We start from the raw sequence: 55,757 nt of genomic DNA, 5'->3' as shown, positions 1-55,757 counted from the left end.
CCACCCCTCCCGAGGAGACCCGATGACCCCGAGCACGAGCCCCGAGAACGAACTGACGGCGACCGAGGGCGACCCCGCGGCCAGCAGCCCCTCGGTCACCCCCGCCGACGGTGCGCAGCAGCTGCCCGCCGATATCGCTGAGCTCTCCTACGAGGCCGCCCGCGACCAGCTCGTCGATGTCGTGCGGCGGCTCGAATCCGGGCAGGGCGGGCTCGAGGATTCGATCGGGCTGTGGGAACGCGGCGAGATGCTCGCCCGCCGCTGCCAGCAGTGGCTCGACGGCGCCCGCGAACGCCTCGACGATGCCGTCGCCGCGCGACGCTCTGAGGACGGCGCCTCACGCTGACGCAATGCGGCTGAAAGCCGCTCGACTGCGGGCCAGTGCGGCTTCGCGCGGCCCAGCGCCGACCATCAATGCAGCAGTGTGGCCCCGGGTCGCGCGGCCATGAGGCAGTGCGACTGCGGGCCGTTCAGCCGATCGACGTCAGAGCGGCGCCCGCGAGCTCCTCGAGCTCGGCCTGCTCGGCATCGCCGTGGACGAGGAAGCCCCAGTCCGTGCCCTGACAGGAGATGCCGAGCTGCCTGGAACTCTGCTCGCCGCCGCTGAGCAGGCTGCACTCGGCGCCCTCAATGGTGAGCTCCCCCTCGACGACACTGCCCGGCAACGCTGCGGAGAGCATCGGAGCACTGACCTCAGAACCCTCGGTGAGGGTCACCAGCTGCCCCTGCGGTGAGGAGTACTGCACCACCCAGCGCGGGTCCTGCCCATCGGCGAAACGTGCGGAGCGCTCGCTCCACTCCTCCCCCACCGCAGGCACGGCCACCGGGAACGGCACGCTGCGCTGTGCACGCTCCGCGCTCGCGGACACATCGAGCTCGGAGTTCTCCAGCGGCTCACGCTTCAGATCACTGCCCACGCCGAAGAATGCGATGCCGATCACGACCACCACCGCCATCGTCAAGGCGAGCGCCCACACCATGTTGCGCAGCACGGTGTTCTTCTTCGACGGCAGCTCATAGGCGGACTTCGGCTGCGGCCGGGGTGCCGGGGACGCTGGCTGCGCGGTCGGCGCAGCCTGCTCCGGAGGTGCGGAGGTCTCGTGGTCGGGATCGTGCATGACCCCATTGTCCCTGCTCCCCTCCGCGCTGGCTGTCAGGGTGAGGCGCCCCACCCGTCGACCTCACCACAGGCACTGACACGCGCCGCGCCACCTCGTGCAGCACAGCGCCCGGACCTGGCTGCACCGGATCACCGCGAACCAGACCCGCCGCACGGCACGGCACGGCACTGCAGGCGGCCGGTCGCTGCGCCCCGCCGCCTGCTCCCGCGTTCGCCCCGCCCCCAGAAACCTGCAATGATCGAGCGGTGAACGCGAGATTCCTGATCGTCGGAGAAGCACTCACTGACATCGTCGTCGACGCCGACGGCGTCCGTCGTGAGCATCCCGGCGGGTCCCCCCTGAACGTGGCCGTGGCGCTCAGCCGCCTCGGCCATCCCACCGACCTCCTCACCCGCATCGGCAACGATGCGCGCGGCGACGCGATCCGTGCCCATCTGGAAGCGTCAGGCGTACGGCTGACGGCCGGCAGCTCGGTCGCCGCGCCGACCTCCACGGCGCTCGCACAGCTGGATGTCACCGGAGCTGCCACCTACGAGTTCGATCTGCTCTGGGACCCGGACCCGTCGGGCCTGCCCGCTCAGATCGAGGCCGTGCACACCTCCTCGATCGCCGCAGTGCTGGATCCCGGCGCCAGCACGGTGCTCGATGTGCTGCGCAGCCGTCGGGAGAGCGCGACCATCAGCTACGACCCCAACGCCCGCCCTTCCCTGATGGGGGCGCCGGAGCTGGTGCGCGAACGGGTCGAGGCGAGCATCGCCCTCAGCGACGTCGTCAAGGCGTCGGATGAGGATGTGGCCTGGCTGTACGGCACAGACGACGTGGAGGATGTGGTCGCCTCCTGGCGTGAGCTCGGCCCCGCGCTCACGGTGATGACCCGGGGCGCCGAGGGCGCAGTGGGCTTCGCCGAGTCCGGCCGGGTGCAGGTCTCTCCCGTCGTCGTCGACGCTGTCGACACCGTCGGTGCCGGGGACACCTTCTCCGCCGGGATCCTCGATGCCCTCGCAGCGAAAGGCCTGCTGGGGGCTCAGAAGCGTCCGGCGCTGGCCGCGATGCCGAGCGTCGAGGTCGCCTCGGTCCTGAGGCGCGCCGCGGCGCTCGCCGCGATCACCGTCTCTCGCGCGGGAGCGAACCCGCCCTGGAGCCACGAGCTCAGCTGACCGGCCATTGCGGCCGGCACATCCGCACCGGGGCTCCCGCACCCTCGACGGCTCCCGCGCCCCAGACCACTTCTCCTGCCCCTGTTCGTTCCCACCGATCCACTGCATGACAACCCCGAGGGAGGCCTCTCCATGAACCAGTCCACGACCGCCGCGCAGCAGGATGGCTACCGCATCGAGCACGACACCATGGGCGAAGTGCGGGTGCCCGCCTCGGCCCTGTACCGGGCGCAGACCCAGCGTGCAGTGGAGAACTTCCCGATCTCCGGTCAGGGCCTGGAGCCCGCACACATCCACGCCCTCGCCCAGGTGAAGAAGGCAGCGGCGCGCGCGAACCAGGACCTCGGGGTGCTGGACTCGGCCATCGCCGACGCGATCGTCGCCGCGGCGGATGCGGTGATCGCCGGCGAGCATGACGATCAGTTCCCGGTGGACACCTACCAGACCGGCTCCGGCACCAGCTCGAACATGAACATGAACGAGGTGCTCGCGACGCTCGCGACGAACGCCGGCACCGAGGTCCACCCCAACGACCACGTGAACTGCTCGCAGTCCTCGAATGACGTCTTCCCCACCTCGGTGCACGTGGCGGTCACGCAGGGCGTCGTCGAGAAGCTGCTGCCCGCGCTCGCCCACCTCGCCGAGTCGCTCGAGAAGAAGGCCGAGGCCTGGAAGAGCGTCGTCAAGGCCGGCCGCACCCACCTGATGGACGCCACTCCGGTGACCCTCGGCCAGGAGTTCGGCGGCTATGCGGCATCGATCCGCTACGGCATCGAGCGTGTGGAGGCGGCTCTGCCCCGCACCGCTGAGGTCCCCCAGGGCGGCACCGCCGTCGGCACCGGCATCAACACCCCGATCGGCTTCCCGCAGAAGGTCATCGCGAACCTCGCCGAGCAGACCTCGCTGCCGCTCACCGAGGCGCGCAACCACTTCGAGGCGCAGTCCAACCGCGACGGCCTGGTGGAGATGTCCGGTGCGCTGCGCACCATCGCGGTCTCCCTCACGAAGATCTGCAATGACGTGCGCTGGATGGGCTCGGGCCCCAACACGGGCCTCGGCGAGATCTCGATCCCTGACCTGCAGCCGGGCTCCTCGATCATGCCGGGCAAGGTCAACCCCGTGATCCCCGAGGCCGTGCTGATGGTGTGCGCAAAGGTCATCGGCAACGACGCCGCGATCGCCTGGGGCGGCGCGCAGGGCTCCTTCGAGCTGAACGTGCAGATCCCGCTGATGGGCACGAGCCTGCTCGAGTCGATCCGGCTGCTGGCCAACGCCTCCACCGTGCTGGCGGACAAGACCGTCGACGGGCTGGTCGCGAACGAGGAGAAGGCCCGCTTCTACGCGGAGGCCTCCCCCTCGATCGTCACCCCGCTGAACAAGCTGATCGGCTACGAGTCCGCCGCGAAGATCGCCAAGCACGCCGTCGCCGAGCGCATCTCCGTGCGCGAGGCCGTCGTCGCGCTGGGCTTCGTGGAGCGCGGCGAGCTCACCGAGGCGCAGCTGGACGAGGCCCTGGACGTGCTGTCCATGACCGCGCCGAAGGCCTGATCAGAGTCTTCTGAGCGACGGGGCGCCCCACCGGTCGGTGGGGCGCCCCTTCCTCTGTCATGGCGTAGTCAGAGGTCGCGACGCAGTCGGCGGTCGAGACAGCGTCAGCGGCCGACACAGTGTCAGCGGTCGAGCTCGTGCCATCGTCCGAGCGGCATCTCGGCGGCTGCGCGAGCGGTCTCGGGAGCGATCTCACCGCGGTCCTCGAGGGCGCGCAGCACGCGGGCCCCGTTGCGTCGCAGCGCATTCTGCTCACGCTCCTCCAGCAGTGCGACGGCCCAGCCGAGAGCTGCCACCGGTCCTCGCGGGCCCGAGTGCTGCTGGCGCCATTCGGTGTCCTCGGTCAACGCGTGCTGGATCCGTTGCAGATCGCGGGCGTGGGCGTGTTCGAGGCTCCGCAGCGAGGTGACGGCGAGGAGATTCCCGATCGCCAGTGCTGCGGCGGCGATGTTGAGGGATGCCGGGCTCCCCCAGTCCCCCGTCCCACCGCGGATCGCGAGGAACAGGCCGCTGAACAGCACCAGAGGGAAGACGAGCAGGACCGCGACTGCGCTGATCAGTCGCACCACGTGGGCCCTCGCCGGCCAGACCGCCCATGCGAGCAGGAGTACGAGCTGCACCGCGATCACCAGCAGCGAGGTGACCTCGAGTGCTTCGAGAAAGCGACCGGTGCGATGATCCAGGACTGCTGGGCTGCTCGAACCGGTGTGCCGGGGGATCAGCAGCAGCGGCAGCGACGGCAGCGCGATGAGTGCGGCCCAGAGCGCCCAGCGCAGCGGTTTCAGCCCTGCTCGGAGCCGCGGGTGCAGGAATGGGGTCTCCGTCTCGCCATGCCGCCGGGTGTCGAGCACCGTCGAGGCCAGGTGTCGATCCCGGCGTACGAGCCGCGCCTCGGCCTCCGCCACGGTGAGCGGGCCCTCGGCCGTCCGCGCCCACTCCGCGACATCGTCCAGCTGCTCCCGTGCGCGGCGACGGGCGGCCCGTCGGGTGGTGCGGACGGATTCCTCGGGCACGATCGCGGGTCCTCTCGGCACCGTGATGGCGCACTGCTCAATAGTTCTGCGCCATCAGTGTGCACCAGGGACGGCTCCGGAGCGCTCCTTGACCTGGAGTGCACTCCAGGTGGTGTGCTCACTCCATGATGATGCTCCTCGCTCTCGTGCCCTTCACCCTGCTCACGCTGATGCAGCTGCTCGCCCTGGTCGCTCTGCGCAGCGGCCTGCAGGAGGGCGTCGTATCCCTCGCGGCAGCCTGGCCGTCCGTGCTGGCTTACGTGCTCGCGGCGCTGCTGTGCTGCACCGCCCTCGGTCTCGCCCTGGGCCTCGGGGCGTGGGGGAACGGTGGCGACCACAGCAGGGTTCTCGCCCTCACCCTTGGAGTCGGGGCCGGTGCCATGGTGGTATTGGGGCCGCTGCTATGGGGCCATGCGGCCGGTGAGTTCACCCTGTCCCATCACCTGGTGCGGGCTCTGCTGGTCGCGCCCGCCGTCGTGCTCTACTGCTGGTATGTCTCTGCTCATCGGTGAAGTCTCCGCCCGTAGCGGGCTCAGCCATGACACTCTGCGCTATTACGAGCGGGTGGGAATGATCCCCGCTCCGGAGCGGGATGCGACTGGCCGGCGCCGCTACGATGCGGCGGTGCTGGACCTGCTGCGGATCGTGGATGCCCTGCGGCGGGCGGGGTTCTCGCTCGCGCAGGTCTCCTCCGTGCTGGAGGTGAAGGCCCGCACCCGGACGGTGAGGGGGCGCACCGTGGCGATGCGGCAGGCGATCGCGCTCCTCGAACAGGATCTGGACAGCCGCACCGCAGCGATCGCGGATGCCCGGAGTCTGCTGTCCTCCTGGCAGGAGGAGCTCGATGCCGGCGAGCCGTGGCCGGACACGCCCCTGGACTGCTGAGGGGCGCGACCTCCCCGATCAGAACACCGGCTCGTCCAGCACGTGGGTCACCAGCTCTGCGACCTTGGAACGCTCGGAGCGCTGCAGGGTGATGTGGGCGAAGAGGTCCTTCTCCTTGAGCGCCTCGACCACGGAGGCGATCCCGTCATAGCGGCCGATGCGGAGGTTGTCGCGCTGGGCCACATCGTGGGTGAGCACCACCCGGGAGTTCTGCCCGATGCGGGAGAGCATCGTCAGCAGCACGTTCCGCTCGAGGGACTGGGCCTCGTCGACGATCACGAAGGCGTCGTGGAGGGAGCGGCCGCGGATGTGGGTCAGGGGCAGCACCTCGAGCATGCCGCGCGAGAGCACCTCGTCGATCACGTTCTGGGAGACCATCGAACCCAGGGTGTCGAACACGGCCTGGCCCCAGGGCCCCATCTTCTCGCCCTGGTCGCCCGGGAGGTAGCCGAGCTCCTGACCGCCCACGGCGAACAGCGGGCGGAACACCATGATCTTGCGCTGGGTGCGACGCTCGAGCACGGCTTCGAGCCCTGCGCACAGCGCCAGTGCGCTCTTGCCGGTGCCTGCGCGGCCGCCGAGGGAGACGATGCCGAGGGACTCGTCCTGGAGCAGGTCGATGGCGATCCGCTGCTCGGCCGAGCGGCCTGCCACCCCGAACACGGTCTGATCGCCCTCGACCAGGCGGACCTCGCGATCGCGGGTGACGCGCCCGAGGGCAGAGCCGCGGGGGCTGCTGATCGTCAGCCCGGTGTGCACGGGCTGATGCGCCACTTCAGGGATCTCGACCGTCTGGCCGTCATAGAGATCGGCCATCGTCTGCTCATCGACCGCGGTGGTGACCAGGCCGGTGTAGCCGCGATCGCGCGCCAGCTCGGCGCGGTACTCCTCCGCGTGGATGCCCGACGCGCTCGCTTTGATCCGCATCGGCAGGTCCTTCGAGACAAGCACCACGTTCTTGCCCTCGAGCTGCAGGTTCTTGGCGACGGCGAGGATGCGGGTGTCGTTGTCCCCGAGCCGGAACCCGTCCGGCAGGGAGGCGGTGCTCATGTGGTTGAGCTCGACGTGCACGTGCCCGCCGTCCTTGCCGATCGGCAGCGGCTGGGCGAGGTTTCCGTGCAGCTCGCGCAGATCATCCAGGAGGCGCAGGGCCTGGCGGGCGAAGTAGCCGAGGTCCGGGTGGTGGCGCTTGGCCTCGAGCTCCGTGACCACCACGATCGGGAGCACGATGTCGTGCTCGGCGAAGCGATGCAGGGACAGCGGGTCCGAGAGCAGCACGGAGGTGTCCAGCACGTAGGTGATCACCCCGGTCTCGACCTCAGCGAGCATCTGCTGAGCGGCGCCGGGGAGCAGCGAGGGGACCACCGGGGCACCGTCGGGGTTCGCCGCGTCGATCACCGCCGCTCGGCTGCGGGTGCTGAACGATGCCGTGCCGTCGGTGGCGGGCATCGTCTCGCGAGCAGTGATGGTCTCTTCCATGGGTGCCTCCCGAGATCGAGCGGATGCCTGGACCATAGCCGCGCCGGCAGCCGCCATCGGGCGCGTACCGCAGGGTGCGGGTACGACGTTCACCCGATCGTCACCGGGTGTTCTGCAGCACTCCCGGAGGCCTTCAGTGTGCCACCGGTCACAGCAGGTGGCGTGGAGGCGGGCGGGAGTGTTCGCTCTGCCGTGCCACGTGACGCCCGGCTAGACCCCCATCCAGACGCCCCGCCGCACCCTCAGCCGCTCTCCCCGCAGCGCCCACAGCCGGACCCCGCCCGGGCCGAGACAGGACCTCGTCCGTTCAGGCGCCGAAGCGGCGCTCCCGGCGGCAGAAGTCCCGCAGCGCCCGCAGCAGGTCGATCCGTCGGAAGCCGGGCCAGTAGGTCTCGCAGAACCAGTACTCCGAGTGCACGGACTGCCAGAGCAGGAAGCCCGAGAGGCGCTGCTCGCCGGAGGTGCGGATGATGAGGTCCGGGTCGGGCTGGCCGCGGGTGTAGAGGTGCTCGGCGATCGAGTCGACGCTGATGGCCGAGGCGATCTGATCGCCGTCGAGCCCCTGCCCGGAGAGGTCGCGCACGAGCTCGCGCACCGCGTCGACGATCTCCTCGCGGCCGCCGTATCCGATGGCGACGTTCACGGTCAGCGAGGATTCTCGAATGACCTGCTCCTGAGCCCGGGCGATCCCGGCGCGCATCTCCTCAGGCAGCGCCTCGGCATTGCCGGTCAGCCGCACGCAGTGACCGGCCTGGATGATCTGCTCGATAGTGCCGGTGATGATCTCGTAGAGGGCGACGAGCTCCTCGGGCGGGCGGCGCAGATTGTCGGTGGAGAGCATCCATACGGTGACCAGTGGGATGTCGAGACCGTCGCACCAGGAGAGGAACTCGAGGATCTTGGCGGCACCGACGCGGTGGCCATGCTCGGTGGTCTCCCCCGCCTCCTTCGCCCAACGGCGGTTGCCATCGACGATCACGCCCAGGTGCTGCGGGAGCGAGAAGGACTCGAGCTCCTTGGTGAGCCGACGCTCGTAAACGCGGTAGAGGAGACCGTCGTCGTCCATCCCAGCCTCCGTTCCGTCCCGCTGTTGCTCATACCCGGTGGTGCTCATGCCCGCTGGCACTCATGGATGCCCGCGCCACGGGCCGTTCTCCACCCCGCCTCAGCGACGCGCGGTCGTGGGCGCTGGGGCGCACCTGTCCATTATCGGTCACCCTGCGGCGCGGCCTCGACGAACCCGGGAAATCGACACCGGATGGACACAGCGAGCACACCATTAACCTACGGCCCCGTAAGTTACGGTGTTCTCATGAATTCCGGATTTCGACACGAGGACGGCCGGCGCCCTTCCGGGCACATCCCCGACGCTTCTGATCACGCACAGACCGCACCCGAGTTCGAGGATCCCGCCGCGCGGGAGCTCTTCGAGGCGACCTCGGGCAGCGGGGGCACCGAGCTGCCGTCCGACGACGACCTGCCCACTGCCGAGAAGTTCCCGTTCGCTCCGCGCACCCTCACCCGGGCGATGGCGCAGCGGGCCACCCAGCTCGGCCTCCAGCTGCCCAAGCCGCGCCTGCGCGGGACGCTGCACCTGATCGCGTTCCCCACCTCTTTGGTGGCCGGCCTGATGCTGGTCGCTGTCGGCGACACCTTCGCGATCCGCCTGGCCTGCGCGGTCTTCGTGCTCACCGCGGGCCTGCTGTTCGGCATCAGCGCCGTCTATCACCGCGGCACCTGGACCCCACAGAAGGCGATCATGCTGCGGCGCTTCGACCACGCGAACATCTTCCTGATCATCGCCGGCACCTACACCCCGATCGCGGTGGCGATGCTCGAGCCTGGCTCGGCTCGCACCCTGCTGGCGATCGCATGGGGCGGCGCGCTGGTCGGCGTCTGCTTCCGGCTGTTCTGGACCGGTGCGCCGCGCTGGATCTACGTGCCCGCCTACATCGCGCTGGGCTGGGTGGCGGTGTTCTACATGCCGCAGCTGCAGGCCAGCGGCGGCTGGGCCGTGGTCTGGTTGCTGGCGACCGGCGGCCTCGCCTATACGGCGGGCGCGGTCATGTATGCGCTCAAGCGCCCGAATCCCTCACCGGCCTGGTTCGGGTTCCATGAGCTCTTCCATGCCGGGACCCTGATCGGCTTCGGCTGCCACTTCGCGGCAGTCACGGTTGCCGTGGTCTGACGAGTCGCCGTGATCTGGCGGGTTGCAGTGATCCGACGGGACGCCGTGCCCTGATGGGCCGCAGCATTCCGGATGGGCCGCCGTCAGCTGACGGTCGCCGCTCAGCGGTCCTCGGTGGAGGGTCGGGTCCCGCCCTCGGGGCGGTCGCCCGCTGGGCCATTCGCCTCAGAGGTCGGCTGGTCCGTCGTCGATGGGTCCTCCGCCGGCTGCTCGCTTGCCGACTGGTCCGTCGTCGGCTGAGTTTCCACCGGCTGTGTTTCCACCGGCTGTCCGTCCACCGACTGTGCATCCACTGGCCCGCCGTCGGCTTCCGCCGCCGCCTGTTCGGCCTCGGCGCGCTCTTCGGCCTCGATCCGCTCCTTGAGCCGTGCCTGGGCCTGGATCCGGCGGGTATGGCGGGTCATGCTGATCGCGAGCAGCACCACCAGCACCGCCAGCACGAAGGCCGCGAAGAAGCCCGGCAGCCCCGGCGAGACGGTGACGGAGTTGAGCTCTCCGCCGTCGGAGGGGCTCGGGGCGGCGAACACCAGGCCGGCGTCGAGCAGAAGCTGTGCCCCGTTCATGCGCGCGCCTCCATGGTCTCGTTCCGCAGCCCTGCGAACAGGTCGGTCTCAGGAAGCTTGACCCCGATCCGAGAGATGTGCAGCTCGTAGTCCTCGGTGCCCCAGGCCGCGGTCTCGGCATCGTGCGAGATGCGGAAGAACGGCCCTTCGGGATCGACCTGGGTGGCGTGCGCCCGCAATGCATCGTCCCTCACCGCGAGGTAGTCACGGACGTCGATGCGCGTGGTGAGCAGCCGATCATGGCTCTCGTCGTAGTGCTGGAGCATCTGATCGAGCTCCTCGTTCGGCGTTCCTTCGGTGCGCAGGTGCCGGCTGACCGCCGAGAACCGCTGCCGGTGGAAGCCGTTGATGTAGTAGAGCTTCGCGATCGACCAGGGATCGCCCAGCTCGGGCGCGAAATCCGGGTCCGCTGCGAGGTCGAAAGCGGCCACGCTGATCCGATTGACCTGGATGTGGTCGGGATGCGGGTAGCCGCCGTTCTCGTCATACGTGGTCATGACATGGGGGCGAAGGCGACGCACGGACTCGACCAGGGGGCGCACCGCCTCCTCGACTGGGGTGGCGGCGAAGCTCCCGGCCGGCAGCGGTGGCAGCGGGTCGCCTTCGGGGAGCCCTGAATCGATGAAGCCCAGCCACTCGTGGTCCACGCCGAGGATCTCTTTGGCGCGCTCCATCTCCCGGCGACGGATACCGGGCAGGGCCTCGACGGTCACGGTCGGGTCATCACGCAGGCGCGGGTTCAGGACATCGCCGCGCTCACCGCCGGTGCAGGTGATGACCGTGACCTGGACACCCTCGCGCGCATATCGAGCAGTCGAACCGGCACCCTTGGACGACTCGTCGTCCGGATGCGCGTGGACGGCCACCATCCGCAGTGGTTCATCGGAAGCGGGCAGCTGGACGGTCACGGGACTCCTCGGAGGCGGCTGGACGGTGTCGGGACCCCCAGCGACGGTGCGCATGCTCTGCACGGAGCCGGTGGGGTGCACCAGCGTCCGATCGTACGCCACCCCCGCTGAGTGGAACCGGGAGGAACCGGGGATTCCCGGACGACGTGACAGGCACCTCCCCACCTGTCCGGACGCTCCCGGGGAGCACCCGGACAGGGTCTGGGAGACTGGCCCCATGAACGACGTCAGGGAGCGGCACGCCGACCGCTATGGGAAGCCGCTCGTCAGCCGACGCACCGCCCGTGTGCTCCTCGCGCTCGCTGTCGCGGCGTTCGTGGCCGTGGTGCTCTACGTGGGGATCCAGGCCGCGAGCACGCCGGTCCGTTCCGAGGTGCTCTCCTACGAGCATCTCGCCGATGACTCGATCGGCGTGGACTTCATGGTGACCATGGACCCGGGCACGGAGGCGAGCTGCCGTATCCAGGCGCTGAACAAGGGCCGTGCGCAGGTCGGTTTCGTGGAGACGGAGATCCCTGCCCAGGAGGATCGACGCACCGCGCACCACGTCGAGATCTCGACCCAGGGCGATGCGGTCTCTGCAGAGGTCGTCAGCTGCTCCGCACGGTGAGCTGGCCGCGGTGATTACTCGATGCGCGTAAACGTGCCGGGGATCCCCGGGAAAGCGTTCCGCGCGGTGTAATGTATTCCGAAACCGGCTCGACGCCGATTGATCATCACCCGCACACGGGGCGCATGAGGACATGTGCCCCGTGATTCGCGTATATGGGGATCGTTTCCCGATGCGCACTACCGAGGACGACAGGAGTGAACCCATGAGCAGCCAGCCTAATGGCGCCTGGCTCACCCAGGACGCGTACGACCGCCTGACCAAGGAGCTCGCGGAGCTCGAAGGTCCGGCACGCGCAGAGATCACGGAGCGCATCGCTGCGGCTCGTGACGAGGGGGACCTGAAGGAGAACGGCGGCTATCACGCCGCTCGTGAAGAGCAGGGCAAGATGGAGTCCCGGATCGCGGATCTCCAGCGTCTGCTGAAGAACGCCGTGGTCGGCGAGGCTCCGAAGGACGACGGCGTGGTCGAGCCCGGCATGGTCGTGGGCATCACGATGGCCGGCAAGGAGCGCACCTTCCTGCTGGGGAACCGCGAGATCGCTGACGGCGACGACGACCTCGAGGTGTACTCCTCGGAGTCGCCGCTGGGCAGCGCGATCCACGGTTCCCGGGTCGGTGACACCGTCGAGTACACGGCGCCGAACGGGAAGACGTTCTCGATCGAGATCCTGACGGCCACGCCCTACAAGGCGTGACCCGCACGGCGTGAGCCGCCGCCCGAGATCGCGGGCGCAGAGCATGAAGGAAGGCCCCCGTCCCGGCAGCTGCTGGGATGGGGGCCTTCTTTCACGCATTCAACGAGCGCCCGCCCGGGGCAGGCGCCCAGGCCGGGCGCCTCGGGGCCCGAGCGGGCGGGCGTGGAGCTCAGATGCCGTCGCGGTCCTCGCGCGCCGGGTCGTGTAGCGGGTCCTGCGGCGCGTCTCCTCCCGCGTCGGCCACGGGGGTGCCGGAAGCCGGGAGGTCCGCGTCAGGGGCCGGATCCACCGGAGCCGGATCGGAACCCGCTGTGGTGGTGGCAGGAGTCGCAGTGGCGGTGACAGGAGCCGCGGCGGTGGCTGCAGCACCGGTGGTGGCCGCGCCTCGGGGAGCGGTCTCACCTCCGCGGACCGCGCCGGCCGGGCGCACCGTGGAGGGGCGCAGCGCGGCGAAGCTCGGGATCGCGAGCTTGATCCCGCCACCGCTCTCCGCGCCCGCTGCGGGGGCTCGTTTGCGGGTGAGCGAGGCGAAATGCTCGCGGCTCGCCCTGTCCTCTCCGAGATCCGGGCTCGGGTCTCGGCCCACCACGTACAGCAGCGTGGCGTTGACGAAGGCGATCACCGGGATCGCGAACAGCGCGCCGGGGATGCCGGCGATCATCGCGCCTCCGGCGACTCCGAGGAACACCGCCAGGGGGTGCAGCTCGACAGCTTTGCCCATCAGGAACGGCTGGAGCACGTTGCCCTCGATCTGCTGCACTGCGAGCACGATCGCGAGCATGATCAGCGCCCCGATCCAACTCTTCAGCACGAGCACCAGCAGCACGGCGATCACGCCGGAGAGGATCGCGCCGACCAGTGGGATGAAGGAGAACAGGAACACGAGCAGCCAGATCGGCACCGCATAGGAGCCGAGCCCGAGCGCCACCATGCCGATGGCGATGCCGATGGCGTCCACGGCGGCGACCAGGATCTGGGTGCGCATGTACGCCGACAGCGCCTTCCAGCCCCGGCGGAACGCTTCATGGGTGGGGACCCGGGCCGCGGGCGGCAGCAGGCCCACCACCCAGCGCCAGATCCCGGCACCGCCCGAGAGCAGGAAGAACAGGGTGAACAGCGCCACCAGGATGCCGGTGACGACGTTGCCGAGCACTGCAGCGGTGCTGAGCGCTCCGGAGACCAGCTGCCCGGAATACTGCTCAAGCTGCTGGAGGCCCTCGTCGAGTGCTGCGTTCATCATCGGCAGGTCGATCTGGAAGGTCGTGGTGGCCCACTCCACGAGGCCCTGGAACCCCGTGACGGCCTTGTCCTGGATATCCGCGAACTGTGCGAACAGCTGCCGTCCGGCGAGGGTGAACATCCCGGCGATCACCAACAGCAGACCGAGCAGCGCGATGCCGCTGGCCGCAGTTCGCCCGAGGAAGGTGTAGCGGGTGAGGACCTTGACGATCGGCGTCAGCAGCGCGGCGAGCAGGATGGCGATGAGCACCGGGATCACGATGGTGGTGATCTGCAGCAGCCCCCAGATGATCAGGGCGGCGGCAGCGACGACGACGATGAGCCGCCAGGACCACGCCGCAGCTCGACGAACGCCCAGCGGGATCTCCTCGACCTCCGGCGCGAGGCTCGAGGCCCTCGGGGTGGCGCGCAGCTTCGACATGGGACTCCTTCCGTGAGCCACGGCGGCTCAGGGGCATCCTAATCACGCACGCTCGAAGATCCGCACGCGAGCGCGGGAACGGGACCGACAGCGAGACCAGGACCGGGACCGACGAAGGTCGGCCCCTGACTCACCGAGCGGGGGGCATGTGCCTGACCTCGCGGGAACTACCGTGATCCCATGCACAGTGAGCACCCGTCCTCCTCTCCTGATCTCGAGGTCCCCCACGCGCCGCCCTCCCAGGCGGCCCCCGCTCCTTCCGGAGTGACCCCCGCTCCTTCCGGAATGACTCCCGCTCCTTCAGGGATGGCCGCCGGCCCTTCAGGGATGGACCCTGCTCCCTACGGGGCGGCCCCCGCATCGCAGCCGGTCCACGGGGTCGCCGCGCCGATCGCTGCCGACGCGGCGATCCCGGAGCGGAGCGCGCTGTCGATCCGAGGCCTGCGGAAGTCCTTCGACAAGACGGAGGTCGTGCATGGGATCTCCCTGGATGTCCCCCGCGGCTCCTTCTACGGGATCGTGGGCCCGAACGGGGCGGGAAAGACGACCACGCTGTCGATGGCCACCGGGCTGCTGCGCCCGGACGGAGGCACCGCCCATGTGCTCGGGCACGACATGTGGGCCGAGCCGCAGCAGGCCAAGGCCCTGCTCGGGGTGCTCGCCGACGGGCTGCGCACCTTCGACCGGCTGACCGGTCGGGAGCTGCTCACCTATGTCGGCCTGGTGCGCGGGATGAAGGCCGACGTGGTCGAGGAGCGGATGGAGTCACTGCTGACCGCACTGGACCTCGCCGGAGAGGACGGCAAGCTCGTCGTGGACTATTCCGCCGGCATGACCAAAAAGATCCTGCTGGCCAGCGCACTGCTGCATGCGCCCCGGATGCTGGTGCTGGACGAGCCGCTCGAGGCGGTCGATCCGGTCTCCGCGCAGGTGATCCGCAAGATCCTCACCGCCTATGTCGACGGTGGCGGCACCGTGGTGCTGTCCAGCCACGTCATGGAGCTGGTCGAGGGTCTGTGCAGCCACGTCGCCATCATCGCCCAGGGCGAACTGCTGGCCGACGGCACTCTGGACGAGGTCCGTCACGGCGGCAGCCTGGTCCAGACCTTCATCGACCTGGTCGGCGGCGGCGACGTCGCGGAGGGGAGCCTGTCGTGGTTGGAGTCCTGAGCAGCGAGCACGCAGCGACCGCCTCAGCAACGGACGTCCACCACGGTGCGATCTCGCAGAAGCACCTGATCCGCCTGCAGCTGACGCTCAAGTGGACGCTGTGGAAGCGGTCCTACCGCAAGAACGTCGGCAAGCTGGTCGGCACCATCTTCGGTGTGCTGTACACCCTCGGCGCCCTGGTGGGCCTGGTGTTCCTGTTCCTGGGCACCACGCTTTGGGCTGGGGAGGGCTCGACCTTCCCGCTGATCGTGCGGGGCCTGGGGGCTCTGGCCGTGCTGCTGTGGTTCCTGATCCCGGTGGTCGCCTTCGGCCTCGACGACACCCTCGATGCGCGGGCCTTCGCGCTCTTCCCCCGCAGCGCGAAGGAGCTCCAGCCCGGCATGTTCGCCGCTGCAGCGCTGAGCCTGCCCAGCCTCTTCACGCTGCTCGCGGTTGCGATCGCGACCGGGTTCGAACTGCTGTGGCTGATCGTGTTCGGCCAGGGCGCTGCATGGATCATCCTGGGTGCGCTCGCCCTGGTGCCGGCGAATCTCGCCGCCTTCGCCCTGTGCCTGCTGCTGCCTCGAGCCTGGTTCGCGCATTCGGCGAGCCGCGCCTCCTCGCGCAGCGGGCGTGAGGTGGGCGGGATCCTCGGCTTCCTGCTCATGTTCATTGTGATCTACGGCTTCTCGCTGGGCATGCAGCGCGTCTCCGATCTCGACTTCACCCTGCTGGGGCGCATGATGCCCACGGTCGTCGAGGCGCTCGCATGGACCCCCGTCGGCGCGCTCTTCGCCGTACCGATGGATCTCGCCGAGGGCCGGGTGCTCACCGCGCTCGTCCGGGCCCTGATCGGGGCGGTCACCATCGCGCTGGTGTGGCTGTGGTGGCGACGTTCGATCGATCTCTCCCTCACCTCGGCGCTCACCGGGGATGCCTCCTCGGGGAACACCAAGGTCTCCCCGCTGGTGCCGCGCTTCATCGCCCCGAGCGCCTTCGGCGCGGTGATGGGCAAGTCGCTGCGCTACTGGCGCCGCGACACCCGCTATCTCGCGGCCCTCGGCATCTATCCGGTGATCATCGTGTTCTTCGTGGCGATGGGGTTCATGCTCCCGGAATCACGACCGATGATGCTCGCGATGACGATCCTCATGTGCGGGATGAGCGGGATCAGCCTGGCCAACGAGATCGGTTTCGACGGTCCCTCGGGATGGGTCAACATCGTCACCGGACTGCCCTCCCGCGCAAACCTGACCGGCCGCATCGCCGCGATGGCGGTGCTCATGGTGCCCGGCGTGGTGGTGGCGACGATCGCGATCCCGCTCCTGTACGGGATGGCGGACCTGATGCCGATGACGGTGATGATCTCGCTGGGGGCGATGGCCTGCGGCTGGGGCATCTCGATGGTGACCGGCGTGCTGCTCCCCTATCCGAGCTCGCCTCCCGGCACCAACCCGATGAAGGACAAGTCCGCCTCGAGCTCGAACGCGATGGTCGCGATGACCGTGGCGATGGTGGGGGTGTTCGTGCCGCTGATCCCGGCGATCGGCGTGGGCATCTGGGGTGCCGTCTCAGGCAGCCTCGCCCTCACCCTGCTCGCGGGGGTGCTCGCGCTGGTGGCCGGTGTGGTCGTGTTCCTGGTGGGTCTGCGGATCGCCGTGGTGCGGCTGGACGCACGCTACCCGGATGTGTTCCAGAAGGTCCGCAACCACGTCTAGCGAGTGGCCCGCGGGCTCTGGGAGAGGTCGCGTTCCATCACCAGCGCATCGATCCGTCGGCCGCGGATCCGGTAGTAGCCGCGCCGACGGTCGATCTCCCGGTACCCGGCAGCCGCGTAGAACGCGCGCGCCCGAGTGTTGTCCTCCCGCACCTCGAGCAGCATCCGCTCGGCGCCGCCTTCCTGTGCCTGCTCCTGGCACCAGTTCAGCAGCGCCCGGCCGATGCCGGCGCCCTCGCGGCGGGTGCCGATGGTGTGCAGGTCGGCGATGTCTCCGGCGAGCATGATCCCGGCGTACCCGAGCAGCTCGCCGTTCCCCTGCGGCCCGGCCGCGGCGATGACGTAGCGACGGTCAGGGTGCTCGATCTCGGCGGCGAGCTGGAAGACGTTCCAGGCCTCGTCGGGGAACAGCTCGAGCTCGGCGAACGCGATCTCCTCGACGTCCTCGATATTCGCCGGGCGCAGCGCCCAGGCGGGGTCGACAGCCGGCTCGCCGGAGGGCACGGCGGGCGGGACTGCGGGGCCGGTCACGTCAGCGACCCAGTGCGCTCTTGCGTGCGGTGGGCTTGGCCGCATCCGGCTCGCGCAGGTACATCGGCTCGGTGCTGCTGAGATCCACGCCCCGCGCGGTCAGCGCGGCGGCGGCGAGCAGCAGATGCCCTGCATCGACATGCACCAGCTCCGCGGTGGCGGGCAGCAGGTCCGGGTAGATCCCGGTTCCGGAGCCGACCAGGATGTCGCAGGCGGTGAGCTCGTCGGCGACCGCCGCCGGGGCATCGACCGCCGGCTCGGAGATCCGGGTGACCTCACCGCTCGCCTCCCGGCGATAGCGGGCGTGGTAGACCTCGCGGCGACGGGCGTCGAGGGCCACCCCGACGGTGACGGTGCCGTCATGCGCGGCCCCTTCCTGGGCGGGGTCGAGCTCTGCGAGCGCCTGGTGGGCGAGGCCGTCGAGGGAGCTGAGCCCGTGCAGCGGTACCCCGAGCACTGCAGCGATCGAGCGAGCCGAGACCAGCCCCACCCGCAGGCCGGTGAAGGGGCCGGGGCCACGGCCCACCACGACGCCGGTGAGCTCGGACCGCTCCACTCCCGCGGCCTGCATCGCCTCGTCGATCAGGGCCAGCAGCACCTCGTCGTGGTGGCGGGAGCGCTCGTCGGCGCGGACCTGCAGGATCTCGGGTGCAGGGCCGGTGAGCTCACCGCTCGCGATGGCGACGCTCACCGCCCCGGAGGTGTCGATTCCCAGCAGCATCAGCGGTTCTCCTCGAAGGATTCGGCGGCCTCGGCGATCCCGTCGGGGCCGGTGATGGTGGCCAGCGCCGCCTCGAGGCGGGTGATCGCCGGCTCGTCCCAGCGAGGGCCGTGCGGGGTCAGCAGCAGGGTGCGCGGTTCGTCGGGGTCGTGCGGATCGTCGACATGGTCCGGGCGTTCGAGCTCGACCATCAGGTATGAGTCCACGAGGTGCTCGACCCGGTCCCGGCCCCACTCCACGACCGTGACGGCGCGGTCGAGATCTGCTTCGAGGTCGAGGTCGTCGATCTCTCCGCCCCCGCCGAGGCGATAGGCGTCCACATGGACGAGGTCGGGGCCCGCGCCGAGGCTCGGGTGGACCCGTTCGATGACGAAGGTCGGGGAGGCGACGGGCCCGCGCACGCCCAGTCCGGCACCCAGGCCCTGGGTGAAGGTGGTCTTGCCGGCGCCGAGAGGGCCGTCGAGCACCAGCAGGTCTCCGGGCTGCAGCACCGCGGCCAGCGCCCGGGCGACCGTGCGGGTCCCGTCGGCGTCGCGGGTGCGCACGGGCAGTGCTCCCCTGCGCGCATCGCTCATGAGCGCACCTCGCGGGTGACGCGTCCGGAGACGGAGGTGAGGACCTCGTAGGGGATCGTGCCGGCGGCACGCGCCCAGTCGTCAGCGGTCGAGGCGGCGGGATCGTTCGGGGCGCCGCCCGCGTCGCCGAAGAGGAACACCTCGTCGCCCGCACGCGCGTCCGTCCCCGGGCCCAGGTCGATGACGATCTGGTCCATGCTGATGCGGCCCACCTGCGGGGCCCGACGGTCCCCGGACTCGGTGCGCACGATCACGTCGCAGCGGTCGCTGGCGGCGCGGTGGAGTCCGTCGGCATAGCCGATCGGCACCAGCCCCAGGCAGGTGGGGCGGTCGGTGGCACGGAGACGGCCGTAGCCGATGCTCTGCCCCTCCGGCACCTCTTTGACCAGCGCGAGGCGGCTGGTCAGGGTCATCGCCGGGCGCAGCGGCACATCTGTGGGCACCGGCGGGTAGCCGTACAGCGCGATGCCGGGCCGCACGATGTCGCGGTGCAGATCCGGGCGTGTGAGGGTGGCTGCAGAGTTCGCGATGTGCTGCAGCGGGATCGGACCGACCTCCTCGGCGAGCGCCGCGCAGGCGGAGTCGTACAGCTCCACCTGCTGATCGGTCGACGGATCGGAGGGGTCATCCGCCGTGGTGAGGTGGGTCCAGGCGCCGGCGACCTGGATGAAATCGTCCTCCCGCATGGCGGCGCCGATCTCCCGGATCTGCCAGGGCAGCACGCCGTTGCGTCCCATCCCGGTGTCGATCTTCAGGTGCACGCGGGCGCGGCGGTCGGCCTGCCGGGCCGCCTCGGCGACCAGCGCCAGCATCTCCGGGGAGCCGACGGAGACGTCCACGCCGGAGCTGAGCACCTCGGGCAGCACAGTGCGCGCGGTGTGCGGCTCGTAGAGCCAGGTGAGGATCTGCGCATCGAGTCCGGCCCGGGCGAGTGCGAGCGCGCTCGCGGGGTGGGCGACGCCCAGCCAGGTCGCACCACCCTCGATCGCGGCGCGGGCCGCGGTGAGCATGCCGTGCCCATAGCCGTCGGCCTTGACCACCGCCATCAGCGCCGTCTGCTCCTCGAGCAGGGTGCCCAGGGCACGCGTGTTCTGCGTGATCGCCGAGGGGTCGATCACGGCCCGGTTGGGCACGTGCCGAGGGTCCTCGGCAGGGATCGGGATGGTCATCGGGCTCCTTGGATCACGGCTGGGCGCCTGCCAGGATAGTCCCGATCGCGGCGGGCAGGTGTGAGGCCACCTCGAGGGCGACCAGAGGGTGCAGGCCGTCGTGCGAGGCGAGTCGGCCGGCGCGGCCGTGGAGGATCGCGGCGAGCGCAGCAGCATCCGGCCCGGGAAGCCCCGCAGCGAGAAGGGTGCCGAGCACCCCGGCGAGCACGTCCCCGGTGCCGGCGGTCGCGAGCATCGGGGTCGCATCGTCCTGGGCCCTCAGCGGTCCACCATCCCCGGGGGCGACGAGCGTGATCGCGCCCTTCAGCAGCACGGTGGCGCCGGTGGCGCTCGCGAGGGCGGGGGCGAGGAGCACGCCCGGCAGGTCGGGGTCCAGGCCCAGGCGGCTGGCGAGCCGTTCGGCCTCCCCGCGGTGCGGGGTGAGGACCACGTCGGTGCCGAAGCGGTGCTCCGGAGTGATCGTGCCAAGGGCGCCCGCGTCGATCGCGCCACGTGCGATCGTCTTCTCTCTCGCGCCATCTCCCGTGCCATCTCCCGCGCCGTCTTCCGCGCCGTCTCCCGCGCGCAGGCAGTTCACGCCCGCAGCCGCACGAGGGTCCTCAGGTCCGAGCCCGGGGCCGACGACCAGCGCGTCGGTGCGGCCGACGGCGGTGAGGTCCACCGCGTCCGGCCCGCCCTGGGCGCGCTCGACCCGGTGCCCGACCACTTCCGGCCGCTCGCGCAGCACCAGGTCGAGCACCGTCTGCGGGGCGAGGCAGCGGACCATCCCGGCCCCAGCCCGCGCCGCGCCGGACACGGCGAGCACCGCCGCCCCCGGGTACTGCTCGCTGCCGGCTGCGAGCGCGACCACCCCGCGGGTGTACTTGGTGGCGTCCCGCCCCGGCTGCGGCAGCAGGCCACGGGCGTCGGCGTCTTCGAGACGCAGCACAGCGGGGGCGGGCAGGTGCGGGCCGAGGCCGAGGTCCACGAGGTGGAGGATGCCGGCGCGCTCGGCTCCGCCGGGCAGCAGCAGCCCGGCTTTGACCGCTCCGAAGGTGACGGTCTCGGTGGCGTGCAGGGCCTCGTCGGCGGCCTGTCCGGTGGTGGCGTCGACGAAGCTCGGCAGGTCGACCGCGATCACGGGGACTCCGCTCCCCCGCACCACCGCCAGCAGCGGGAGGAGGTCGGCGGGGACCTCGGGGCGGCCACCGATGCCGAGAATCGCATCGAGCACCAGCGTGGTCCGGGCCAGAGTGTCCTGGAGCATGCCGGGTGCGGTGTCGGCCAGCGGGAGGATCTCGCCTCCCTGCTCGCGCAGCGCAGCGGCCCCCTCGTCGTGGAGGCGATCTGCAGTGGCGATCGCGTCGGCGTGGATGCCGTCGGCGCGAAGCATCGCGGCGGCATGGAGCCCGTCGCCGCCGTTGGCACCAGCGCCGACGAGGACCAGCACCCGGGGCACGTCCGGACTGCTGGTGTCAGGGGTACCCAGTCGGGCCGCGACGTGGCCGGCCAGGGCGCGGGCGGCGCGGAGCATGAGCGGCTCCCCCGCCGCCAGCAGCGGCGCCTCCGCCGCACGCACCGCCGCCGCGGTGTGCCCGCAGATCACGGGAGCCTGCTTCCGTCGCCGGTACCGACCCCGCGTTCGGCGACGACGATCGCGGTGGCGACGTCCCCGTCGTGAGAGAGGGACAGGTGCAGGTGGGCCACGCCCTGGGCCTCGGCGGCCCGCAGGGTGGCACCGCGCAGGCGCAGGTACGGGCGGCGCACCTCGGTGCGCTCGACGGTGACGTCCTGCCAGGAGAAATCGCCTGGAGCGCCGAGGGCCTTGCCCACGGCCTCCTTGGCCGCGACCCGAGCGGCGCGCGAGGCGGCGGAGAGATGGCGTTCTGACGGGGTCAGCAGCCGGTCGAGCAGGGCGGGGGTGCGCTCCAGCATCGCGGTCAGGCGCGCGATCCCCACCACGTCGATGCCGACGCCCGCGATGGTGCCATCGTCCTGGGGCGCGAACGCCCGGCCCCCGAAGCTGTGATCGGGGCCGGGCGTCGGCGATGCAGTCGGAGAAGTGCTCACCCCGGCAGTATCACACCCCCGCCTGGGCTGAGCGGGAGTGCCGGCTCACTCCACGGTGACGGACTTGGCGAGGTTGCGCGGCTGATCCACATCCAGGCCCTTCGCCGTCGCCAGCTCGCAGGAGAAGATCTGCAGCGGGATGACGGTCAGCAGCGCGGCGAAGAGGGTGCGGGTGGCGGGCACCCGGATCACCACATCGGCATAGGGCAGCACCGCATCGTCGCCCTCCTCGGCGATCACCAGGGTGCGGGCGCCGCGGGCGCGCACCTCCTGGATGTTCGAGACCACCTTGGAGTGCAGGGAGTGACGGCCGTTCGGGGAGGGCACGATGACGAACACCGGCTGTCCCTCCTCGACCAGGGCGATCGGGCCGTGCTTGAGCTCCCCGGCGGCGAAGCCTTCGGCGTGGATGTAGGCGATCTCCTTGAGCTTGAGCGCGCCCTCCATCGCCGTCGGGTAGCCGACGTGGCGGCCCAGGAAGAGCACGCTGGTGGCGTCCTTCATGTCGCGGGCGAGCTGCTCGACCTGTGCGGAGTTGTCCAGCACCTGCTGGATCTGGTCCGGGAGCTGCTCGAGGTCGCCCATCAGCGCCGCGATCTCGTCGGGGTAGAGGTTGCCGCGCACCTGGGCGAGGAACAGGCCCAGCAGGTAGCAGGCCGCGATCTGGCCGAGGTATGCCTTGGTGGAGGCGACCGCGATCTCGGGGCCGACGTGCAGGTACAGCGCCGCATCCGCCTCGCGCGGGATGGTCGAGCCGCGGGTGTTGCAGATCGCGATGACCTTCGCGCCCTGTTCCCGGGCGTGGCGCACCGCCATCAGGGTGTCCATGGTCTCGCCGGACTGGGAGATCGCGACGACGAGCGTCTTCTCGGTGACCACGGGGTCGCGGTAGCGGAACTCGTGGGCGAGCTCGACCTCGGTGGGGATGCGGCACCAGTGCTCGATCGCGTACTTCGCGACGGCGCCGGCATTCGCGGCGGTGCCGCACGCGACCACGACGATCTTGTCGATGCTGCGCAGCACGGAGGGGTCGATGTCCATCTCGTCGAGCTTCAGGGAGCCGTCCTCGAGGCGGCCCCGCAGGGTGTCCGCGACGGCGCTGGCCTGCTCGTGGATCTCCTTGGCCATGAAGGAGTCATAGCCGCCCTTCTGCGCGGCCGCGGCGTCCCACTCGATCGTGTATCGCTTGGCGTCGGTGACCTCGTTGCCGTCGAAGTCGATGATCGACACGGAGTTCGCAGTGACGGTGACGACCTGGTCCTGGCCGATCTCGAGGGCCTCCTTGGTGGAGTCTACGAAGGCGGCGACGTCCGAGCCGAGGAAGTTCTCGCCCTCGCCGAGGCCCACCACCAGCGGGGAGTTGCGGCGGGCGGCGACCACGGTGTCCGGGGCGTCCTTGTGCACAGCCAGCAGGGTGAAGGCACCCTCGAGGGAGGCGGCGCTGCGGCGCATCGCCTCGGTGAGGTCCCCGGCCTGCTCCATCTCGCGGGCGATCAGGTGTGCGGCCGCCTCGGAGTCGGTCTCGGAGGTGAAGAGGAAGCCGTCGGCCTCGAGCTCGGCGCGGAGGTTCGCGAAGTTCTCGATGATGCCGTTGTGCACCACGGCCAGCTCCCCCTCGCGGCCGCCCAGGTGGGGGTGGGCGTTGAGGTCGGTGGGTGCTCCGTGGGTGGCCCAGCGGGTATGGGCGATGGAGACCCCGCCGGTGGTCTCGGCGGCGTCCTGGAGCGCCTCGCGGAGGTTCGCGAGCTTGCCGGCGCGCTTGGTGACGCGCACGGAGCCGTCATCGATCACGGCCACGCCCGAGGAGTCATATCCGCGGTACTCGAGGCGAGCGAGGCCCTGAAGGGCGACGTCCACCGGACGGGAAGAGGGGCTCTTGGCCCGAGGGCCTGCATATCCGACGATTCCACACATGCCGCTCACGCTAATGATCGCGGGAGAGTTCGGCACTCCCCGTGCGGATTCCGTGAGAGGCCTTCCTCACGATGGCGGACCCCGGCGCGCAGCCATGACCAATGGCTGCACATAGTGAGCAGAAATGAGCAGGCATTCATGCGCGGAGCTGACCGCCTCTCGCCTGCGCTCCGCCCGAGTCGCACCACGCCGCACCCGTGGCCCGGGCCCGCACCGCGAGCTGGAACAATCACCCCATGAAGTCTGCGTCGACGTCGAGCACCGTCACTCCTTTCGAGGAGATCCCCCGGGAGGACTGGGCACGGCTCTCGCAGCAGACCCCGCTGCCGCTGTCCGAGGAGGACGTCACCCGGCTGCGCGGCCTCGGCGATCGACTCGACCTGCAGGAGGTCGACGCCGTCTATCGGCCGATCTCGCGCCTGTTGAACATCCAGGTCGCCGCCGCCCAGGCGCTGCGCCGGAACCGCGAGGACTTCCTCGATCAGCACCAGCAGCGCACCCCGTACGTGATCGGAGTGGCCGGCTCAGTGGCGGTCGGCAAGTCCACCACCGCCCGACTGCTCCGGGAGCTGATGGCCCGCTGGCCGGATACCCCGCGGGTGCAGCTGGTGACCACCGACGGATTCCTCTACCCCAACGCCGAGCTCGAGGCGCGGGGCATCATGCAGCGCAAAGGCTTCCCCGAGAGCTACGACCGGCGCCGCCTGCTGCGCTTCGTCGCCGACGTGAAGGCCGGGCACGAGCGCGTCGAAGCGCCGATCTACTCCCACCTGACCTACGACATCCTCAAGGACGAGCGCGTGGTGGTCGAGCAGCCCGACGTGCTGATCGTCGAGGGGCTGAACGTGCTGCAGCCGGCCCGTCCCCGCCGCGACGGCCGCCTCGGGATGGCCGTCTCGGACTTCTTCGACTTCTCCGTCTACGTCGATGCGCGGATGGAGGACGTGCAGCGCTGGTACGTGGACCGCTTCCTGCAGCTGCGGCGCACCGCCTTCTCCAACCCCCGCTCCTACTTCCGCCGCTACGCGGAGCTCACCGACGAGGAGGCCAAGGAGACGGCGCTGGGGATCTGGCGCTCGATCAACGGCCCGAACCTCACCGAGAACGTAGTCCCCACCCGGGGCCGCGCCGACCTGGTGCTGCGCAAGGACGGCCAGCACCGCGTCCACTCGGTGCTGCTGCGGAAGGTGTGAGCGGCCCGGTTGTCATCGCGCATAGACCCCTGACAGCGAGACACCCCCCGATCACGGGACCCCTCACGCGACACGCCCGCCGAGACCACCGATCCCATCCGTTTCTGGCAGGAATCCGCGTTCTCGACGGGCGTGCCCCGAGACCGGAGAGGGTCAGAGACCCACGCGCTCCCGGACGATGACGGCGAGGCGCTCGGCCATCTCGGTCGCCTGCTCATCGGTGGGGGCCTCGACCATGACGCGCACGACGGGCTCGGTGCCGGAGGGGCGCAGCAGCACCCGGCCGGTCTCCCCCAGCTCCTGCTCCACTGCGGCGACGGCGTCGGCGACCCCGCGGTCGATGGTGGCCTTGGCCTTGTCGATGTTCTTGACGTTGATGAGCGCTTGCGGGAGCCGGGTCATCACGTTCGCGAGGTCCCGGGCGGTGCGGCCGGTCTCGGCCATCCGCTGCATCAGGTGCAGGGCGGTGAGCTCGCCGTCGCCGGTGGTGGCGTGCTCGGCGATGATCACGTGCCCGGACTGCTCGCCGCCGATGGAGTAGCCGCCGAGGTTCATCTCCTCGAGCACGTAGCGGTCGCCCACGCCCGTCTGGCCGAGCACGATCCCGTGCTCCTTCATCGCGAGCTTGAGGCCGAGATTGCTCATCACGGTCACCACCAGGGTGCCGTCATGCAGCTTGCCTCGCTCCTTGAGGTCCAGCGCGAGGATCGCCATGATCTGGTCGCCGTCGATGATCTCGCCGTCGGCGGCGACTGCGAGGCAGCGGTCCGCGTCGCCGTCGAAGGCGACGCCGATGTCCGCGCCGTGCTCGAGCACCGCGGCCTGCAGCGGCTCGAGGTGGGTGGAGCCGCAGCCGTCGTTGATCAGGCCGCCGTCGCTGCGGTCGCCGATCACGTGCACGGTCGCACCGGCACGGCGCAGGGCGTCGGGGCCGGTGAGATAGGCGGCGCCGTTGGCGCAGTCCGCGACCACGGTCAGGCCGTCCAGGGGTCGGTCCAGGGTGGAGACGAGGTGCTGGACGTAGGCCTCGACCGCTCCGTCGTAGCGCGAGATGGTGCCGACGTCGGTGCCCTGGGGGCGGTCCCATTCCTCACCGAGGCGCGCCTCGATGGCGTCCTCGACCTCATCGGGCAGCTTGGTGCCGCCACGGGCGAAGAACTTGATGCCGTTGTCCGGCGCCGGGTTGTGGGAGGCGGAGATCATCACGCCGAGGTCCGCACCGGTGGACTGCACGAGATACGCGAGGCCCGGGGTGGGCAGCACCTCGGCGTCGAGCACATCGACTCCGGCGGCGGCCAGGCCCGCGCTCACCGCGGCGGAGAGGAAGTCGCCGGAGGGGCGGGTGTCGCGGGCGACGATCGCGCGGGGCCGGGTGCCGCCGAAGGCCCCCAGGGTGCCCAGTACGTGGGCAGCGCCCACGGACAGCTCGACCGCGAGCTCCGCAGTGATGTCGCCGTTCGCGCGTCCGCGCACTCCGTCGGTGCCGAAAAGTCGTGCCACAGGATTCTCCTCATGAGGATTCGGGGTCTGCGGGCCCCCGTGAGCACTGCCGCGCAGGCGTGTCGCGCGCAGGTTCCAGGCCGGAGGTCCGCTGTGAGACTACCCGCTGGAGAGACCCCGGCTGGACTGATCCCTCGTCACCGAGGGGTTGCGCCGGTTACTTTGGAGGGATGTCCGATCCCGTGCTGCTCCCCCGCCTGCTGCCCTCCGCGATCAGCCATCACGTGGGCGATCGCACCGCGAGCAGGGGCCTCGGTGCAGCCCGCGCCGGCCGTGTCACGGACCTCCGCTGGGAGGTGGCGAGCTCGACCGTGTCGGCCGAGGTCGCCGAGGAGGACGGCACGCTGCGCCATCCCGAGGTGCAGCTGACGGAGTACGAGGAAGACTCCGTCTCCCGCCGCTTCCACTCTCCGGGGCCCGGTGGTCTGTGGCGGCCCCGCGGCTCCGCCTGCGACTGCTCCGTCGGCGAGGCGTGCGTGCACGTCGCGGCGACCCTCTACCGGCTCAATGACCTCGGTTCCGAGGTGGTGCGGGAGAGCCCGCCCGCCGAATGGCGCAGCGTGCTGCGACCCCTGCTGAACGCGACGCCGACCACCGACGGCGGCAATGCCGCGATGCCCCGCCCGCTGGCCCTGCGCTTCGATCTCGAGGCGGGCACCTCCGGGACCAGCACCTCCCGTCATCATCGCGAGATCGCGACGCCCGCCCATGTCGAGGCGGGCGCCGAGCTATGGCTGGGGATGCGGCCCCTGACCCGGGGCCGCAAGGGTGCCTGGATCAAGGGGGACCTGTCCTGGCGCACCTTCGAGTTCCGCCTCGCCGGCCGCGAGTACGACCCGACCCATGGCGAGGCGCTGACCCGCATCTTCGCCGCCGCCTCGGTGGAGCGCTCCTACTCCAGCGGGGCGATCGATCACCTCTGGCTGAACTCGATCACCTCCCCTCTGTTGTGGCAGTCGCTCGAGCATGCGCGGGCCGCCGGGGTGGAGTTCCTGCCCGGCAGCGGGCTGGCCGCCATCGACCTGGTGGCCGGCGGTGAGGTGGGACTGGACCTGCAGTCCGACGACACCATCGGGGAGCTGTACGTGCGGCCCCGCATCGCCGTGGCCGGGGAGAAGGTGCCCCGGGGCCGACTCCTCGGAGCTTCCGGGGTGCTGGATGTGGAGACCACGGAGGACGGGCTGCTGGCTGCTCGCCTCGCCCCGCTCGGCTCCTCGGTGCCGCGCGCCCTGCGCTCGCTGCTGCATCGCCGGGAGCCACTGGTGATCCCGGCGGAGGATCGCCAGGCATTCCTCGAGGTCGCCTACCCGCAGCTGCGAACCCTGACCACCATGACGAGCCTGGACGGCAGCGTGGAGCTTCCTGCGGCGCGCCGGCCCACCCTGCACCTCACCGCCGCCTACGCCTCGGGGGACCGTCTGTCCCTGCGCTGGTCCTGGCGCTATCACGATCCGGACCGGCGTCTGCCGATGGATCAGCGTCAGGGCGCCCATCGCGACCTGGCCCACGAGGAGGAGGTGATCGCTGCAGCGATGACCCTGTGGCCGCTGGAGGCGACGGACTCCCCCGAGCTGCTCAGCGGCACCGACACCGCCGATTTCACCGAGCATGTGCTGGACGACCTCGCTGCGATGGATCACGTCGAGGTCGAGATCACCGGCACCCGCCACGCCTATCGCGAGCTGGACAGCGCCCCGAATGTGCGCGTCACCCAGCAGGCCTCGCCCGGGAAGAACGACTGGTTCGACCTCGGCTTCGAGATCACCATCGAGGGCCGGCAGATCCCGTTCCCGAGCCTGTTCGTGGCGCTCGCCCGGGGCAGCGCGAAGCTGCTGATGCCCGATCGCACCTACTTCTCGTTGGACCATCCGGCCTTCGACGCGCTGCGGGAGCTGATCCGCGAGGGCGAGGCGCTCGCGGAGTGGGAGCCGGAGCGGCAACGGATCTCCCGCTTCCAGGTGGACATGTGGAACGACCTCCAGGAGGTCGCCGACGAGACGGTCGCGAGCAGCGAGTGGAGCCGCACCGCGCTGTCCCTGCGCTCGCTCGAGGACACGCCACCGCCCCCGCTCCCGCGCGGCCTGCAGGCCGAGCTGCGTCCCTACCAGCACGAGGGCTTCACCTGGCTGGACTTCCTCTTCAGGCACGGGCTCGGCGGGGTGCTGGCCGACGACATGGGCCTGGGCAAGACGGTCCAGACCCTCGCCCTGATCGCCCGTGCCCGCGAGCAGGATCCGCAGGCTCCGCCGTTCCTGGTGGTCGCCCCTGCCTCGGTGCTGCCGGTGTGGCGACGTGAGGCCGAGCGTTTCACCCCCGGCCTGACGGTGAGGGTGCTGGACCGCACCGCCGCCTCCCGCGGCACAGACCTTCCTGCCGCAGCGATCGGGGCTGATCTGCTGGTGACCAGCTATTCGGTGCTGCGCATCGATGAGGAGGAGTTCGCGAGCTCTCGCTTCCAGGGCTTCGTGCTCGATGAGGCGCAGTTCGTGAAGAATCGCCGCTCGCGCACCCACCGCGCCGCGAAGGGTGTGCAGGCCAGCTTCCGGCTCGCGATCACCGGTACCCCGATGGAGAACTCCCTGGACGATCTGTGGGCGATCCTCGATCTGGTCGCCCCGGGTCTGCTGGGCACCGCGATCGGGTTCCGCAAGCAGTACACGCTGCCGGTCGAGTCCGGTGACCACCCCGGCCGGATGGAGCTGCTGCGCCGCCGGGTGCGCCCCTTCCTGCTGCGCCGCACCAAGGAGCTGGTCGCCGCGGAGCTGCCCGAGAAGCACGAGGAGGTGCTCATGGTGACCCTCTCGCCGGAGCATCGTGCGGTGTACGACTCGGTGCTGCAGCGAGAGCGGAAGAAGGTGCTGGGCCTGATCGACACGGATCTTGATCGCAGCCGTTTCATCGTGTTCCGTTCCCTGACGCTGCTGCGGATGCTCGCGCTGGATCCGGCTCTCGTCGACGCCGAGGAGTACGCGGACGTACCCAGCTCGAAGCTCGAGGCGCTGTTCGATCGTCTCGAGGAGGTGATCGGCGACGGGCACCGGGTGCTGCTGTTCAGCCAGTTCACCTCCTACCTGGACCGGGTTGCGGCCGAGCTCGAGCGGCGTGGGGTGAGCTATTCGCATCTGGACGGTTCCACCCGCGACCGGGATGCGGCGGTGACCGGCTTCCGGGAGGGCGATGCCCCGGTGTTCCTGATCTCGCTGAAGGCGGGCGGCTTCGGCCTCACCCTCACCGAGGCGGACTACGTCTTCCTGCTGGACCCGTGGTGGAACCCTGCCGCGGAGAACCAGGCTGTGGACCGTGCGCACCGCATCGGTCAGGAGCGCCAGGTGATGGTGTACCGGATGATCGCGGAGGACACGATCGAGGAGAAGGTGCTCGCGCTGCAGCGGCGCAAGGCCGAGCTGTTCGATGCCCTCACCGATGGTGGCGAGGCGTTCCGCTCCGCGGTCACTGCGGAGGACCTGCGTGAGCTGCTGAGCTGAGTCGGCTCGCTCAGCGTTTCCAGGGCGTCGCGGCGGTGCCGTATGCGCCGATGGGCTGCTCGATGCTCGCCTCGGCCACCCGCAACGGGGGCGGGACGGCGTCGAGCAGGGACCCGGCCGACTCCACTCGCACCCGGGGCACCTCCAGCATCGCCGGGGCCTCCGACGGCGGTGAAGGCATCGCCAGCAGAGTGTGGGCCGCGCCGAGCAGGCTGAGCCGCAGTGTGCTCGCCCGCGCGCGGGCCAACGCCTCCATCACCTGCGCGGCCAGCATCTGCCCGGTGGAATGGTCGAGGGCCTGGACGGGCAGCGCTCCCGGCCGCCCTTCTGCACCGCATTCGACGGCGATGCCGGTGGCAGCCTGGACGATCGAGTCGAAGCCGGCGCGGTGTGCCCATGGCCCCGTCTCACCCCAGGCGGAGAGGGAGACGATCACTGCCCGCGGCGCCAGCTGCTCGAGCTCCTCGATGCCGAGACCCAGTGTGGCAAGGGCCCCCGGTCGATAGCCCCACACGATCACATCAGCCTCGGCGGCGAGTGACCGGAGCTGCTCCGGGGCGCGGCGCAGGTCCAGCTGGGCGCTGCGCTTGCCCATCCCGGTGGAGAGGTGCTGGTCCAGGAGCTCCGGGAGATGCGGCGGGTCGATGCGCAGCACGTCCGCGCCGAGGCAGGCGAGCAGCTGAGTGCCGCTGGGACCTGCGATCACCCGGGTCAGGTCCAGCACCCGCACCCCTGCCAGCAGGGCGAGCGCGGTAGTCCCGGACGTGTTCGTCGCCGGGGGAAGCGCCGGGCGCTCCCCGCGGTCGGTGACGCTCACCCATTCGGCTTCCTGCGGCGCGCTGAGAGCGTCTTGCCGCGCCCGGGCCTGGGGATGTGCGGCCCACTCCTGCCTGGTGCGGACCCGCGCCGCGATGCCGCCGGCCGCGGTGACCTCCTCCTCGATCTCTGCGGCGTCGCGCCGTGCGATCGCACGCTCGAGCCCAGCCCGGTCCTGCACCCCGAGCACGCGGCGGAGCACCTCGGCATGGTGGGGGTAGTTCCCGTGCAGCCGCACCCAGCCGTCCCGAGCCTCGAGGAAGCCGGAGAATTCACCCCACGGCTGCGGGACCCGCCCGTCGATCCGCAGATGCTCGATCGCCGAGAAGGACGCTGCGACGAGTTCCGGGGCGGTGGCGATGGTGAGGTGGAGGCCGCGCGCTGTCGCGAGCTCGGCGGCGGCATCCCGCGCTCGCCCCACAGAGGACCAGGCCAGCTGTTCGACATCGAACGGGCCGGTCCACCAGCGGCGCGGGGTGAATGCCCAGTCTTCGGCGGCGTCTCCAGCGGCGACCATGTCCGGAGCCTAGCGGGGCGGGCCGCCCACTCGCGCGAGCACCCCCGCAACGCGACGATGCCCCCGACCCGGAGGTCGAGGGCATCGTGCGTGCAGCGTGAAGGGTGCGGAGCATTGCCCCGCGCCCGATCAGCGCTTGGAGTACTGCGGAGCCTTGCGGGCCTTCTTCAGACCGGCCTTCTTACGCTCGATGACGCGTGCATCGCGGCGCAGGAAGCCTGCCTTCTTGAGGATCGCGCGGTTCGCGTCTTCGTCGATCTCGTTCAGCGCGCGGGACACACCGAGGCGCACGGCGCCGGCCTGTCCGGACGGGCCGCCGCCGTGGAGGCGGACCCACACGTCGAAGCGGCCCTGGAGGTCGAGGACCGTGAACGGGTCGTTGACTTCCTGCTGGTGCAGCTTGTTCGGGAAGTAATCCTCGATGGCGCGGTCATTGATGATCCACTGGCCGGAGCCGGGGGTCAGGCGCACGCGAGCGATCGCGCGCTTGCGACGACCGGTGCCGTAGCCCGGTGCGATCGCGGACTGGCCGGCGCCGACGGCGGACTCGCCGGTCGACTCGGTGGTGAAGCTCGAGGGTGCGGACTCGTCGGTCACGGCCTCGAGGTTGTCGGTGGTATCGGGGGTGGTCTCAGTCACGGTTCTCCTTGGTTCGTCCGTGCGGCAGGGCGGAGTGGCGGGACACCCGCTTACTGCGCCACCTGATCGATGGTGAAGGGGACGGGCATCTGAGCGGCGTGCGGGTGCTCGGAGCCCTTGTAGACCTTGAGCTTCTTGATCTGCTGATCAGCAAGCTTGTTCTTGGGGAGCATGCCGCGAACAGCCTTCTCCACTGCGCGCTCGGGATTCTTCTCGAGCAGCTCGGAGTAGGGGGTGCCGCGGAGGCCGCCGGGGTAGCCGGAGTGGCGGTAGGCCAGCTTGGCCTCCCGCTTGTTTCCGGTCAGCGCGACCTTGTCAGCGTTGATGATGATCACGAAGTCGCCTGCATCCACATGGGGTGCGAAGACCGGCTTGTGCTTTCCCCTCAGGAGCTGTGCAACCTGGGAAGCGAGCCGGCCGAGGACGACATCCGTTGCGTCGATGACGTGCCAGGAACGCTCGACATCGCCGGGCTTCGGGGTGAACGTACGCACTCGTGCCTTCTTCTCTCGTCGTGGTGCCCGGGCGGCAAGACGCCGACCAGGCACGGTTCGATGGACCGTGGGCACGCTTCCTTCGGGTAAAAGCATGGCCCCTATGGCTGTACCCGGCCCGCTCCGCTCACGACGCGACGGCGGTCCTGGATGTGGGTGAGATTCCCTTTCGCGCCGGGCATCAGAGAACGGCTGCGGAGTCGGGGCACACATCAAGGCACAACAGCGCTCAACAATACGCACTGCCGCACCCGAGCGTCAACGCAGAAGACCCCTGTCAGAGGTGTGATCTGCGCCCGACTCCGGTCCCGGTCCTGCCCCGGCTCTCCGCCCAGGCCCGCTCCGGCTCCCCACCAGGCTCTGGACCCAGCTCTCAGCCTGCCTCTGGGCCCGCCTCGGGGAGTGGCTCCTGGGGCGGCGGCTGGCGCAGCGTCCGGGTGCGCGCAGCCCAGGCGGCGAGCTCCTCATCGGGAGGGTAGGCGACGTGGTCCAGGGTGAGTCCCTGCGGGGGGCACAGCGGGGCCGCGCCGACGCCGTCGCGGGTGGCGGCCTGGCGCGTGCGGGCGGTGAGCACCTGCGCCGGCCAGTCGAGGTCCCGTCGGCCCTCCCCTACCCCGATCAGGGCCCCGACCAGGGAGCGCACCATGTGATGGCAGAAGGCGTCGGCGACCACGGTCGCGACGATCAGCCCCGCATCTGCACGCCCCTCCTCCGGTCGCTCCCAGGTCATCTCGCGCAGTTCGCGGATGGTCGTCGCCCCTTCGCGGGGGCGGCAGAAGGAGAGGAAGTCATGCTCGCCGAGCAGCGGGGCGCTCGCCCGCGCCATCGCCTCGACGTCCAGGGGCCGACGGTGACGCAGCACGTCCCGGCGCAGCGGGTCATGGGCGGCGGGCCCATCGGAGATCCGGTATCGGTAGCGTCGCCACAGCGCGCCGAAGCGGGCATCGAAGTCGCCCGGCACCACCCGTGCGACATGGACCACCACGTCGTCGGGCAGCACGCCTGCAAGCCGGGTGACCAGCGCTTCAGCGGGGCTGCGGGGCGAGCGCCCGGGCAGGGTGGCCAGCACGTCATCGGGCAGTTCGAGATGACAGACCTGCCCCCGGGCGTGGACCCCGGCGTCGGTGCGCCCGGCGACGGTCACCCGTGCCGGGACTCTGGCGATCCGGCCGAGCGCCTGTTCGAGCTCCCCCTGAACGGTGCGCTGGCCGGGCTGGGCGGCCCAGCCATGGAAGTCGGTGCCGTCATAGGAGAGGTCCAGGCGCAACCGGGTGACGGCGCGGGCGCGGGGCAGCGCGCCGGCGTCGGTCACGGCGGGATCGGGGTGCTGGAGCTCGGCGGGCATGGGCTCGATCGTAATCGCGCAGCACCGGTGCGGCGCAGTAGTACTGCCTGCGCAGCGCCTGCACAGCACCGGGGCGGCGCCCGGAGTCGCGCTCCACGCCGACCCGGGAGGGCCGCTCTGCGGGCACTTCTCCGACGGTCGTCCGAGTCTGGGTACCCTGCCCGCGTGAAGATCCTCATCATCGGCAGCGGCGGCCGCGAACACGCGATCCTCCGCCGGCTCGCCTCAGATACCCCCACCCCCGAGCTGCACGCCGCGCCCGGCAACCCCGGCATCGCGCAGCTCGCCACCTGTCACGACGTCCCGGTGACCGACCTCGATGCCCAGGTCAGCCTCGCCGAAGAACTGCAGCCCGACCTGGTGGTGATCGGCCCTGAGGCACCGCTGGTCGCCGGCGCCGCGGATCACCTGCGGGAGGCGGGGTTCACTGTCTTCGGACCGTCCGCTGCCGCCGCCCACCTCGAGGGCTCCAAGTCCTGGGCGAAAGAGATCATGGCCGCCGCTGGCGTGCCGACTTCCGCCTCGGTCACGGTCAGCGCCCTGTCCCAGCTGGAGGCCGGGCTGGACAGGGTCAACCCGCTGCAAGATGTGCCCTTCGTGGTCAAGGCCGACGGTCTCGCGGCCGGCAAGGGCGTCGTGGTCACCAAGGACCGGCAGGCCGCAGTGGCGCACGCCGAGGCGGTGCTGGCAGCCGGCGGTTCAGTGGTGCTCGAGGAGTTCCTCGACGGCCCCGAGGTGTCCCTGTTCTGCGTGAGCGACGGCACCCGCGTGGTGCCGCTGGCGCCGGCCCAGGACTTCAAGCGCGCACTGGATGACGACGAGGGTCCGAACACGGGTGGAATGGGCGCCTACTCCCCCTTGCCGTGGGCGCCGGAGGGCCTGGTCGACGAGGTGCTGCGCGCCGTCGCCCGGCCCACGATCGCCGAGCTCGCCGCCCGCGGCATCCCCTTCGTGGGGGTCCTGTACTGCGGGCTCGCACTGACCTCGCGCGGACTGCGGGTGATCGAGTTCAACGCCCGCTTCGGCGATCCGGAGACCCAGGTGGTGCTCGAGCGGCTCACCTCGCCGCTGGCCCCGCTGCTGCTCGCGGCCGCTCGCGGCGAACTGGCCGAGGACACGGAGCTGACCTGGAGCCAGGACAGCGCCGTGACCGTGGTGCTCGCCAGCGCCGGCTACCCGGCGACGGTGCGCACGGGAGACCCGATCTCCGGAATCGACGCTGCGGAGGCGCTCGGCACCCATGTCATCCATGCCGGCACCGGCATGGTGGACGGCAACCTGGTCAGCGCCGGCGGTCGAGTGCTCTCGGTGGTCGCCACCGGTGAGGACCTCGAGGCGGCCCGCGCGCTCGCGCTGACCGGCGCCGAGGCGATCGGCCTGGAGGGCAGCCACCACCGCACCGACATCGCCCGCCGGGCTGCGGCAGACGCCGGAGCGCACAGCGACACCGACACCGACACCGACACCGACACCGACACCGACACCGACACCGACACCGTGACGGAGGATCGCGCATGAGCGTCGACGCCACCCCGCTGATCGAGGCCCCGCAGCTGCCGGGCTGGGACCACGTGGTCTCCGGCAAGGTCCGTGAGCTGTACGTGCCGGAGGGCCAGGACCCGTCTACCGCCGACCAGGTGCTGGTGGTCGCGACGGACCGCATCAGCGCCTACGACCATTCGCTGCAGCCGGGCATCCCTGACAAGGGCCGACTGCTGACCGGCATCAGCCTGTTCTGGTTCGAGCAGCTGGCGGACATCGTCCCCCACCATGTGCTCTCCGGAACCGATGTGCCCGAGGCCGTCGCTGGCCGCGCGGTGCGCTGCCGGGGCCTGGACATGGTGGAGCTGGAGTGCATCGCGCGAGGGCATCTCACCGGCTCCGGCCTGGCCGACTACCGGGCCGGCGGATCGGTGGGCGGGCACGTGCTGCCGGCCGGCCTGGTCGAGGCCTCTCGCCTGGAGCCGGCGATCTTCACCCCCTCGACCAAGGCCGATGCCGGGGAGCACGACGAGAACATCACCGTGGCCCAGGCGCGCGAGCTGCTGGGTGAGGAGCTCGCCGCCGAGCTCGAGTCGCTCACGCTCGCGGTCTTCGAGCGGGCCCGCCGGATCGCCGCTGAGCAGGGCATCATCCTGGCCGACACCAAGCTCGAGTTCGGGCATTCCCGGGTCGATGGCACGCTGATGCTCGGCGACGAGGTGCTCACCCCCGACTCCAGCCGGTTCTGGTCCGCGGACACGTACACCCCGGGCCGCACCCCTCCCAGCCTGGACAAGCAGTTCGTGCGGGATTGGCTGACCTCTCCCGCTTCCGGCTGGTCCAAGGGTTCGGACCTCCCCCCGCCCGCTCTGCCCGCCGAGGTGGTCGAGCAGACCCGCGCGCGGTATGTCGAGGCGTACGAGCGCCTGACCGGAAGGGGCTTCTGAGCGGACGCCGCAGAGTCCCCGACCTCAGCTGAAGTGCTTCGAGGTGGCAGCTGCCGCCTCGAAGCACTTCAGGGGGAACCGTTCAGGACAGGACGAGCACCGCGGCGACCACCAGGGCGACGCCGAGCGCCAGCAGCGCATCGGCGACGGTGAGCGGCACCGGGCGCCACAGGGTGCGGGGGCCGTCGCCGAGCCCGCGCGACTCGAGCGCGAAGGCGAGCCTCTCGGCGCTGCGCACCGCATCGACCAGCAGCGCGAAGGCGCAGCGCAGCAGGTGACGGGCGCGCAATCGCGCCACCGCACCCTCGGCGGTGAGCGGCAGACGGACCCGGTGCGCACGGGTGAGGGTCTCCCAGCGGCGCGGCAGATCCTCGAGCAGTCTCCGTCCCGCCAGCAGCGCGTAGGTGTACCGGGGTGGCAGGTGAGCGTGCTGCTGGAGGCTCACCATCGTGCGCCGCGGATCGGCGGCGCGGGTGACGGTGAGGGCGCCGAGGCCGATCACCAGTGCCCGGAGGGCCAGGGCGGTGCCCAGCACGATCCCTTCCTCCGTGACTCGGATCGGCAGCTCCGGCCACGGTTCATGCCCGGGCCGGCCGAGCACGTTGACCATCAGCACGCCACTGGCGAACACCATGAACGGCAGCTGGGCCCGCAGCAGCCTGAGCGGTCCGAGCCGGCAGCCGATCATCGTCCCCGCCGAGAGCAGCAGGTACAGCAGCACCAGCGGCAGCGGGTCGGTCAGCAGGATGCAGACGATGCTGAGCGCGGTCAGCAGGCCGAGCAGCACGGTCGGGTTACGGCGCGAGAGCCATCCGGATGCGTCCCGTGGGCGGGCGGGCTCGTCGGCCGCACGGGCCCTCGCCACGGGCGGCTTCACCGCCGGCGCCGCCCCCGGGACCAGCGGTGCCGCCACGAGCCCCGCGCGCTGCAGCAGGCCGCGGTCCCGCAGCAGCGTCTGCGGTGACATCGGTCCGAGCAGCCGGCCGTCGGCGATCACCGCGACCGCATCGGCCGCGCGGACGGTGCGCAGGTCATGGGTGGTCATCACCACGCCGCGACCGGTCCCGGCCGCCTCCCGCAGCAGCGAGAGGACGGTCTGCTGAGCGACACGATCGAGGCCGTAGCCGGGTTCGTCCACGAGCAGCACGGGGCGCTGGGTCAGCAGCATCGCGCCGATCGAGAGCCGGCGCTGCTGACCGCCGGAGAGGCTGAAGGGACTGGCGTCCCGCTGCGCCTGCAGGCGCAGCCGGGCGAGCATCTCCTCGACCTGCTCGTGCCCGGCCCCGGACGCGGCGAGCTCCGCCTGCACGGTGTCGGCCACGAACTGCGCCTCGGGTCGCTGGAACACGAGCCCAGCCGCCGCACCGTCGACGGTGCCCGCCTGCGGGAGGTCCAGGCGGGAGAGCGCGCCGAGCAGCGTGGACTTCCCGGCGCCGTTACGGCCCACGACGGCGAGCAGACGCCCCGCATTCACGGTGAGCTCGACCTCGCGCAGCACGGTGCGGTCGCCGTGGCCGAGCTCGGCGCCCCGCACGGTGAGCAGCGGATCCGGCGTGGCCTCCGGGCCTGGGGACGGAGCCACCTCCCCGGACCCCCTCTCGGAGCTCAGCGTCTCCTCGACCTCCCCGGGCAGCCAGCACCCCGCCTCGCGCAGCGCGGCGCCGTGACGGGTGAGCACCACAGTCGTCGGCCCGTCGGCGAGCACCTGCCCGGAGGCGTCGAGCGCGATGGTCCGTGCCGGAAGTCCGGCCAGGCCCGACTCCCCCGCCCAGTCGTCGAGGCGGTGCTCCACGAGGATCGTTGCCACTCCGCCCTCGCGCGCAGCCCGCTCGACGCCGTCGCGCACAGCGCGCACGCCCTCGGCATCGAGCATCGCGGTGGGCTCGTCCAGCAGCAGCAGGCGCGGCCGGGCGACGAGCGCCGCGGCGAGGCCCGCACGCTGCAGCTGTCCGCCCGAGAGCGTCGCGGCCGGGCGGTCGGCGAGCGTCTCGATGCCCGCGTCTGCGAGAGCTTCGCGCACGCGCTTCCCGATCTGCGCGGGCGGCACGCTGCGGCTCTCGAGCGGGAGGGCGACGTCATCGGCGACCCGCGGGAGGCACACCCCGTCGGTCGGATCCTGACCGAGGAATCCGACGGTCCCCGCGGTGGCCAGGACCCCCTCGGCGATCGGGTCGATGCCGCCCACCCGCAGGGTGCCGGTGACCCGGCCGCGCTGGTGGGAGGGGAGCGCGCCGGCGAGCGCGCGCAGCAGCGTCGATTTGCCACAGCCGCTGGGGCCCAGCAGGAGCACCTGCTCCCCGGCCCGGATGCTCCCGGTCCAGGGGCCGACGCCGTCCCCCGAGGGCAGGACCACCTCGAGCTCCCGTGCCTCGACCACCGTCCCCGACTGCCCGGGGGCCGCCGCCTCCCTCTCGCCCGGCGCGGTGACCTCGGCGGCCGCTGCGGCCTCAGCGGACACGACGTGCCGGGATGCCGTCGTCGCCCTGCGCGGCGGCACCGATCGCGAAGTTCGCGAGCACGCCGGTGCGCTCCAGGGCGCGGACGATCACCCTGGCGAGCAGACCGCCGAGCACGATCCCGGAGAGCACCTGCATCCCGAGCCGCAGCGCGAGCAGGTCCTGGCCGTACCAGCCCATCCGGTAGGCGGTCCAGAAGAACACCAGGCCCGCACCGAAGGCGCCCGAGGCGGCGAACACTCCCCAACCGAACCGGCGGTAGCGGGTCAGGGCGAAGGGCAGCTCGCTGCCGATGCCCTGCAGCGCGGCGGCGAGCACCAGCATCGGGCCGACGGGGCTGCCGAGGAAGACGACCTCGATGATCGCGGCGAGCATCTCGGCGAGGATGCCCACGCCAGGGCGGCGCAGGATCGCCAGCGCCACCGGTCCCACCAATAGCCAGGAGCCGAACAGGACGTGCTGGGCGAGGTCCCCGGCGGGGCCCATCGCGATCGCGAGCCCGTTCCAGGCCTGGACGAACACCCAGTACAGGAAGCCGAACACGACACCGAGCACCACCACCAGCACGATCTCGCGCAGGGAGAGCCTCGGACGCCGGGCGGCACGAGCGGCCAGATCAGAGGCCTGCGAGGGAGTCTGGCCGGGAGCCCGGGAGGGGGTCTCTGCCGGAGTCTGTGCGCGGGTCATCGCGTCTCCTCGCCGAGCTCGCGCACCTCGTGGGAGGGGCTGTTCAGGGAGAGGGTGAGATGGCTGGTGACGTGCTGCACGCTGCGACCCACCTGCAACCAGCCGGCGACGGCAGTCGCGATCACCTCGCCGATGTCGCCCTCGAGGCGGGTGACGAAATGCTCGGAGCCGCGGAAGGTGCCCAGCTCCCGGGCGCGGTCGATCGCGGCGTAGATGTCGCGCATGTGGTCCGGCGCGGTGCCGTCGGCGGCGACCTGGTCCGCCAGCGGGTACAGCGCCCACTCCGCGGAAGCGAAACGGCCGGTGCGACGGGGCTCGGTGATCCCGACGTCGCGCGGGCCGGCGCCACCGGGAAGCTCGCAGGTCACCTCTCCCGGGCAGCCGCGCGAGAGGGTCACGGAGAGGGTGGCGTGGTGCTCGGTGCGGGCGAGGTCGTCTGCGAGGTCGATGAGATACCGCTGCAGGTGGGCTTCGTGGCCGCCGAGATAGGTGGAGACGTCCCCCGTCTCGCGCACCAGGCCGGTGAGGTCGAGCCGGGACAGGATGCCGACGAGCACTCGGGCGTAGTCATCGGTCATGACGGCTGCGGTGACCCTGGCGCCGACGCCGAAGCCGAGCGGGGTCTCGGTGGGATCCGGGGCGGTGCCCGGGAGGGTGGCGGGGGTGCCGACGGGAGTGATGCTCACGATCCGTGCCTTTCACGAGGGCACGGACGCGCAGCGACGATCGCCTGGCGGAGCTTCCTGCGCCGGCATGATCCGGATCAGGTTCTACGGTCGGAGTTCGAGAACTCCCTCTCAGCCCGGCCTACCGGACTCCCGTGCACGGAAGCACCGTACCCCGATCCGGCGTCCCTGGAGCGCGGCGGTCCACGAACCAGTGGCTGGACCGGGCGGCGGCGGAGACCAGGATCCGGTCGAAAGGTCCGTCCGCCGGCGCCCCCAGCACCCCGGGGAGGGCTTCGTGGATCTCCGCGCGGCCGTCCTCGCGGCCGACGGTCCCGGCGAGCGCGGCACGGGCAGGTGCCAGCAGGCTCACCTGCCGCTCCACACCCACCACGCTCCCGGAGGGTCCGACGAGGTGGGCGAGCAGCGCCGTGGTCCAGCCGGAACCGGCACCGACGTCGAGCACGTGCTGCCCCTCACGCACATCGAGCAGGCGGAGCATGTCCAGCACCGTGCTGGGTTGGGAGTTGGTCTGGCCCACTCCGATCGGCAGCGGGGAATCCACGCCGGCACGGTCCCGCAGCTCCGGGGGCAGGAAGTGCTCCCGGGGCACCGCATGCATCGCGCGGGAGGCACCGTCGCCGGTCCCTGCTCGGTCCGCGGGGTCCCGCCGGTCCTCGGACCGGTTCCTGTTCCTTTCGGCGCTCATGGCGCGTTCAGCTCCCGGGGAGCTCGATGACCCCGTCGACCGGCCAGTCACGCACCTCCGTGCCCTCGGGAGCGAGGGCAGTGGCCTGGCGCCGATAGATCGGTCGGCCCACGTCGCTCGCAATCGCCTCATGCACGGGCAGGGCCAGCGTCGGGCCGACGGCGCGGAGGAAGTCGACGGTCTCGGACACTTTCGACCAGGGGGCGACGACGGCGAAGGCGAGCACGTCGATGCCGTGGAACTCCGGCAGCGGCTCGAGGGAATCTCCGGTCACGCCGAGCCGGGGGCCGTCCCCCGCGGAGATCACGAGACCCGAATTGCCGACCCGCGGAATGTCCGGGTGGATGATCGCGTGCCGGCCGCCGACAGCCTCGATCCGCAACGAGCCGTGGCCCGGGACCGCGGCAAGCACGTGCGCGTCCCCGGCGGCGAGCGGACGCAGCTGCTCGGGGCGCACCGCAGCGGCGCCGTCGACCGCCTCCCGCAGCTGCTGCGCGGTCTCGGGCTCCGCGATCACCTCGGCGGTGGTCGCCAGGCGAAGCACCTCGTCCAGCAGGGTGCGGTCCACGTGATCGGGGTGCTGATGGGTCAGGAGCACGGCGTCGATCCCTGTCAGCACCGCGGCGCCGAGGCCGCGCACGGCCTCGCCGCTGAAGCCGCCGGGATCGATCAGCAGTCGACGCCCGCCGGTCTCCACCAGCAAGCACGAGTGGACGAGGTGGCGGATCTTCATCGGTTCCTCCTGGGAATGGGTGCGACGGTCCCTCGAACCTATCGCCGCCGGCACCGTCTGCACAGGGGGCGGCCCCCCGGCGCGTGCTCGCCTCCACCGATCGGTGGAGGCGATCGTGGCTACTCGGTGGTACCGACTGCATCGCCGCGCTCCCAGACTCGAGCCATGACCAGCACACGGACCGCCCCGACCCCGGCACCCGCCGCAGACCCTCCGCCCGCCCTCGCCGTCTCCCACCTCGTGAAGTCCTACAGCGGCCGCCGCGTCGTCGACGATGTGTCATTCCGTGTCACCCGGGGCACGATCTTCGGGCTGCTCGGCCCCAACGGCGCCGGTAAGACCACCACCCTCGAGATGTGCACGGGGCTGCGACACCGCGAGTCCGGCACGATCGACCTGCTGGGCCTGGACCCGACGGCGCTCGGCAGCCGGGACCGCAACCGGGTGGGGATCGTCGCCCAGAGCGGCAGCGAGCGCGCCTCGCTCACGGTGCGGGAGATGGTCTCCCAGTACGCGGCCTACTGCGAGGACCCGTGGGACGTCCCCGAGCTGCTCGAGGCGACCGGCCTCGCGGAGAAGGCCGGCGCTCGCATCGCGAGCCTCTCCGGCGGGCAGCGCCGACGCCTCGACGTGGCCACCGGGATCGTCTCCCGGCCGGAGCTGCTGTTCCTCGACGAGCCCACCACCGGCTTCGACCCGGCCGCGCGGCGCGAGTTCTGGGAGCTGATCCGGGAGCTGCGCAGGCTCGGCACCACCATCGTCCTGACCAGCCACTACCTCGATGAGGTCGAGTTCCTGGCCGACCGCGCCGCCGTGCTGCGTGCCGGGCGGATCGTTGCCGAGGGCACCGTCGCCGAGATCCGTCGGGCCCACGGCACCAGCTCCACGGTCACCTGGACCGGCCCCGACGGGCCGCAGGCGCGCGTGGTCGAGGACCCCGATCCGCTGCTGCGCGAGCTGCTGGCCGCCCATCCCTCCCTGCCCGATCTCGAGGTGCGCCGCCCGTCCCTCGAGGAGATCTACCTCGGCCTCGTCTCGGAGGGACCCCGATGAGCGCCACCACCGCTCCCACCCTGCATCCTGCCGCCCCGACGTCGGCCGCCTCCCGCCGCGCCCCCTCCCTGCTGCGCGCCGTCGGCGTGCGCACCCGCGTCGAGCTGCTGCAGTTCTACCGCGAGCCGCTCCAGGTGATCTTCGGCTTCGCCTTCCCGATCGTGCTGTTCGCGATCTTCGCGACGATCTTCGACCAGGCCTGGACGCTGCAGGACGGCACCGAGGTCGCGGCCTCCACCTACTACCTCGCCGGGATGATCGCCGCGGCGGTGATGACCTCGGGCTTCCAGTCCACCGCGGAGATCATCGCGACCGAGCGCGATGACCGCACCCTGCGGCGCCTCGTGGTGAGCCCCATGCCTCGCAGCGCCTACCTGATCTCCAAGGTGGTTCTCGTGGCCCTCAACACCACCCTGCAAACAGCCCTGCTGCTGGTCGTCGCGCGATTCGCCTTCGACGTGCCGATGCCCCACCAGATGTTCACCTTCGCCTGGGTGCTGCTGCTGGGCACGGCCGCGACCACCGCCGCCGGGGTCGCCTTCGCCTCGGCGCTGCCCTCGGGCCGGGCCGCGATCGCCGCCTCCGCCCCCATCACGGTGGTGCTCAGCTTCTTCTCCGGCAGCTACATCCCGATGTCGGAGCTGCCCACCTGGCTGCAGAACCTGGGTTACGTCTTCCCCCAGGCATGGATCGCGCGCGGTCTGCGCCTCTCGCTGCTCCCGGAGGAGTTCGGGGAGCAGATCGAGATCGCCCCCTTCGGCCTGGACGACCTGTCGATCCCGGTGCTCGCGGCACTAGTGTTGAGCTCATGGCTGATCGTCATGCTGGTGCTGGCGAGGACCACGTTCCGGTGGAGTCCTCGTGACGCAGGCTGAGCGTCGCACGCTGATCGCCGGCGGGAACCTCTGCACCCTGGACGGCGTGCCGCGGAGCTGGGCCACCAACTGGCCCCTCCACCTGATCGTCGCCGGGACCGCGCTGCTGGGACTGGTGATCTCCCCCGGGCCGCTCACGGCCCTGCTGGTCTCGTTCTGGCTCGCCGCCTACGCCGCCACGCACTGGGCGGTAGTGCTGCGCAGCCTGCCCGGTGCCGGCGTGGTGGGCACGATCGTGCTCGGCGGGATCGCCGTGGCCCTGTTGGGGGTCTCGAACGTGGGCCTGCACCTCTTCGCCGCGTTCATGCTGATGTGGGTGCTGCATTCCACCTACCGCGCGGGGCTGGCCGCGACGCTGCTGCTCGCGGGCGGGGTCGTCCTGGTGCGGTTGCCGCGGGGGCTCGAGAGCGGCTCGGCCGGGGTGGCGGTGGCGCTCGCGACCGGGCTGGGCAGCGCCCTGTTCTCCGTGCTGATGGCGACCTGGATCTGGCAGATCGAGACCCTCTCCCACGAACGCCGGGAGCTGGCCGAGAAGCTCGCCGACTCCGTGCGGAGCCTGGAGCGGACCCGCTCCGCGCTGCTCGTCCTCGAGCATCAGCGCGGGGTCGACGAGGAGGCGGGCCGGCTCGCCGCCGAGATCCACGACACCCTCGCCCAGTCCTTCACCTCGATCACGATGCTCTCCCAGGCCGCCCGGCACACCAGCGGCTCCGACGGTCCTGACGGGGTGGGCGGGACCGACAGCACTCCCGTGCCGCTGCTGGCCCAGATCGAGGAGATCTCCCGGGAGGGCCTCGCCGAGTCCCGCGCGCTGATCGCCCGCACCCAGGCGCCCCTCGACCTCGGTGCGGCCCTGGACCGTCTGGCCGCGGACCTCGAGCAGCGCACCGGCGTACGCACCACGGTGGACTCCTCCGGCTGGTCCTCGGTCGCGACCCGCACCGAGGTGGTGCTGCTGCGCTCCCTCCAGGAGGCGCTGCGCAACATCGAGCGGCATGCCGGCGCGGGCTCCGTGCGGATCCGCCTGACCCGCGAGGAGGGGGACGCGCTGCTCGAGGTCTCCGACGACGGCGCCGGCTTCGATGTGGACCTGCCCACCGCGGGCTACGGCCTGGTGGGGACGCGCTCCCGGCTCGAAGCCGAGGGCGGGGTGCTGCACCTGGTCTCCTCCCGCGGCGCGGGCACCACGCTGCGGGCCGTCCTGCCCGTCACCGCGACCACCCCGGAGGTGCCCGATGCCGAGCCCGATGCCGAGTGAATCCCTGCGCGTGGTCCTGGCCGATGACCACCCGATCTTCCGCTCCGGGGTGCGGGCCGTGCTCGAGTCCGCCGGGCACGAGGTGGTGGCCGAGGCCGGCACCGGCCAGGAGGCGGTCGACGCCGTCGAGCGCCTCCAGCGCGACGGCCGGGGCCCCGACGTGGTGCTCATGGACCTGCGGATGCCCGGCACCGACGGGGTCGAGGCCACGCGCCTGCTCAGCAGCTCCGCGTCTCCGGTCCCCGTGCTGGTCCTGACCACCTACGACACCGACGCACTGATCCTGCGAGCGATCGAGGCGGGAGCGACCGGCTACCTGCTCAAGGACACCCCTGCGCCGCAGCTGCTCGAGGCGGCGGCGAGCGCCGCGACCGGCCGCACCACCCTCGCCCCCGTCGCCACCGCCGCGATCGCCTCCTCGCTGCGCGCACCGCGGCCCGAGGCCCTCACCGCCCGTGAGCTCGACGTGCTGCGCCTGGTCGCGACCGGCAGGTCGAACGCGGAGATCGGACAGCGGCTCTCGATCGCGGCGTCGACGGTGAAGTCCCATCTGCTGCGGATCTTCACGAAGCTCGGGGTGGACGACCGGACGCGGGCCGTGACCCTGGCCCTCGAACGTGGCCTGCTCTGAACCGAGGCGACCGGGAGGTCGTTCCCACGGTGGGCAGGCCCCCGCCGATCGGCTCCGGCTCGGTACGATGTCCTCGTCGGGCCCGACCCGTCGGCCGACCCCGTGCCGACCGCTCACCCGCACTGCAGATCCACCCGCCCGGCCCGCCCCATCGCGGCCGTCGTCCCCCAGGAGAGTCCCCATGCCACGTGTCGTGGTCCACGTCATGCCGAAGCCGGAGATCCTCGACCCGCAGGGCAAGGCCGTCGCCGCCGCACTGCCGCGACTCGGTTTCGAGGGCATCGCCTCGGTGCGCCAGGGCAAGCGCTTCGAGCTCGAGGTCGAAGGTGAGATCACCGACCAGGTGCTCGCCTCCCTCCGCGAGGCCGCCACCACCCTGCTGTCCAACCCCGTCATCGAGGACGTCGTCTCGATCGACGTCGAGGACGAGGCCGACGGGGCGCAGGCCTGATGCGCATCGGTGTGGTGACCTTCCCGGGCACGCTGGATGACCGGGATGCGCTGCGCGCCGTGCGGATCGGAGGGGCCGAGCCGGTCGCTCTCTGGCACGGCGAGGACTCTCTCCAGGACGTCGAAGCGATCGTGCTCCCCGGCGGCTTCTCGTACGGCGACTACCTGCGCGCCGGCGCGATCAGCCGCTTCGCCCCGGTGATGGAGAAGGTCGCCGACGCCGCCAAGGGCGGGATGCCGGTGCTCGGCATCTGCAACGGCTTCCAGATCCTCTGCGAGACGCATCTGCTGCCCGGCGCGATGATCAAGAATGCGCACCGTGCGTTCCTCTGCCGCGACCAACCGCTGACGGTCGAGAACACGAGCACGGCCTGGACCTCCGGCTACGAGAAGGGCCAGGTCATCCGCATTCGGCTGAAGAACCAGGATGGCCAGTACGTCGCCGATGAGCGCACCCTCGCCGAGCTCGAGGACGAGGGCCGGATCGTGTTCCGCTACGCCGCTGGCGCCACCCACGGCCCGGCCGGTTTCGAGGCGAACCCCAACGGCTCCCGCCATGACATCGCCGGAATCACCAACGCCGCAGGCAACGTCGTGGGCCTGATGCCGCACCCTGAGCACGCGGTCGAGACCGGCTTCGGCCCGGACCAGCCCGGCGAGGGCACCCGCTCCGGCACCGACGGCCTGGCGATGTTCACCTCGGTGCTGCGCAGCATGGTGAGCTGACCAGCCCCGCCAGCGGTCCCAGCCCCGTGAGCGGGGCAAAGTGGGGGAAATAGCGCAGGCTATCGCCCTACTTTGCCCCGCTGACGGGGATTTTTAGTTGCGCCCAGGTGACGGGGCTTTTCACGTCGCTCCGCTGGAGTGGCGTCTCAGGGCGGGAGCGGACGGGTCAGCGGGTGGCGCTGAGCACGGTGAAGCGGCGGTCGCGGGCGCGCTGCTGCACGGCACCGACCCGGCGCTCCACCTCGGTGCGGTAGCGCAGGTAGGAGTTGTGCACGAACCACAGCTGACCGCCGGGGCGCAGCACGCGCGCGGCGGTGTCGAGCAGCCCCTGCACAAGGGTCGCGTCGACAGAGGTGCCGTCGTGGAAGGGCGGGTTCAGCAGCACCAGGTCCAGGCTCGCATCGGCGACTCGTGAGAGCGCGTCGTCCCAGCTCACCTCGACGCCGTCCCGTTCGAGGCCGCTTGCGGCGAGGGTCGCGCGGGCGGAGCTGACGGCGTCTGCGTCCGCGTCGCTGCCCAGCACGTTCGCCTCGGGCAGGGCCGCCGCGAGGTAGGCGGTCATGAGACCGTTGCCGCAGCCGAGGTCCGCGGCGGTGGTGAGCGGGGCGTCGGGTGCGGTGAGCTTCCCTGCGGCCAGGGCTCGGTCGAGGGTGTCCAGCAGCAGACGGCTGCCGGCGTCGGCCGAAGCTCCGCCGAAGACTGTGCCGATGCCGCGCAGCGCGATCGTGCGCTGCTGTCCGCGCACCGTGACCCGCGCGGAGCTCTCGGCCGCAGCCGGGGCCGCGGCGGACTCCCGCAGACCGGTCGCGATGAGGGCGCGTGACTTGCCGATGCCGCGGCTCGCACGAACCTCGGAGAAGACCGTCGCGAGCGCGTCGTTCTGAGCCCGGGTCATGTGCTTCACGCGGCCGCCCGCGATGATCTCCAGACCGTCCTGACCGCCGGACCGGACCGCCGCGGCGAGTCGCCGGGCGCGGTCCTCGAGGGCGTGGACGGCCTTGGGCAGCCGCATGAGCACCCGCAGGTGCCCCTCGACCTCCGCGGCCGCCTGCTCGAGCGGGATCGTCTCGGGGCCTGCAGGGACCCGCAGGCGACCGGCCTCGATCTGCGTGGCGAAGCGCTCTCGCAACGTCGCGGCGAGCGGGAGGGAGGAGGTCCAGCTGAGCACCACGGCATCCGGGTGCTCGGCGACGGAGGCGAGGGCGAACGCGGTGAGCTCGCCGGTCGCGTCGTCGACCACGACCAGGTCGCACGGGCAGCCGGCACCGAGCTCCTCGGCCGCGGCGATGATCACGCGGTCGGTCTGGTCCGGGCCCTGAGGCGCAGGCGCAACCGGAGGTGCGTCGACGGCTTCGTCAGCGAAGAGATCCCCCTCGAAGGGATCTGAGGCGAAGGGATCTGCGTCGGAGGGGTCTGCTGCGGGGTTCTGGGGCACGGGGTTCAGTCCTTCGGAATGCCGACGCGGCCGCGCGAGCGCAGCCGGCCGTTGGGGAGTGCGGGAGCGGGCAATGCCGCGGGGGTGTGCGGGGCGAAGGGGCCGAACTGCTCGGCATCGGCCGACAGGCCGCCCCACGAGCGGGCCTCCGGGTGGATCGGGGCCTCGGCGAGCGTACCCTCCGCACCGATCTCCGCCTGATAGCGGGCCCTGAACTCCACGATCTCCTCATGGCTGCGGCCCACGAAGTTCCACCACATGAGGATGTCCTCGCCGAGCGGTTCGCCGCCGAGCAGCATCGCGCGAAGGTCCTCCCCCTCCTCGGCCCGGATCTCGAGCACGGTGGCACCGTCGGGCAGCACCAGCAGCTCGCGTTCGGCGGCGCGGGCGCTCCGGTCCACGGTGTGCGGCACCTCGGCGGTGGGTGCCCCGTCGACGGCGGGTCGTGCGGCGCTGCCAGCTTCGGCGTCCGTGGTGGGTCCGACGGCGGTGAGCTGCGCGGCGCCGCGGTCCACGAGCAGGCCGTACTCGTGGCCGGGGTCCAGCGCGATGCGCAGGGTGCTGCCGGCGCGCAGATCGAGCTGGACCATGCTCAGCGGAGTGTCGGTCTCGGTCGCGCTGCGGTCCTCGAGCACGGTGCCGTCCTCGAGCTCGCCGCGGAAGCTCCCCAGGCCCACTCGGGCGCGGGCATCGTCGTTCCCGATCACAGGTGGGGTGGAGACCTCGAAGCGCTGCGCGCCGAAGCGGGTGCGGTCCGGGAGCGCGTACCAGAGCTGGACGCCGTGCAGGATCGTCGTGTCCAGGGCGGAGAACTCCGAGTGGGTGATGCCGGAGCCGGCGACCATCATGTCCACGTCCCCGGGGCGCACGAGGGCGTGGCTGCCGATCGAGTCGCGGTGGGTGATCGCGCCGTCGAACAGCCAGGACACGGTCGCGAGGCCGGTGTGCGGGTGGCGGGCGACCTGCATGCCCCCACCGGCGGAGACGTCGTCGGGCCCGAAGTGGTCCACGAAGCACCAGGCCCCGATGAGCGACGTCGCCCGGGCGGGCAGGGTACGGTGCACGGTCATCCCGCGGGGGCCGCCGAGCGGCACCTCGCGCGGTTCCAGCAGCACGAAATCCTCGAAGGCGCTCATGGAGTGAGTCTAGAGAAGCGTCGCGGTTCCGGGGCGGGCGGGGCCGGGACCGGGACCTCCACCCTTGCCCCGCCACAGCCGCCCTCCTAGCCTGAGCGCATGTCATCGCAGACCGTGCCGCCCCCGCTCGTGCTCCGCGCCGTGGAGGACGGCATCGTGCCCGGCGCCGTGGTCGCGGTGGGCCACGACCCCGATCCGGTCGCGATCGGCACCATGGCGGTGGGTGGTCCGGCGATGCCGACCGATGCGATCATGCGCATCCAGTCGATGACGAAGCTGGTCACGGCGGTGGCGGCGCTGCGCCTGGTGGACCAGGGCTCTCTCACGCTCGACGGGCCGGTGGCCCCCTGGCTGCCCGAGCTGGCCGCCCCGCAGGTGCTCACCACCCCCGACGGCCCGCTCAGCGGCACGGTGCCCGCCGCACGTCCGATCACCGTGCGCCACCTGCTGACGAACACCTCCGGGTACGGCATGATCCTCGCCGACTCCCCGCTGCAGCACGCGATGGCGGAGAACGGGACGGAGGCCGGGCTGCTGCCCTCGCCCCTCGGAGCCGACGCATGGCTCGCAGCACTGGCAGAGCTGCCGCTGGTCGGGCAGCCTGGCGAGATCTGGCGCTACCACCACTCCTTCTCGCTGCTCGGGATCCTGCTGGCCCGCCTCGCCGGCACCAGCGCCGGTGAGCACCTCGCCAGCTCCCTGTTCGAGCCGCTGGGGATGGTCGACACCGGTTACTCCGTACCCGTGTCGAAGCGCGAGAGGCTGCCCGCGCTGTGCTCCTGGTCCAGCGGCGAGCTGGTCGAGCTCGAGGAGCTCGGGGGCGGCCCCCACGTCGGCCCTCCATCCGAAGATGTGAGCCACGGCGAGCTGCTCTCGACAGCACCGGACTATCTGCGGTTCCTGCGTGCGCTCCGTGATGGCGAGCTGCTCTCCCCTGAGCTCCTCGCGATGCTGCGCAGCGACCAGGTGCCTCCTGCCGCGAAGCACTCCGACTCCTTCTTCCCCGGCTTCTGGGACCGCACCGGATGGGGGTTCGGGGTGGGTGTGACCACGGGCGACCCCCATCGAGGGCGCTGGGGCTGGTCCGGCGGGGCGGGAACGGACTTCTTCGTCGATCCCGACGGGAGGCTGGGCCTGCTCCTCACCCAGGTGGAGATGGGGCCGTGGATCGAGCCCCTGCTGGGGGCCTATGGGGCGGTGGAGACGCGCTGACCGCACCCTGATGTTCGTCGTCGAGTGAGGCGCCGAGGGAGGCGCCGAGGGAGGCGCCGAGGGAGGCGCCGAGGGAGGCGCCGAACTCTCGGCGCCTCCCTCGACAGGCTCGACACGGTCGGTGCGTCACTCCCAGGTGGCGGTCTCCGGGTCCACGCCCCGGGAACGGGCGTTCTCCTCGATCACGTGTCGCACCCACGCCGCGAGCCCGGCGGCCCGCTCGTCGTAGTGCGCGGCGAAGCGCGGGTCCTCGGTGTACATCCGGGCCAGCACGACCTGCATGGAGCGGGAGCAGTCGTAGTGCCGGTCGATCGAGTCGCGGTGGCGTTCGGCCAGCGCATTCGCTTCCTCGCTGCCCGCTGCCACACCCCGTCGCATAGCGTCGGCGAGCGCGGCTTCGGTCGCGTCGGTCTCGTCCTTGATCTCCTGCCACTGCGCGGCGTCCCAGCCGCGGGTGCGGGCGGCGGACTGCGCCCAGGCGTCGGACTCGCCCCAGCGCTCGCGGGCCTCGTCCTGGTAGGCGGGGTCCCAGTCGGTGCCGAAGATGCGGGCCTGCTCCTCGGGGCTGAGGGTGGTGGTGCTGTCGTCCATGTCGGTCCTCTCGATCATCTCGTCGACGGCGCGCGCCGTCTGCTCGAGCCGCTGGATCCGCTCCGCGAGGAGGGCCCGTTGGCGCTGGAGGTGCTCGCGCGGATCGACGGAGGGGTCATCGAGGATCTCTCCGATCTGCGCGAGCGCCAGACCGAGCTCGCGGTAGACGAGCACCCGGTGGATCCGGGCCACATCAGCGGGGTCGTACAGGCGATACCCCGACCAGCTGCGTCCGCGGGGGCGCACCAGGCCGATGCTGTCCCAATGGTGCAGGGTGCGCACGCTGACCCCGACGAGGCCGGCCACGCGGCCGACGGTGAGGTCCTCCTGCTGTGTCTCGGTCATGGGAACCACCTTCGGGCCTGACGTCGCGTGAGGGTCAAGTGCGGGCATCGAGCTGTGCGACGAGGCGCGCTCCTGCCACGGTGCGATAGGACTCCTCGATCAGCTCGGCGAGCTCGACGCGGTCGGTGCGCTCATCGAGGTCGATCCCCGACCACCCGGAGGGGCCGAGATAGGCGGGGACGAAGGCCCGTGGATCCTCCCTCAGTGCTGCGGTCTCCCCCGGTGGCAGATGCACCACGATGCTCTGGGGATGCTGCACCCACTGCCCGTCGACCTTGAGCGCACCGCCGTAGTAGCAGTGGACCTTCACGGTATGGAAGGCAGGACGACCGTGGCTGATCTTCTCGCGCGCCCCGGGCAGGGCCAAGGCGATCTCCCGCACCATCTCGAGCAGCGGGTCGTCGTCGTCGAACATCTGCAGATGCGCCATGCCGACATCTTCCCGCAGGTCCCCCACCCGAGGCCAGGGGGCGACGCCCTCGATGGTCGGCGCGTGCGGCGGCCCGCTCGTCCGGCGGTCCGACCCTCCAACGGTCCGCATCGCTCCGTCGATCCGACCTCCCGTCTTCCCTCGTTGCGCCGCGCGCGCAGTGCCGCGTCACCGCCGTAGGCTGGAGCAATGAGCGTTCCCCTGCTGGTCGACTGCGACCCCGGCATCGACGAGTTGAAACCCTAGAATTGACATATGAACCTCAGGCACGAAAGCACCTCTCTCCCAGCGGCGATCTACGTGCGCATCTCCTCCGACAAGACCAGCGAGAAGGCAGGCGTGAAGCGGCAGCGCACCGACTGCCAGCAGCTCGCGGACCGGCTCGGCTGGAAGGTCGTGGAGGTGTTCGAGGACAACGACATCTCGGCCCACTCGGGGAAGCCCCGGCCCGCGTACCGAGCGCTTCTCGACGCCGCCAAGCGCCGCGAGATCGGCGGGATCATCGCCTGGCACACCGACCGACTGCACCGCCGCACGGTCGAGCTGGAGGAGTTCATCCAGGTGGTCGAGGACCACGACGTGCAGGTGCAGACGGTCACCGCCGGGGACATCGACCTGACCACCGCCTCGGGCCGCATGTACGCCCGGACGCTGGGCAACCTCGCGCAGTACGAGGTGGACCACGCGAAGGAGCGCATGAAGCGCGCCAAGGGCGACGCCGCCGTGCAGGGCAGGTACCGAGGCGGACCGCGCCCGTACGGGTACGAGTCGGACGGGGTGACGGTGCGCGACACCGCCGAGGGAGTCGAGAGCGACGGCGTGACCCCTCGCCTGAGCGAGGCGCAAGTCATCCGCTGGGCGTCGGAGGCGATCATCGCGGGCCGCTCGCTGAGAGCTGTAGCAACCGAGCTGAACGAGCGCGGCTACCGCACGGCGGGGCGGCAGCGGAAGGACGGCACCTACGCCAGCGAACCGAAGCCGTGGAACTTCGGCTCGCTCAAGGACATGCTGGTGCGCCCTCGGAACGCTGGGCACGTGCACACCGGGCGAGCGGACAAGGGCCAGGCCGAGATCACGAAGGCCAGCGCCTTCGAGGGCGTCGTGACCGATGAGCAGTGGAGTGCCGTCTACGAGACGCTGACCTCACCCGCTCGCAGCAGGTTCTACGGCAACACGCCGCGCCACCTCGGGTCCGGCATCTACACCTGCGGACGCGACGGCTGCGGGGCGGTGCTTCGAGCGGCCCCGCTCGGGGGCACCCCGTCGCGCAAGCACGAGCGCACGTGGATCTACCGCTGCTCGGAGACGCCGCACCTGTCGGTGTCCCTCGCGCACAGTGACGAGCACGTGCGCCGGACGGTCGCAGACCTGATCCGAGACCCGCGAGTGGTCGCGTCGATGACGACGGACGACGACGCGGCGACCGCTGACCGGGCGCGGCGGGAATCGCTGACGCTGCGCCTGCGGAAGTTCGAGGACGACTACACCGACGGCGTGATCGACGGCGGGATGTACCAGCGCGCCACGGCGCGGGTTCGAGCGGAGCTCGCCGAGGTCGAGGAGCGCATGAGCTACCGGCTGAGGAAGTCGGTGAGCGCCGAAGTCCTCGGGGCCGAGGACCCCGGGGACGCCTTCCTCGCGGCTCCGATCGACGTGCAGCGCGCGATCGTGGCGACGGTGGTGAACGTGGAGGTTCAGCCCGCCGCCGCCCGAGGCGCCGCATGGACCTCGGATCGACTCGTGATCACGTCGGCTCCTGCCGACGACGAGACCTCAACGTCCTGAAAATGCATGTGCGGCGTTTTGCGGGACTTTCATGGCCCACATGGACCGCACCACCAGAACGGCATGAAAGTGCCGCAGAACGGCGCACAGGGACGTTTCGGGACGTTGTAGCAGGTGACGCGACACGGTAGAATTGCAGGAAGCATGAAGCTAGCGCTGGACCTGTCTCCGAAGACAGCTCCCGGAAGAACGTAGGCGTCAGGCGGTACGCGATCGAGCCACGGGCTCGGGGCCAGGAGACCGCAAACCGACCCAACGGGCCGTCACCAGTCCAACAGCGGGCATGCATGACTACGACTCCACAAGGAGCTGTCATGCCGCGACTGGCATCCATCGAGACCACAGCCCAGCACCTGGACTGTTCGACGCGCACCGTGCGCAACTACATCGCGAGGGGCTTCTTCCCCGCCTACAAGGTCCCCCGGCGCAGGGGCCTCCTCATCGACCTCGACGAGGTGGAGCGCGCCATGGCGCGCATCCCCACGAGCAAGGCCCGCCTCGCGTACGGGGACTACGGCCCGAACGCGAACATCAAGGCCCTCCCGCCGCAGCCCGAGGTCGTCACCAAGAGCGGTGACGAGCGATGAGCCTCACGCTCACCGACGACCAGGCACGCCGCGTCGGGGCGCTTCTCTCGACCGTCCCCCGGGCGCCGAAGAAGAAGACGCGCACCAAGCCCACCTGCGAGCGATGCGGGGACCCGCTGACCCGAGGGCAGAAGCGGTTCTGCACCCGGGCGTGCTTCAACCCGAGGCCCACGCCGCCATCGACGCCGTTCGAGGACGAGGCCCGAGCAGCGCTCGGCGTCTACCGGGACCACCTCGCGACCGCAGCGGGAACGGGGCAGAGCCGATGAAGATCGTCACCGACAACGGCGTGCAGGACTTCGAGGTGCTGGACCGCATCGAAGAACGACGGCTCGCCTCACCCGAGGTCCGCGAGCAGATGGACCGAGACGCCGGCGAAGGGCAGCTGCTCACCGATCAGGGAGAGCCACTGGACCCCGCCACCGAGAAGCGGGTGCGCACGCGACTGCTGGATCGGTACGGGCACATCCCACCCGCGCCCACATTCGCGGAGTACGGAAGAGCTGCAAGGGACACCCCCCGATGGCTCATCCCGGACTTGTGGCCGTGGGACACGATCCCGATGCTCTCGGGCAACCACAAGGCCGGGAAGACCACGGTGGTGGCCGACCTTGTGGCATCCCTCGTGGTGCCGGGCAGGAAGTTCCTGGACCGGTTCGGTCCCGCCGACTGGGGAGGCGAGGAACCCGACGTGTTCCTGATCAACGCCGAGACGCCCGAACAGGCCATGCTCGACGCGCTGTACACGGCGGGTGTCGAGGACGACTCGCACCTCGTGGTCAACGACCTGGAAGTGTCTGGCGGTGCTCACCGCTTCGACGTGACAGTCCCCGAGAACTACGACTTCTGGGGCGAGCGGTTGGTCTACTGCGTGAGTTGCGACGGCTCGGACGACAGCCCGCCTGGAGTCGTGATCGTGGACGGCATGACGGCGATCCTGGGCGGCTCCACGGACCGCTACGCCGAGTGGTACGCGGCGTTCCGAAGGCTCATGCGAGAGGTCGGCGTGCCGCACGCGCTGTGCACCGGTCACACCACAATGTCGGGCACGCACTCGATGGGCGGCGTCGAAGCTCTGGGAGGTCCCGATGGGCTGTGGACCTATGCGTCGATGGACCCCGACAACCCGACCTCGCGGCGCTACTTCCAGGTGCAGCCGAGACTGGGCGGTGCCGTGGTCCCGAGGACCGAGGTGCAGATGGTCGAGGGTCGCCTGACAGCTGCCGCAGAGTCGTCCTCCCCCGAGTCCACCCCTCACGAGGTGGAGACCATCGACAGGTGCGCAGAAGTGCTCCAGCGGCTCACGGACGCTGGCCCCGAGGGCTTGACCTCCAGTGAGCTGACGGGAGGCGGCGAGGAAGGCCAGAGCCGCCGGAAAGCACGCGACGAGCTGGCTCACGAGGGCCTGATCGTCTCCCGACGCGAGGGGAGGCGGACGCTGTGGAGCCTCCCCGAACAGTGAGTGTCGGTCGTCGTTGTCGGCTGTCGGAAGTCGGTCCTGTCGTAGTGGAGAGAGAGTGTCTCCGACACTCTCTCCCTACGACAACCGACAAACGACAAACAACGTCGTCGTCAGATTGTCGGTTGTCGTTGTCCCAGGAGAGAGTCTCCGACACTCTCCACTGGGACGACGAACAGCACCGGTCAACGAGCGACCGAGTGCCCGACGGGGCAGCCCCGCCTGGGGACATCAAAGCGGTCCGAGTGCTCACGCATGGCAACCCGCTTCTGGGTCGAATCCGTCATGCGCATGATCCGCGTCGCGGAGCGAGTCGCCTCGGCACGCATCATCCGACGGGTCTTCTCGTTCATCTCATCCACCTCTCACCATCCCCGGAAGGGGTCCACACCATGCCCGAGGAACAGCCGAATTCGTACGTAGTACGTAGGATGCCACGCCGTGACCCCGAAAGCGATCTGG

At 71.0% G+C, this 55,757-nt stretch carries 54 protein-coding genes and 1 riboswitch (1 of these 55 running past the window's edge); of the genes, 26 read left to right on the top strand and 28 right to left on the bottom strand.

All coding sequences use genetic code 11. From position 1 onward, the window contains the following. On the top strand, positions 1-26 hold the final stretch of the coding sequence (xseA, locus tag ACT3SQ_RS03100) for an exodeoxyribonuclease VII large subunit (protein WP_441444964.1). 1,399 nt of this gene lie to the left of the window's left edge; 26 of the gene's 1,425 nt are visible here — the last part of the coding sequence; its start codon lies beyond the left edge, outside the window; its stop codon occupies positions 24-26. Continuing rightward, positions 23-346, top strand: coding sequence for an exodeoxyribonuclease VII small subunit (locus ACT3SQ_RS03095; RefSeq protein WP_441444963.1), 324 nt, complete (start codon positions 23-25; stop codon positions 344-346). The genes xseA and ACT3SQ_RS03095 overlap by 4 nt, the downstream gene beginning before the upstream one ends. A gap of 124 nt (positions 347-470) precedes the next feature. Here ACT3SQ_RS03095 and ACT3SQ_RS03090 read toward each other — a convergent pair whose 3' ends face one another. After that, positions 471-1,118: a DUF4245 domain-containing protein gene (locus tag ACT3SQ_RS03090; protein WP_444600820.1), complete on the bottom strand. Its 648-nt coding sequence runs from the start codon at positions 1,116-1,118 to the stop codon at positions 471-473. A 248-nt stretch (positions 1,119-1,366) separates the two neighbouring features. On the opposite strand from ACT3SQ_RS03090, the gene ACT3SQ_RS03085 reads away from it, so the two are divergent. Next, positions 1,367-2,278, top strand: coding sequence for a carbohydrate kinase family protein (locus ACT3SQ_RS03085; RefSeq protein WP_442332750.1), 912 nt, complete (start codon positions 1,367-1,369; stop codon positions 2,276-2,278). Between the two features lie 132 nt (positions 2,279-2,410). Then, the gene (locus ACT3SQ_RS03080; protein ID WP_444600819.1) at positions 2,411-3,826 is read left to right on the top strand and encodes a class II fumarate hydratase; all 1,416 of its coding nucleotides are present in this window, start codon (positions 2,411-2,413) and stop codon (positions 3,824-3,826) included. Positions 3,827-3,948: 122 nt separating this feature from the next. On the opposite strand, the gene ACT3SQ_RS03075 is transcribed toward ACT3SQ_RS03080, so the two are convergent. After that, complete coding sequence (locus ACT3SQ_RS03075; RefSeq protein WP_444600818.1) at positions 3,949-4,839, bottom strand: hypothetical protein; 891 nt, start codon at positions 4,837-4,839, stop codon at positions 3,949-3,951. Positions 4,840-4,964: 125 nt separating this feature from the next. Here ACT3SQ_RS03075 and ACT3SQ_RS03070 point away from each other — a divergent pair, with 125 nt between their 5' ends. Then, the gene (locus tag ACT3SQ_RS03070) at positions 4,965-5,351 is read left to right on the top strand and encodes a hypothetical protein (RefSeq protein ID WP_444600817.1); all 387 of its coding nucleotides are present in this window, start codon (positions 4,965-4,967) and stop codon (positions 5,349-5,351) included. Then, entirely contained in the window at positions 5,332-5,724 is a 393-nt protein-coding gene (locus ACT3SQ_RS03065; protein ID WP_444598985.1) for a MerR family transcriptional regulator, read from the top strand. Before ACT3SQ_RS03070 ends, ACT3SQ_RS03065 begins: the two co-directional genes overlap by 20 nt. An 18-nt stretch (positions 5,725-5,742) precedes the next feature. Here the strand turns inward: ACT3SQ_RS03065 and ACT3SQ_RS03060 are convergent, their stop codons facing one another. Together ACT3SQ_RS03060 and ACT3SQ_RS03055 are read right to left on the bottom strand one after the other, a co-directional pair. Beyond that, positions 5,743-7,053, bottom strand: coding sequence for a PhoH family protein (locus ACT3SQ_RS03060; protein WP_441444973.1), 1,311 nt, complete (start codon positions 7,051-7,053; stop codon positions 5,743-5,745). Between the two features lie 457 nt (positions 7,054-7,510). Then, a complete protein-coding gene (locus ACT3SQ_RS03055; RefSeq protein WP_441444972.1) occupies positions 7,511-8,269 on the bottom strand; it encodes an isoprenyl transferase in 759 nt (252 codons plus the stop codon). Between the two features lie 246 nt (positions 8,270-8,515). Between ACT3SQ_RS03055 and trhA the strand changes: the two genes are divergently transcribed. Continuing rightward, the gene (gene trhA, locus ACT3SQ_RS03050; protein WP_444600816.1) at positions 8,516-9,391 is read left to right on the top strand and encodes a PAQR family membrane homeostasis protein TrhA; all 876 of its coding nucleotides are present in this window, start codon (positions 8,516-8,518) and stop codon (positions 9,389-9,391) included. 101 nt (positions 9,392-9,492) lie between these two features. On the opposite strand, the gene ACT3SQ_RS03045 is transcribed toward trhA, so the two are convergent. After that, on the bottom strand, positions 9,493-9,954 hold the full coding sequence (locus ACT3SQ_RS03045; protein WP_444600815.1) for a hypothetical protein: 462 nt from the start codon (positions 9,952-9,954) through the stop codon (positions 9,493-9,495). Continuing rightward, on the bottom strand, positions 9,951-10,862 hold the full coding sequence (gene mca / locus ACT3SQ_RS03040) for a mycothiol conjugate amidase Mca (protein WP_441444954.1): 912 nt from the start codon (positions 10,860-10,862) through the stop codon (positions 9,951-9,953). The genes ACT3SQ_RS03045 and mca overlap by 4 nt, the downstream gene beginning before the upstream one ends. 217 nt (positions 10,863-11,079) lie before the next feature. On the opposite strand from mca, the gene ACT3SQ_RS03035 reads away from it, so the two are divergent. Further along, complete coding sequence (locus ACT3SQ_RS03035; RefSeq protein ID WP_441444953.1) at positions 11,080-11,472, top strand: DUF4307 domain-containing protein; 393 nt, start codon at positions 11,080-11,082, stop codon at positions 11,470-11,472. Positions 11,473-11,677: 205 nt separating this feature from the next. Continuing rightward, on the top strand, positions 11,678-12,169 hold the full coding sequence (gene greA / locus ACT3SQ_RS03030; RefSeq protein WP_441444952.1) for a transcription elongation factor GreA: 492 nt from the start codon (positions 11,678-11,680) through the stop codon (positions 12,167-12,169). Between the two features lie 169 nt (positions 12,170-12,338). Here greA and ACT3SQ_RS03025 read toward each other — a convergent pair whose 3' ends face one another. After that, positions 12,339-13,829 (bottom strand): AI-2E family transporter, encoded by a 1,491-nt coding sequence (locus tag ACT3SQ_RS03025; RefSeq protein WP_441444951.1) that lies wholly within the window; start codon positions 13,827-13,829, stop codon positions 12,339-12,341. Positions 13,830-14,009: 180 nt separating this feature from the next. Here ACT3SQ_RS03025 and ACT3SQ_RS03020 point away from each other — a divergent pair, with 180 nt between their 5' ends. Both ACT3SQ_RS03020 and ACT3SQ_RS03015 read left to right on the top strand, forming a co-directional pair. Next, the gene (locus ACT3SQ_RS03020; protein ID WP_441444950.1) at positions 14,010-14,999 is read left to right on the top strand and encodes an ABC transporter ATP-binding protein; all 990 of its coding nucleotides are present in this window, start codon (positions 14,010-14,012) and stop codon (positions 14,997-14,999) included. Next, a complete protein-coding gene (locus ACT3SQ_RS03015) occupies positions 14,984-16,696 on the top strand; it encodes a hypothetical protein (protein WP_442332224.1) in 1,713 nt (570 codons plus the stop codon). Before ACT3SQ_RS03020 ends, ACT3SQ_RS03015 begins: the two co-directional genes overlap by 16 nt. Here ACT3SQ_RS03015 and ACT3SQ_RS03010 read toward each other — a convergent pair. Genes ACT3SQ_RS03010 through glmS form a run of 7 tightly spaced genes read right to left on the bottom strand, consistent with a single transcriptional unit; the run spans position 16,693 to position 23,654 of the window. Beyond that, entirely contained in the window at positions 16,693-17,226 is a 534-nt protein-coding gene (locus ACT3SQ_RS03010) for a GNAT family N-acetyltransferase (protein WP_441444948.1), read from the bottom strand. The two genes, ACT3SQ_RS03015 and ACT3SQ_RS03010, sit on opposite strands and share 4 nt — an antisense overlap. A 1-nt stretch (position 17,227) precedes the next feature. Beyond that, positions 17,228-17,947: a tRNA (adenosine(37)-N6)-threonylcarbamoyltransferase complex dimerization subunit type 1 TsaB gene (gene tsaB, locus ACT3SQ_RS03005; protein WP_441444947.1), complete on the bottom strand. Its 720-nt coding sequence runs from the start codon at positions 17,945-17,947 to the stop codon at positions 17,228-17,230. Then, positions 17,947-18,522, bottom strand: a complete 576-nt coding sequence (gene tsaE / locus ACT3SQ_RS03000; protein WP_441444946.1) for a tRNA (adenosine(37)-N6)-threonylcarbamoyltransferase complex ATPase subunit type 1 TsaE — start codon at positions 18,520-18,522, stop codon at positions 17,947-17,949. The genes tsaB and tsaE overlap by 1 nt, the downstream gene beginning before the upstream one ends. Further along, positions 18,519-19,691: an alanine racemase gene (alr, locus tag ACT3SQ_RS02995; protein WP_441444945.1), complete on the bottom strand. Its 1,173-nt coding sequence runs from the start codon at positions 19,689-19,691 to the stop codon at positions 18,519-18,521. Before alr ends, tsaE begins: the two co-directional genes overlap by 4 nt. A 13-nt stretch (positions 19,692-19,704) precedes the next feature. Continuing rightward, positions 19,705-21,276, bottom strand: coding sequence for an NAD(P)H-hydrate dehydratase (locus tag ACT3SQ_RS02990; protein WP_441444944.1), 1,572 nt, complete (start codon positions 21,274-21,276; stop codon positions 19,705-19,707). Continuing rightward, positions 21,273-21,740, bottom strand: coding sequence for a holo-ACP synthase (locus ACT3SQ_RS02985; RefSeq protein WP_441444943.1), 468 nt, complete (start codon positions 21,738-21,740; stop codon positions 21,273-21,275). Before ACT3SQ_RS02985 ends, ACT3SQ_RS02990 begins: the two co-directional genes overlap by 4 nt. 45 nt (positions 21,741-21,785) lie before the next feature. After that, the gene (gene glmS / locus ACT3SQ_RS02980; RefSeq protein ID WP_444600814.1) at positions 21,786-23,654 is read right to left on the bottom strand and encodes a glutamine--fructose-6-phosphate transaminase (isomerizing); all 1,869 of its coding nucleotides are present in this window, start codon (positions 23,652-23,654) and stop codon (positions 21,786-21,788) included. 236 nt (positions 23,655-23,890) lie between these two features. Here glmS and coaA point away from each other — a divergent pair, with 236 nt between their 5' ends. Continuing rightward, positions 23,891-24,847 carry a type I pantothenate kinase gene (gene coaA / locus ACT3SQ_RS02975; RefSeq protein ID WP_441444941.1) on the top strand — a complete coding sequence of 319 codons (957 nt, stop codon included), beginning with the start codon at positions 23,891-23,893 and terminating at the stop codon, positions 24,845-24,847. Positions 24,848-25,000: 153 nt separating this feature from the next. Here the strand turns inward: coaA and glmM are convergent, their stop codons facing one another. Further along, the gene (gene glmM / locus ACT3SQ_RS02970; protein ID WP_444600813.1) at positions 25,001-26,347 is read right to left on the bottom strand and encodes a phosphoglucosamine mutase; all 1,347 of its coding nucleotides are present in this window, start codon (positions 26,345-26,347) and stop codon (positions 25,001-25,003) included. A gap of 170 nt (positions 26,348-26,517) precedes the next feature. Between glmM and ACT3SQ_RS02965 the strand changes: the two genes are divergently transcribed. Then, positions 26,518-29,832: an SNF2-related protein gene (locus tag ACT3SQ_RS02965; protein ID WP_444600812.1), complete on the top strand. Its 3,315-nt coding sequence runs from the start codon at positions 26,518-26,520 to the stop codon at positions 29,830-29,832. A gap of 10 nt (positions 29,833-29,842) precedes the next feature. Here the strand turns inward: ACT3SQ_RS02965 and ACT3SQ_RS02960 are convergent, their stop codons facing one another. The 4 genes from ACT3SQ_RS02960 to truA form a co-directional block, all read right to left on the bottom strand. Next, a complete protein-coding gene (locus ACT3SQ_RS02960; RefSeq protein WP_444600811.1) occupies positions 29,843-31,165 on the bottom strand; it encodes a CoA transferase in 1,323 nt (440 codons plus the stop codon). 129 nt (positions 31,166-31,294) lie between these two features. Further along, positions 31,295-31,804: a 30S ribosomal protein S9 gene (gene rpsI / locus ACT3SQ_RS02955; protein ID WP_441444937.1), complete on the bottom strand. Its 510-nt coding sequence runs from the start codon at positions 31,802-31,804 to the stop codon at positions 31,295-31,297. A gap of 50 nt (positions 31,805-31,854) precedes the next feature. Beyond that, positions 31,855-32,298, bottom strand: a complete 444-nt coding sequence (rplM, locus tag ACT3SQ_RS02950) for a 50S ribosomal protein L13 (protein ID WP_441444936.1) — start codon at positions 32,296-32,298, stop codon at positions 31,855-31,857. Between the two features lie 373 nt (positions 32,299-32,671). Further along, complete coding sequence (gene truA, locus ACT3SQ_RS02945) at positions 32,672-33,643, bottom strand: tRNA pseudouridine(38-40) synthase TruA (RefSeq protein ID WP_441444935.1); 972 nt, start codon at positions 33,641-33,643, stop codon at positions 32,672-32,674. Between the two features lie 165 nt (positions 33,644-33,808). Here truA and purD point away from each other — a divergent pair, with 165 nt between their 5' ends. Together purD and ACT3SQ_RS02935 are read left to right on the top strand one after the other, a co-directional pair. Further along, positions 33,809-35,161 (top strand): phosphoribosylamine--glycine ligase, encoded by a 1,353-nt coding sequence (purD, locus tag ACT3SQ_RS02940; protein ID WP_444600810.1) that lies wholly within the window; start codon positions 33,809-33,811, stop codon positions 35,159-35,161. After that, on the top strand, positions 35,158-36,072 hold the full coding sequence (locus ACT3SQ_RS02935; RefSeq protein ID WP_444502115.1) for a phosphoribosylaminoimidazolesuccinocarboxamide synthase: 915 nt from the start codon (positions 35,158-35,160) through the stop codon (positions 36,070-36,072). Before purD ends, ACT3SQ_RS02935 begins: the two co-directional genes overlap by 4 nt. 82 nt (positions 36,073-36,154) lie before the next feature. Here ACT3SQ_RS02935 and ACT3SQ_RS02930 read toward each other — a convergent pair whose 3' ends face one another. The 5 genes from ACT3SQ_RS02930 to ACT3SQ_RS02910 all read right to left on the bottom strand — a co-directional run bounded on the left by ACT3SQ_RS02930 (position 36,155) and on the right by ACT3SQ_RS02910 (position 41,322). After that, on the bottom strand, positions 36,155-38,530 hold the full coding sequence (locus ACT3SQ_RS02930; protein ID WP_441444932.1) for an ATP-binding cassette domain-containing protein: 2,376 nt from the start codon (positions 38,528-38,530) through the stop codon (positions 36,155-36,157). Continuing rightward, positions 38,520-39,215, bottom strand: a complete 696-nt coding sequence (locus ACT3SQ_RS02925; RefSeq protein ID WP_441444931.1) for an ECF transporter S component — start codon at positions 39,213-39,215, stop codon at positions 38,520-38,522. Before ACT3SQ_RS02925 ends, ACT3SQ_RS02930 begins: the two co-directional genes overlap by 11 nt. Next, complete coding sequence (locus ACT3SQ_RS02920; RefSeq protein WP_345077145.1) at positions 39,212-39,901, bottom strand: YkoF family thiamine/hydroxymethylpyrimidine-binding protein; 690 nt, start codon at positions 39,899-39,901, stop codon at positions 39,212-39,214. Before ACT3SQ_RS02920 ends, ACT3SQ_RS02925 begins: the two co-directional genes overlap by 4 nt. 37 nt (positions 39,902-39,938) lie before the next feature. Beyond that, positions 39,939-40,047, bottom strand: a riboswitch (TPP riboswitch). Further along, positions 40,023-40,589: a protein-L-isoaspartate O-methyltransferase family protein gene (locus tag ACT3SQ_RS02915; protein ID WP_444600809.1), complete on the bottom strand. Its 567-nt coding sequence runs from the start codon at positions 40,587-40,589 to the stop codon at positions 40,023-40,025. Its footprint overlaps the riboswitch before it by 25 nt. Positions 40,590-40,596: 7 nt before the next feature. Then, positions 40,597-41,322, bottom strand: a complete 726-nt coding sequence (locus ACT3SQ_RS02910; protein WP_444600808.1) for an MBL fold metallo-hydrolase — start codon at positions 41,320-41,322, stop codon at positions 40,597-40,599. A 165-nt stretch (positions 41,323-41,487) separates the two neighbouring features. On the opposite strand from ACT3SQ_RS02910, the gene ACT3SQ_RS02905 reads away from it, so the two are divergent. The 6 genes from ACT3SQ_RS02905 (at position 41,488) to purQ (ending at position 46,315) form a co-directional block, all read left to right on the top strand. Further along, on the top strand, positions 41,488-42,375 hold the full coding sequence (locus ACT3SQ_RS02905; RefSeq protein WP_441444930.1) for an ABC transporter ATP-binding protein: 888 nt from the start codon (positions 41,488-41,490) through the stop codon (positions 42,373-42,375). Continuing rightward, on the top strand, positions 42,372-43,250 hold the full coding sequence (locus ACT3SQ_RS02900) for an ABC transporter permease (RefSeq protein WP_441444929.1): 879 nt from the start codon (positions 42,372-42,374) through the stop codon (positions 43,248-43,250). Before ACT3SQ_RS02905 ends, ACT3SQ_RS02900 begins: the two co-directional genes overlap by 4 nt. Continuing rightward, entirely contained in the window at positions 43,237-44,508 is a 1,272-nt protein-coding gene (locus tag ACT3SQ_RS02895) for a sensor histidine kinase (protein WP_444592083.1), read from the top strand. Before ACT3SQ_RS02900 ends, ACT3SQ_RS02895 begins: the two co-directional genes overlap by 14 nt. Further along, complete coding sequence (locus ACT3SQ_RS02890; protein ID WP_345077126.1) at positions 44,498-45,139, top strand: response regulator transcription factor; 642 nt, start codon at positions 44,498-44,500, stop codon at positions 45,137-45,139. The genes ACT3SQ_RS02895 and ACT3SQ_RS02890 overlap by 11 nt, the downstream gene beginning before the upstream one ends. Positions 45,140-45,320: 181 nt before the next feature. Continuing rightward, positions 45,321-45,590, top strand: a complete 270-nt coding sequence (gene purS / locus ACT3SQ_RS02885) for a phosphoribosylformylglycinamidine synthase subunit PurS (protein ID WP_345077123.1) — start codon at positions 45,321-45,323, stop codon at positions 45,588-45,590. Continuing rightward, the gene (gene purQ, locus ACT3SQ_RS02880; protein ID WP_444600807.1) at positions 45,590-46,315 is read left to right on the top strand and encodes a phosphoribosylformylglycinamidine synthase subunit PurQ; all 726 of its coding nucleotides are present in this window, start codon (positions 45,590-45,592) and stop codon (positions 46,313-46,315) included. Before purS ends, purQ begins: the two co-directional genes overlap by 1 nt. A 166-nt stretch (positions 46,316-46,481) precedes the next feature. Here the strand turns inward: purQ and ACT3SQ_RS02875 are convergent, their stop codons facing one another. Together ACT3SQ_RS02875 and ACT3SQ_RS02870 are read right to left on the bottom strand one after the other, a co-directional pair. After that, positions 46,482-47,750 (bottom strand): class I SAM-dependent methyltransferase, encoded by a 1,269-nt coding sequence (locus ACT3SQ_RS02875; protein WP_345077117.1) that lies wholly within the window; start codon positions 47,748-47,750, stop codon positions 46,482-46,484. A gap of 5 nt (positions 47,751-47,755) precedes the next feature. Then, a complete protein-coding gene (locus ACT3SQ_RS02870) occupies positions 47,756-48,886 on the bottom strand; it encodes a pirin family protein (RefSeq protein ID WP_442332280.1) in 1,131 nt (376 codons plus the stop codon). Positions 48,887-48,985: 99 nt separating this feature from the next. Here ACT3SQ_RS02870 and ACT3SQ_RS02865 point away from each other — a divergent pair, with 99 nt between their 5' ends. Next, a complete protein-coding gene (locus tag ACT3SQ_RS02865; protein ID WP_442332279.1) occupies positions 48,986-50,098 on the top strand; it encodes a serine hydrolase domain-containing protein in 1,113 nt (370 codons plus the stop codon). Positions 50,099-50,224: 126 nt separating this feature from the next. Here the strand turns inward: ACT3SQ_RS02865 and ACT3SQ_RS02860 are convergent, their stop codons facing one another. Together ACT3SQ_RS02860 and ACT3SQ_RS02855 are read right to left on the bottom strand one after the other, a co-directional pair. Further along, positions 50,225-51,034, bottom strand: a complete 810-nt coding sequence (locus tag ACT3SQ_RS02860) for a MerR family transcriptional regulator (RefSeq protein WP_442332278.1) — start codon at positions 51,032-51,034, stop codon at positions 50,225-50,227. A gap of 34 nt (positions 51,035-51,068) precedes the next feature. Next, on the bottom strand, positions 51,069-51,464 hold the full coding sequence (locus ACT3SQ_RS02855) for an MmcQ/YjbR family DNA-binding protein (RefSeq protein WP_442332277.1): 396 nt from the start codon (positions 51,462-51,464) through the stop codon (positions 51,069-51,071). A 255-nt stretch (positions 51,465-51,719) separates the two neighbouring features. Between ACT3SQ_RS02855 and ACT3SQ_RS02850 the strand changes: the two genes are divergently transcribed. From ACT3SQ_RS02850 to ACT3SQ_RS02835, 4 genes are all read left to right on the top strand, one after another. Next, positions 51,720-53,249, top strand: coding sequence for a recombinase family protein (locus ACT3SQ_RS02850; RefSeq protein WP_444600806.1), 1,530 nt, complete (start codon positions 51,720-51,722; stop codon positions 53,247-53,249). 314 nt (positions 53,250-53,563) lie between these two features. Next, entirely contained in the window at positions 53,564-53,836 is a 273-nt protein-coding gene (locus ACT3SQ_RS02845) for a helix-turn-helix domain-containing protein (RefSeq protein ID WP_444600805.1), read from the top strand. After that, on the top strand, positions 53,833-54,105 hold the full coding sequence (locus ACT3SQ_RS02840) for a hypothetical protein (protein ID WP_444600804.1): 273 nt from the start codon (positions 53,833-53,835) through the stop codon (positions 54,103-54,105). The genes ACT3SQ_RS02845 and ACT3SQ_RS02840 overlap by 4 nt, the downstream gene beginning before the upstream one ends. Beyond that, positions 54,102-55,298, top strand: coding sequence for an AAA family ATPase (locus ACT3SQ_RS02835; RefSeq protein WP_444600803.1), 1,197 nt, complete (start codon positions 54,102-54,104; stop codon positions 55,296-55,298). The genes ACT3SQ_RS02840 and ACT3SQ_RS02835 overlap by 4 nt, the downstream gene beginning before the upstream one ends. Positions 55,299-55,757 lie beyond the last annotated feature (459 nt).

The sequence above is a fragment of the Brachybacterium sp. AOP42-C2-15 genome (genome assembly GCF_052377065.1).
Classification (GTDB): Bacteria; Actinomycetota; Actinomycetes; order Actinomycetales; family Dermabacteraceae; genus Brachybacterium.
Note: the sequence above shows the minus strand (reverse complement) of the source record. Positions and strands in the feature narration are given on the sequence as shown.

Coding starts and splice junctions, on each gene's coding strand:
- ACT3SQ_RS03095 (WP_441444963.1), top strand. CDS start 23: ATGACCCCGAGCACGAGCCCCGAGAACGAACTGACGGCGACCGAGGGC.
- ACT3SQ_RS03090 (WP_444600820.1), bottom strand. CDS start 1,118: ATGCACGATCCCGACCACGAGACCTCCGCACCTCCGGAGCAGGCTGCG.
- ACT3SQ_RS03080 (WP_444600819.1), top strand. CDS start 2,411: ATGAACCAGTCCACGACCGCCGCGCAGCAGGATGGCTACCGCATCGAG.
- ACT3SQ_RS03070 (WP_444600817.1), top strand. CDS start 4,965: ATGATGATGCTCCTCGCTCTCGTGCCCTTCACCCTGCTCACGCTGATG.
- ACT3SQ_RS03065 (WP_444598985.1), top strand. CDS start 5,332: ATGTCTCTGCTCATCGGTGAAGTCTCCGCCCGTAGCGGGCTCAGCCAT.
- ACT3SQ_RS03060 (WP_441444973.1), bottom strand. CDS start 7,053: ATGCTCGCTGAGGTCGAGACCGGGGTGATCACCTACGTGCTGGACACC.
- ACT3SQ_RS03055 (WP_441444972.1), bottom strand. CDS start 8,269: ATGGACGACGACGGTCTCCTCTACCGCGTTTACGAGCGTCGGCTCACC.
- trhA (WP_444600816.1), top strand. CDS start 8,516: ATGAATTCCGGATTTCGACACGAGGACGGCCGGCGCCCTTCCGGGCAC.
- ACT3SQ_RS03045 (WP_444600815.1), bottom strand. CDS start 9,954: ATGAACGGGGCACAGCTTCTGCTCGACGCCGGCCTGGTGTTCGCCGCC.
- ACT3SQ_RS03035 (WP_441444953.1), top strand. CDS start 11,080: ATGAACGACGTCAGGGAGCGGCACGCCGACCGCTATGGGAAGCCGCTC.
- greA (WP_441444952.1), top strand. CDS start 11,678: ATGAGCAGCCAGCCTAATGGCGCCTGGCTCACCCAGGACGCGTACGAC.
- ACT3SQ_RS03025 (WP_441444951.1), bottom strand. CDS start 13,829: ATGTCGAAGCTGCGCGCCACCCCGAGGGCCTCGAGCCTCGCGCCGGAG.
- ACT3SQ_RS03020 (WP_441444950.1), top strand. CDS start 14,010: ATGCACAGTGAGCACCCGTCCTCCTCTCCTGATCTCGAGGTCCCCCAC.
- tsaB (WP_441444947.1), bottom strand. CDS start 17,947: ATGCTGCTGGGAATCGACACCTCCGGGGCGGTGAGCGTCGCCATCGCG.
- tsaE (WP_441444946.1), bottom strand. CDS start 18,522: ATGAGCGATGCGCGCAGGGGAGCACTGCCCGTGCGCACCCGCGACGCC.
- alr (WP_441444945.1), bottom strand. CDS start 19,691: ATGACCATCCCGATCCCTGCCGAGGACCCTCGGCACGTGCCCAACCGG.
- glmS (WP_444600814.1), bottom strand. CDS start 23,654: ATGTGTGGAATCGTCGGATATGCAGGCCCTCGGGCCAAGAGCCCCTCT.
- coaA (WP_441444941.1), top strand. CDS start 23,891: ATGAAGTCTGCGTCGACGTCGAGCACCGTCACTCCTTTCGAGGAGATC.
- ACT3SQ_RS02965 (WP_444600812.1), top strand. CDS start 26,518: ATGTCCGATCCCGTGCTGCTCCCCCGCCTGCTGCCCTCCGCGATCAGC.
- ACT3SQ_RS02960 (WP_444600811.1), bottom strand. CDS start 31,165: ATGGTCGCCGCTGGAGACGCCGCCGAAGACTGGGCATTCACCCCGCGC.
- truA (WP_441444935.1), bottom strand. CDS start 33,643: ATGCCCGCCGAGCTCCAGCACCCCGATCCCGCCGTGACCGACGCCGGC.
- ACT3SQ_RS02935 (WP_444502115.1), top strand. CDS start 35,158: ATGAGCGTCGACGCCACCCCGCTGATCGAGGCCCCGCAGCTGCCGGGC.
- ACT3SQ_RS02925 (WP_441444931.1), bottom strand. CDS start 39,215: ATGACCCGCGCACAGACTCCGGCAGAGACCCCCTCCCGGGCTCCCGGC.
- ACT3SQ_RS02915 (WP_444600809.1), bottom strand. CDS start 40,589: ATGAGCGCCGAAAGGAACAGGAACCGGTCCGAGGACCGGCGGGACCCC.
- ACT3SQ_RS02910 (WP_444600808.1), bottom strand. CDS start 41,322: ATGAAGATCCGCCACCTCGTCCACTCGTGCTTGCTGGTGGAGACCGGC.
- ACT3SQ_RS02905 (WP_441444930.1), top strand. CDS start 41,488: ATGACCAGCACACGGACCGCCCCGACCCCGGCACCCGCCGCAGACCCT.
- ACT3SQ_RS02900 (WP_441444929.1), top strand. CDS start 42,372: ATGAGCGCCACCACCGCTCCCACCCTGCATCCTGCCGCCCCGACGTCG.
- ACT3SQ_RS02890 (WP_345077126.1), top strand. CDS start 44,498: ATGCCGAGTGAATCCCTGCGCGTGGTCCTGGCCGATGACCACCCGATC.
- purS (WP_345077123.1), top strand. CDS start 45,321: ATGCCACGTGTCGTGGTCCACGTCATGCCGAAGCCGGAGATCCTCGAC.
- purQ (WP_444600807.1), top strand. CDS start 45,590: ATGCGCATCGGTGTGGTGACCTTCCCGGGCACGCTGGATGACCGGGAT.
- ACT3SQ_RS02870 (WP_442332280.1), bottom strand. CDS start 48,886: ATGAGCGCCTTCGAGGATTTCGTGCTGCTGGAACCGCGCGAGGTGCCG.
- ACT3SQ_RS02865 (WP_442332279.1), top strand. CDS start 48,986: ATGTCATCGCAGACCGTGCCGCCCCCGCTCGTGCTCCGCGCCGTGGAG.
- ACT3SQ_RS02860 (WP_442332278.1), bottom strand. CDS start 51,034: ATGACCGAGACACAGCAGGAGGACCTCACCGTCGGCCGCGTGGCCGGC.
- ACT3SQ_RS02855 (WP_442332277.1), bottom strand. CDS start 51,464: ATGGCGCATCTGCAGATGTTCGACGACGACGACCCGCTGCTCGAGATG.
- ACT3SQ_RS02850 (WP_444600806.1), top strand. CDS start 51,720: ATGAACCTCAGGCACGAAAGCACCTCTCTCCCAGCGGCGATCTACGTG.
- ACT3SQ_RS02845 (WP_444600805.1), top strand. CDS start 53,564: ATGCCGCGACTGGCATCCATCGAGACCACAGCCCAGCACCTGGACTGT.
- ACT3SQ_RS02840 (WP_444600804.1), top strand. CDS start 53,833: ATGAGCCTCACGCTCACCGACGACCAGGCACGCCGCGTCGGGGCGCTT.
- ACT3SQ_RS02835 (WP_444600803.1), top strand. CDS start 54,102: ATGAAGATCGTCACCGACAACGGCGTGCAGGACTTCGAGGTGCTGGAC.